Origin of the sequence: Streptococcus sp. 1453 (assembly GCF_013276955.1) — a bacterium.
GTDB lineage: Bacteria > Bacillota > Bacilli > Lactobacillales > Streptococcaceae > Streptococcus.
The window spans coordinates 1-56,263 of record NZ_VMLZ01000012.1 but is presented as its reverse complement, the minus strand read 5'-3'; the positions used below and the strand labels follow the sequence as shown (position 1 = coordinate 56,263).

General features: G+C 40.9%; 62 protein-coding genes, 3 pseudogenes and 1 other annotated feature (1 of these 66 cut by a window edge). Of the genes and pseudogenes, 56 read left to right on the top strand and 9 right to left on the bottom strand.

The genetic code is table 11. The annotated features are described in order from the left end of the window. From HW098_RS07940 to HW098_RS07930, 3 genes are all read right to left on the bottom strand, one after another. A protein-coding gene (locus HW098_RS07940; protein WP_176139763.1) for an ABC transporter permease crosses the window boundary here: on the bottom strand, window positions 1-126 show its 5' portion. The gene continues 627 nt to the left of window position 1, outside the view; the window shows 126 of its 753 coding nt (coding positions 1-126); the start codon lies at window positions 124-126; its stop codon lies beyond the left edge, outside the window. Window positions 127-136: 10 nt separating this feature from the next. Further along, on the bottom strand, window positions 137-1,045 hold the full coding sequence (locus HW098_RS07935; RefSeq protein ID WP_176139762.1) for an ATP-binding cassette domain-containing protein: 909 nt from the start codon (window positions 1,043-1,045) through the stop codon (window positions 137-139). Window positions 1,046-1,186: 141 nt separating this feature from the next. Beyond that, the gene (locus tag HW098_RS07930) at window positions 1,187-1,996 is read right to left on the bottom strand and encodes a Cof-type HAD-IIB family hydrolase (protein ID WP_176139761.1); all 810 of its coding nucleotides are present in this window, start codon (window positions 1,994-1,996) and stop codon (window positions 1,187-1,189) included. A 270-nt stretch (window positions 1,997-2,266) separates the two neighbouring features. On the opposite strand from HW098_RS07930, the gene HW098_RS07925 reads away from it, so the two are divergent. Beyond that, the gene (locus HW098_RS07925; protein ID WP_173218238.1) at window positions 2,267-2,488 is read left to right on the top strand and encodes an SP_0924 family bacteriocin-like peptide; all 222 of its coding nucleotides are present in this window, start codon (window positions 2,267-2,269) and stop codon (window positions 2,486-2,488) included. A gap of 41 nt (window positions 2,489-2,529) precedes the next feature. Further along, entirely contained in the window at window positions 2,530-3,201 is a 672-nt protein-coding gene (locus tag HW098_RS07920) for a CPBP family intramembrane glutamic endopeptidase (RefSeq protein ID WP_176139760.1), read from the top strand. A gap of 52 nt (window positions 3,202-3,253) precedes the next feature. On the opposite strand, the pseudogene HW098_RS10595 reads toward HW098_RS07920, so the two are convergent. After that, window positions 3,254-3,439, bottom strand: a pseudogene (locus tag HW098_RS10595) (AraC family transcriptional regulator). Between HW098_RS10595 and HW098_RS07910 the strand changes: the two are divergent. From HW098_RS07910 to HW098_RS07770, 30 genes and pseudogenes are all read left to right on the top strand, one after another. Continuing rightward, window positions 3,432-4,340: a LysR family transcriptional regulator gene (locus HW098_RS07910; RefSeq protein ID WP_049488647.1), complete on the top strand. Its 909-nt coding sequence runs from the start codon at window positions 3,432-3,434 to the stop codon at window positions 4,338-4,340. The pseudogene HW098_RS10595 and the gene HW098_RS07910 sit on opposite strands and share 8 nt — an antisense overlap. Beyond that, on the top strand, window positions 4,337-4,798 hold the full coding sequence (gene lspA / locus HW098_RS07905; RefSeq protein WP_057487381.1) for a signal peptidase II: 462 nt from the start codon (window positions 4,337-4,339) through the stop codon (window positions 4,796-4,798). Before HW098_RS07910 ends, lspA begins: the two co-directional genes overlap by 4 nt. Further along, on the top strand, window positions 4,788-5,675 hold the full coding sequence (locus HW098_RS07900; RefSeq protein ID WP_057487382.1) for an RluA family pseudouridine synthase: 888 nt from the start codon (window positions 4,788-4,790) through the stop codon (window positions 5,673-5,675). Before lspA ends, HW098_RS07900 begins: the two co-directional genes overlap by 11 nt. Before the next feature lie 2 nt (window positions 5,676-5,677). After that, window positions 5,678-7,564: a phosphorylcholine esterase CbpE gene (gene cbpE / locus HW098_RS07895; protein WP_176139759.1), complete on the top strand. Its 1,887-nt coding sequence runs from the start codon at window positions 5,678-5,680 to the stop codon at window positions 7,562-7,564. Between the two features lie 96 nt (window positions 7,565-7,660). Then, a complete protein-coding gene (proB, locus tag HW098_RS07890) occupies window positions 7,661-8,770 on the top strand; it encodes a glutamate 5-kinase (protein WP_240149474.1) in 1,110 nt (369 codons plus the stop codon). A gap of 9 nt (window positions 8,771-8,779) precedes the next feature. After that, window positions 8,780-10,042, top strand: coding sequence for a glutamate-5-semialdehyde dehydrogenase (locus HW098_RS07885; RefSeq protein ID WP_176139757.1), 1,263 nt, complete (start codon window positions 8,780-8,782; stop codon window positions 10,040-10,042). Between the two features lie 3 nt (window positions 10,043-10,045). After that, window positions 10,046-10,843 (top strand): pyrroline-5-carboxylate reductase, encoded by a 798-nt coding sequence (proC, locus tag HW098_RS07880; protein WP_176139756.1) that lies wholly within the window; start codon window positions 10,046-10,048, stop codon window positions 10,841-10,843. 228 nt (window positions 10,844-11,071) lie between these two features. Then, complete coding sequence (tmk, locus tag HW098_RS07875) at window positions 11,072-11,710, top strand: dTMP kinase (RefSeq protein WP_176139755.1); 639 nt, start codon at window positions 11,072-11,074, stop codon at window positions 11,708-11,710. Continuing rightward, a complete protein-coding gene (locus tag HW098_RS07870; protein ID WP_176139754.1) occupies window positions 11,707-12,597 on the top strand; it encodes a DNA polymerase III subunit delta' in 891 nt (296 codons plus the stop codon). Before tmk ends, HW098_RS07870 begins: the two co-directional genes overlap by 4 nt. Before the next feature lie 39 nt (window positions 12,598-12,636). Continuing rightward, window positions 12,637-12,954: a DNA replication initiation control protein YabA gene (gene yabA, locus HW098_RS07865; protein ID WP_000358227.1), complete on the top strand. Its 318-nt coding sequence runs from the start codon at window positions 12,637-12,639 to the stop codon at window positions 12,952-12,954. A gap of 2 nt (window positions 12,955-12,956) precedes the next feature. Further along, window positions 12,957-13,835 carry a 16S rRNA (cytidine(1402)-2'-O)-methyltransferase gene (gene rsmI / locus HW098_RS07860; protein WP_176139753.1) on the top strand — a complete coding sequence of 293 codons (879 nt, stop codon included), beginning with the start codon at window positions 12,957-12,959 and terminating at the stop codon, window positions 13,833-13,835. A 382-nt stretch (window positions 13,836-14,217) separates the two neighbouring features. Continuing rightward, window positions 14,218-15,552 carry a methylenetetrahydrofolate--tRNA-(uracil(54)-C(5))-methyltransferase (FADH(2)-oxidizing) TrmFO gene (gene trmFO, locus HW098_RS07855; RefSeq protein WP_176139752.1) on the top strand — a complete coding sequence of 445 codons (1,335 nt, stop codon included), beginning with the start codon at window positions 14,218-14,220 and terminating at the stop codon, window positions 15,550-15,552. An 83-nt stretch (window positions 15,553-15,635) separates the two neighbouring features. Beyond that, on the top strand, window positions 15,636-16,373 hold the full coding sequence (pyrH, locus tag HW098_RS07850) for a UMP kinase (RefSeq protein ID WP_000002996.1): 738 nt from the start codon (window positions 15,636-15,638) through the stop codon (window positions 16,371-16,373). Between the two features lie 8 nt (window positions 16,374-16,381). Beyond that, on the top strand, window positions 16,382-16,939 hold the full coding sequence (gene frr, locus HW098_RS07845) for a ribosome recycling factor (protein ID WP_001262225.1): 558 nt from the start codon (window positions 16,382-16,384) through the stop codon (window positions 16,937-16,939). A 59-nt stretch (window positions 16,940-16,998) separates the two neighbouring features. Further along, window positions 16,999-17,853 carry an RNA-binding virulence regulatory protein CvfB gene (gene cvfB, locus HW098_RS07840; RefSeq protein ID WP_176139751.1) on the top strand — a complete coding sequence of 285 codons (855 nt, stop codon included), beginning with the start codon at window positions 16,999-17,001 and terminating at the stop codon, window positions 17,851-17,853. Between the two features lie 8 nt (window positions 17,854-17,861). Beyond that, window positions 17,862-18,077, top strand: a complete 216-nt coding sequence (locus tag HW098_RS07835; protein WP_001232089.1) for a YozE family protein — start codon at window positions 17,862-17,864, stop codon at window positions 18,075-18,077. Between the two features lie 85 nt (window positions 18,078-18,162). Beyond that, window positions 18,163-19,167: a PhoH family protein gene (locus HW098_RS07830; RefSeq protein WP_176139750.1), complete on the top strand. Its 1,005-nt coding sequence runs from the start codon at window positions 18,163-18,165 to the stop codon at window positions 19,165-19,167. Between the two features lie 105 nt (window positions 19,168-19,272). Further along, window positions 19,273-19,842 carry a GNAT family N-acetyltransferase gene (locus HW098_RS07825; RefSeq protein ID WP_176139749.1) on the top strand — a complete coding sequence of 190 codons (570 nt, stop codon included), beginning with the start codon at window positions 19,273-19,275 and terminating at the stop codon, window positions 19,840-19,842. A gap of 66 nt (window positions 19,843-19,908) precedes the next feature. Beyond that, entirely contained in the window at window positions 19,909-20,538 is a 630-nt protein-coding gene (locus HW098_RS07820) for a helix-hairpin-helix domain-containing protein (protein ID WP_049511762.1), read from the top strand. Further along, window positions 20,522-22,762 carry a DNA internalization-related competence protein ComEC/Rec2 gene (locus tag HW098_RS07815; protein WP_176139748.1) on the top strand — a complete coding sequence of 747 codons (2,241 nt, stop codon included), beginning with the start codon at window positions 20,522-20,524 and terminating at the stop codon, window positions 22,760-22,762. The genes HW098_RS07820 and HW098_RS07815 overlap by 17 nt, the downstream gene beginning before the upstream one ends. A gap of 148 nt (window positions 22,763-22,910) precedes the next feature. Next, window positions 22,911-23,128, top strand: a pseudogene (locus tag HW098_RS10590) (hypothetical protein). A gap of 32 nt (window positions 23,129-23,160) precedes the next feature. Continuing rightward, window positions 23,161-23,748, top strand: a complete 588-nt coding sequence (locus tag HW098_RS07810; RefSeq protein ID WP_176139747.1) for an ABC transporter ATP-binding protein — start codon at window positions 23,161-23,163, stop codon at window positions 23,746-23,748. Window positions 23,749-23,751: 3 nt separating this feature from the next. Continuing rightward, entirely contained in the window at window positions 23,752-24,936 is a 1,185-nt protein-coding gene (locus HW098_RS07805) for a hypothetical protein (RefSeq protein WP_176139746.1), read from the top strand. A 173-nt stretch (window positions 24,937-25,109) separates the two neighbouring features. Beyond that, window positions 25,110-25,241 (top strand) — a sequence feature (ribosomal protein L20 leader region). 15 nt (window positions 25,242-25,256) lie between these two features. Next, entirely contained in the window at window positions 25,257-25,787 is a 531-nt protein-coding gene (gene infC, locus HW098_RS07800) for a translation initiation factor IF-3 (protein ID WP_000848180.1), read from the top strand. Window positions 25,788-25,819: 32 nt separating this feature from the next. Then, window positions 25,820-26,020, top strand: coding sequence for a 50S ribosomal protein L35 (rpmI, locus tag HW098_RS07795; protein ID WP_001125943.1), 201 nt, complete (start codon window positions 25,820-25,822; stop codon window positions 26,018-26,020). A 51-nt stretch (window positions 26,021-26,071) separates the two neighbouring features. Beyond that, entirely contained in the window at window positions 26,072-26,431 is a 360-nt protein-coding gene (gene rplT / locus HW098_RS07790) for a 50S ribosomal protein L20 (RefSeq protein WP_000124836.1), read from the top strand. Between the two features lie 58 nt (window positions 26,432-26,489). Next, window positions 26,490-26,870: a VOC family protein gene (locus HW098_RS07785; protein ID WP_000157153.1), complete on the top strand. Its 381-nt coding sequence runs from the start codon at window positions 26,490-26,492 to the stop codon at window positions 26,868-26,870. Window positions 26,871-27,118: 248 nt separating this feature from the next. Further along, entirely contained in the window at window positions 27,119-27,919 is an 801-nt protein-coding gene (locus tag HW098_RS07780; RefSeq protein ID WP_176139745.1) for a dihydroorotate dehydrogenase electron transfer subunit, read from the top strand. Further along, the gene (locus HW098_RS07775; RefSeq protein ID WP_176139744.1) at window positions 27,882-28,868 is read left to right on the top strand and encodes a dihydroorotate dehydrogenase; all 987 of its coding nucleotides are present in this window, start codon (window positions 27,882-27,884) and stop codon (window positions 28,866-28,868) included. The genes HW098_RS07780 and HW098_RS07775 overlap by 38 nt, the downstream gene beginning before the upstream one ends. A 41-nt stretch (window positions 28,869-28,909) precedes the next feature. Then, window positions 28,910-30,811, top strand: a complete 1,902-nt coding sequence (locus HW098_RS07770) for a glucosaminidase domain-containing protein (protein WP_176139743.1) — start codon at window positions 28,910-28,912, stop codon at window positions 30,809-30,811. Window positions 30,812-30,972: 161 nt separating this feature from the next. On the opposite strand, the gene pavA is transcribed toward HW098_RS07770, so the two are convergent. Next, window positions 30,973-32,628, bottom strand: coding sequence for an Rqc2 family fibronectin-binding protein PavA (gene pavA / locus HW098_RS07765; protein ID WP_176139742.1), 1,656 nt, complete (start codon window positions 32,626-32,628; stop codon window positions 30,973-30,975). 104 nt (window positions 32,629-32,732) lie between these two features. Here pavA and ybeY point away from each other — a divergent pair, with 104 nt between their 5' ends. From ybeY to HW098_RS07685, 16 genes and pseudogenes are all read left to right on the top strand, one after another. Then, window positions 32,733-33,230: an rRNA maturation RNase YbeY gene (gene ybeY / locus HW098_RS07760; protein ID WP_173253989.1), complete on the top strand. Its 498-nt coding sequence runs from the start codon at window positions 32,733-32,735 to the stop codon at window positions 33,228-33,230. Further along, window positions 33,211-33,606 (top strand): diacylglycerol kinase, encoded by a 396-nt coding sequence (locus HW098_RS07755; RefSeq protein WP_000378156.1) that lies wholly within the window; start codon window positions 33,211-33,213, stop codon window positions 33,604-33,606. Before ybeY ends, HW098_RS07755 begins: the two co-directional genes overlap by 20 nt. Before the next feature lie 16 nt (window positions 33,607-33,622). Beyond that, the gene (gene era / locus HW098_RS07750) at window positions 33,623-34,522 is read left to right on the top strand and encodes a GTPase Era (protein ID WP_084891461.1); all 900 of its coding nucleotides are present in this window, start codon (window positions 33,623-33,625) and stop codon (window positions 34,520-34,522) included. Between the two features lie 48 nt (window positions 34,523-34,570). Next, on the top strand, window positions 34,571-35,395 hold the full coding sequence (gene mutM, locus HW098_RS07745; RefSeq protein WP_176139741.1) for a DNA-formamidopyrimidine glycosylase: 825 nt from the start codon (window positions 34,571-34,573) through the stop codon (window positions 35,393-35,395). After that, window positions 35,395-36,000, top strand: a complete 606-nt coding sequence (gene coaE, locus HW098_RS07740) for a dephospho-CoA kinase (protein WP_173253991.1) — start codon at window positions 35,395-35,397, stop codon at window positions 35,998-36,000. The genes mutM and coaE overlap by 1 nt, the downstream gene beginning before the upstream one ends. After that, window positions 35,987-37,186: a multidrug efflux MFS transporter gene (locus HW098_RS07735; RefSeq protein ID WP_176139740.1), complete on the top strand. Its 1,200-nt coding sequence runs from the start codon at window positions 35,987-35,989 to the stop codon at window positions 37,184-37,186. Before coaE ends, HW098_RS07735 begins: the two co-directional genes overlap by 14 nt. Continuing rightward, entirely contained in the window at window positions 37,186-37,335 is a 150-nt protein-coding gene (gene rpmG / locus HW098_RS07730; protein WP_001809104.1) for a 50S ribosomal protein L33, read from the top strand. The genes HW098_RS07735 and rpmG overlap by 1 nt, the downstream gene beginning before the upstream one ends. 39 nt (window positions 37,336-37,374) lie before the next feature. Further along, window positions 37,375-37,608 (top strand): preprotein translocase subunit SecG, encoded by a 234-nt coding sequence (gene secG, locus HW098_RS07725; RefSeq protein WP_000282517.1) that lies wholly within the window; start codon window positions 37,375-37,377, stop codon window positions 37,606-37,608. Between the two features lie 100 nt (window positions 37,609-37,708). Continuing rightward, on the top strand, window positions 37,709-40,063 hold the full coding sequence (rnr, locus tag HW098_RS07720; protein ID WP_176139739.1) for a ribonuclease R: 2,355 nt from the start codon (window positions 37,709-37,711) through the stop codon (window positions 40,061-40,063). After that, window positions 40,026-40,493 (top strand): SsrA-binding protein SmpB, encoded by a 468-nt coding sequence (gene smpB / locus HW098_RS07715; RefSeq protein WP_001051750.1) that lies wholly within the window; start codon window positions 40,026-40,028, stop codon window positions 40,491-40,493. The genes rnr and smpB overlap by 38 nt, the downstream gene beginning before the upstream one ends. Before the next feature lie 14 nt (window positions 40,494-40,507). Then, window positions 40,508-41,368: an SAM-dependent methyltransferase TehB gene (tehB, locus tag HW098_RS07710; RefSeq protein ID WP_176139738.1), complete on the top strand. Its 861-nt coding sequence runs from the start codon at window positions 40,508-40,510 to the stop codon at window positions 41,366-41,368. 72 nt (window positions 41,369-41,440) lie between these two features. Next, window positions 41,441-42,394 carry a competence protein CoiA family protein gene (locus tag HW098_RS07705; protein ID WP_176139737.1) on the top strand — a complete coding sequence of 318 codons (954 nt, stop codon included), beginning with the start codon at window positions 41,441-41,443 and terminating at the stop codon, window positions 42,392-42,394. A gap of 18 nt (window positions 42,395-42,412) precedes the next feature. Next, window positions 42,413-44,215 (top strand): oligoendopeptidase F, encoded by a 1,803-nt coding sequence (pepF, locus tag HW098_RS07700; protein WP_176139736.1) that lies wholly within the window; start codon window positions 42,413-42,415, stop codon window positions 44,213-44,215. A 1-nt stretch (window position 44,216) separates the two neighbouring features. After that, window positions 44,217-44,930 carry an O-methyltransferase gene (locus tag HW098_RS07695; protein ID WP_175879992.1) on the top strand — a complete coding sequence of 238 codons (714 nt, stop codon included), beginning with the start codon at window positions 44,217-44,219 and terminating at the stop codon, window positions 44,928-44,930. Between the two features lie 66 nt (window positions 44,931-44,996). Further along, on the top strand, window positions 44,997-45,935 hold the full coding sequence (gene prsA, locus HW098_RS07690; protein WP_175879991.1) for a peptidylprolyl isomerase PrsA: 939 nt from the start codon (window positions 44,997-44,999) through the stop codon (window positions 45,933-45,935). A 307-nt stretch (window positions 45,936-46,242) separates the two neighbouring features. Further along, window positions 46,243-46,338, top strand: a pseudogene (locus HW098_RS07685) (IS630 family transposase); the annotation flags it as partial. A 357-nt stretch (window positions 46,339-46,695) separates the two neighbouring features. On the opposite strand, the gene HW098_RS07680 reads toward HW098_RS07685, so the two are convergent. The 4 genes from HW098_RS07680 to HW098_RS07665 all read right to left on the bottom strand — a co-directional run bounded on the left by HW098_RS07680 (window position 46,696) and on the right by HW098_RS07665 (window position 49,535). Further along, window positions 46,696-47,316, bottom strand: a complete 621-nt coding sequence (locus HW098_RS07680; RefSeq protein WP_175879990.1) for a histidine phosphatase family protein — start codon at window positions 47,314-47,316, stop codon at window positions 46,696-46,698. Next, window positions 47,316-47,798 carry an aminoacyl-tRNA deacylase gene (locus HW098_RS07675; protein WP_175879989.1) on the bottom strand — a complete coding sequence of 161 codons (483 nt, stop codon included), beginning with the start codon at window positions 47,796-47,798 and terminating at the stop codon, window positions 47,316-47,318. The genes HW098_RS07680 and HW098_RS07675 overlap by 1 nt, the downstream gene beginning before the upstream one ends. Then, window positions 47,798-48,640, bottom strand: coding sequence for a DUF368 domain-containing protein (locus tag HW098_RS07670; RefSeq protein ID WP_176139735.1), 843 nt, complete (start codon window positions 48,638-48,640; stop codon window positions 47,798-47,800). The genes HW098_RS07675 and HW098_RS07670 overlap by 1 nt, the downstream gene beginning before the upstream one ends. A gap of 94 nt (window positions 48,641-48,734) precedes the next feature. Beyond that, window positions 48,735-49,535 (bottom strand): glycoside hydrolase family 25 protein, encoded by an 801-nt coding sequence (locus HW098_RS07665; protein ID WP_119919552.1) that lies wholly within the window; start codon window positions 49,533-49,535, stop codon window positions 48,735-48,737. A gap of 143 nt (window positions 49,536-49,678) precedes the next feature. On the opposite strand from HW098_RS07665, the gene glmU reads away from it, so the two are divergent. The 8 genes from glmU to HW098_RS07625 all read left to right on the top strand — a co-directional run bounded on the left by glmU (window position 49,679) and on the right by HW098_RS07625 (window position 55,860). Beyond that, a complete protein-coding gene (glmU, locus tag HW098_RS07660) occupies window positions 49,679-51,058 on the top strand; it encodes a bifunctional UDP-N-acetylglucosamine diphosphorylase/glucosamine-1-phosphate N-acetyltransferase GlmU (protein ID WP_175879987.1) in 1,380 nt (459 codons plus the stop codon). 9 nt (window positions 51,059-51,067) lie between these two features. Continuing rightward, complete coding sequence (locus HW098_RS07655; RefSeq protein ID WP_023942735.1) at window positions 51,068-51,613, top strand: NUDIX hydrolase; 546 nt, start codon at window positions 51,068-51,070, stop codon at window positions 51,611-51,613. A gap of 11 nt (window positions 51,614-51,624) precedes the next feature. Continuing rightward, window positions 51,625-51,936 (top strand): cell wall synthase accessory phosphoprotein MacP, encoded by a 312-nt coding sequence (gene macP, locus HW098_RS07650; RefSeq protein ID WP_176139734.1) that lies wholly within the window; start codon window positions 51,625-51,627, stop codon window positions 51,934-51,936. Between the two features lie 16 nt (window positions 51,937-51,952). After that, window positions 51,953-52,645, top strand: coding sequence for a 5'-methylthioadenosine/adenosylhomocysteine nucleosidase (locus HW098_RS07645; protein ID WP_176139733.1), 693 nt, complete (start codon window positions 51,953-51,955; stop codon window positions 52,643-52,645). A 76-nt stretch (window positions 52,646-52,721) separates the two neighbouring features. Beyond that, window positions 52,722-53,213: a chromosome segregation protein RocS gene (gene rocS, locus HW098_RS07640; protein WP_000021242.1), complete on the top strand. Its 492-nt coding sequence runs from the start codon at window positions 52,722-52,724 to the stop codon at window positions 53,211-53,213. 79 nt (window positions 53,214-53,292) lie between these two features. Beyond that, window positions 53,293-53,472, top strand: a complete 180-nt coding sequence (locus HW098_RS10585) for a hypothetical protein (protein ID WP_240149473.1) — start codon at window positions 53,293-53,295, stop codon at window positions 53,470-53,472. Window positions 53,473-53,497: 25 nt separating this feature from the next. Further along, the gene (locus HW098_RS07630; RefSeq protein ID WP_176139732.1) at window positions 53,498-54,088 is read left to right on the top strand and encodes a 3'-5' exonuclease; all 591 of its coding nucleotides are present in this window, start codon (window positions 53,498-53,500) and stop codon (window positions 54,086-54,088) included. An 8-nt stretch (window positions 54,089-54,096) separates the two neighbouring features. Beyond that, window positions 54,097-55,860 (top strand): glycerophosphodiester phosphodiesterase, encoded by a 1,764-nt coding sequence (locus HW098_RS07625; RefSeq protein ID WP_176139731.1) that lies wholly within the window; start codon window positions 54,097-54,099, stop codon window positions 55,858-55,860. Window positions 55,861-56,263: the final 403 nt, after the last annotated feature.

The following is a 56,263-nucleotide window of genomic DNA, read 5'->3' as shown; positions in this document are numbered from 1 at the left end:
CATTAGTTGACCCGTAGCCCCAAAAATAGCCCCCATTAACATGAGTAAAAAGAGAATGAACTCTGTAATCCAGAATCCTTTGGAACGGAAAAGACGGTAAAAGTCTGCTTGAATGGTATGTATCATGATTTTCCTCCTATTGAACCAATTGAGTGAAGTATTCTTCTAGGTTTTGACGGGCATAGTAAATCTCGTCAATGGCAACATCTGCCAAGGTTAATTCTTTGAGAATCTGTTTGACATCTTGTTCCTGACCAAAGATATGGATTTCATTTTCTGGATTAACAACCTTGAACTGGAGCTGGATTTGTTCTTTCAATACTTGACAAGCTTCCTCTTGATCAGCTGTCTTAAGGACAATATAATCCTCACTTAGTGTTTCAAATTCAGCTTTACTGATTTCACGGATAACCTTGCCTTGATCTAAAATACCAAAACGATTGGCTAGGAGATAGAGTTCTGACAAGATATGGCTAGAGATGAGAATGGTGATCCCTTTCTCTTGATTGAGCCGTTGAATCATGAGTCGAAATTCTTTGATACCGATTGGGTCGAGACCGTTTATAGGTTCATCTAATATCAGGAAGTCAGGTTTGGATAGAAGGGCAATGGCGATCCCAAGTCTTTGCTTCATTCCAAGAGAGAAATCTCGAAAGACTTTTTTACCTGTATCTGCCAAACCTACATAGTCCAGGGTTTCACGAATGACTTGATCAGCATTTGGAATATGACGAATCATACAGTAATATTTCAGATTTTGATAGGCTGTTAAGTGATTATGAGCTACAGGTGATTCGATTACTGAACCTACTCGAGATAGAGCCTTGGTCCACTCATTTTCCGATTGACTAGAAAAGAGGGAAACAGTTCCTTTATCCGCAAACAGTAGTTGCGTAATGATTTTGATTAAGGTGGTTTTCCCAGCTCCGTTCTTCCCAATAAGTCCATAAATATCTCCCTCTCTTATCGTTAGATGAAGATCCTGAAGGATAGCTTGTTTGTCAAAGTTTTTGGACAATCCATGAATGTCAAGTACTGTTTTCATGATTCTCTCCTTTTGATTTATTTTGATAACTCTAGTATAAAGCATAGAAATCAAAGAAAGCTCAAGGATTTCTAAAGAGTTTCTAAAGTTTTAGGAATTCTTAAATATCAAAACCCAGTTGATATGAACTGGGCTTCTTAATTATAAAATATATTTCTCAATGGCACGCGCAACACCGTCTTCTTCGTTGCTGTCTGTAACATCATCAGCAAGGGATTTGACATAATCGCTGGCATTTCCCATTGCAATCCCAAGCCCTGCAAACTGGAGCATTTCAATGTCGTTATTAGCATCGCCCATGGCCATAATTTCTGAGGAATCAATCTTCAAAATCTCTGCTAGTCGAGAAAGAGCAGTAGCCTTTGTCGTACCAAGTGGCATGGCTTCATAAATGACAGGCTGCGAACGAACTCCACTAAAACGTTGACAGAGTTCCTCAGCAAAACGCTGCTCAAAATCATCTGTTTGCTCCTTTGTCCCCAAAAACATCCCTTGGAACATACGGTACTTGCCACTAGTCGCTTCCTCAAGAGAAATTTCTGTCAGGTCTGAGAAGACTAGGTCGGCATCATTTTGGATGACTTGATTGGGCTTGCCACCGAGGACAAAATAATGTTCCTCATCAAAAAGGGTCAACTGGACGTCGCTTTTTTCTGCTAGGTCATAGAGGTATTCGATATCAGCTGGACTGAGTTCTTGCCAGTCAACTAGTCCCCAGTCACTAGTCTGGTGAGTTGAACAACCGTTGTTAACAATGACATACTCATTTTGGAGATCAAGCCCCAGTTTTTGATAGTAGGGGAGGACACCGAAAAGCGGGCGCCCCGTACAGAGAACCAGTTTGACACCTTTTTCAATAGCTTGATGAATAGCAGTAATGTGAGCTTGTGGGATTTCCTTGGCTTCATTGAGGAGGGTTCCGTCCATATCCAAGGCTAGTAGTTTAATCATAAGACTTCCTTCTTTATCTTTTGGTATTATTATAGCATATTTTGGAGAAGATAATGGTAAAAGGAACGAGACTAATTGATTTTACAGTTTAGGATGTTTTGATGACAATTCATGATTTGAAGAGGATATTTCGCCAATATATGCTATACTAAAATTGTCAATGTTGCAACTAGACAAGCATAAAAAAACTAGCTTAAAATAGTTTTTTTGTAAGTAGGTATGAGTATCAGATTACTCAACTAATCTAAACAATAACGGAGGAAATATATCATGATTTTAATGACAAAAAATATAAATCTAACAAATGAAGAATTAGAGCTGATACAAGGTGGAGCAGATCCCTATGGAAAAGAACCTAATGGTTATTTTCCTTGGCAAATAGAGCCGGTATTAACTATGCCGGTTCATGGATTTTGTCCCAGAGGAACCTATGATTTAGGATATATTGGAGGAGGCAATCATCTTTGCAAAGGAAGTCCTGTGAGATTTTAAGTAAAATTTATTAGGAATATGGAGAAAACAGAGGATTTAATATGAAAAAACGGATTATTCAGATTTTACTAGCATTATCCTTAATTTTTTACAAATCAACTTGGTTTTGGGGAATTTTCAATCACCTCGCAAAGCCCTATCTACCAGCAAGTCGTGAATTTTTTCAGATTCTGCTTTGGATGGAGAGTGGAGGTCTTTTATTAGCGGTCATCTATCTACTAGTTTTTGCAGGAAAGAAGACTTTTCATTTCAAGTGGCAGTTGAGGTATTTTATCTACCTTTTACTGGGTTACATCACTTTGTATATGTCTGACTTCCTCTTGTCTTATTTCATACCCTCGTCTTCAAATCAAATCTCTTTGAATGAAACGATAGAAATGATGGGGAGACAGGAATTACCCTATTTCTTGCTCATGGCTTGCTTCATCGGCCCTATTGCTGAGGAATTGATTTATCGCGGTGTGCTTATGACAACCTTTTTCAAAAACTCGCCTTGGTACGGAGATGTCTTGCTTTCTGCTATTATTTTCGGTTATATTCATATCAATTTTGCTTTAACTCCTCTTGCTTTTTTCATTTATGCTAGTGGAGGTCTCATTTTAGCTCTACTGTATCGCATGACAAAAAATCTCTACTATCCAATACTAGTTCATATTCTCATCAATATCACTGCTTTCTGGAATGTGTGGTTACTCCTATTTTCAGGAAGTTAGCTTACTAAAAAAATGTCGGAACTTTCCGGCATTTTCTTTTTTTCACAAATAGTCATCGTTTTTCTTTTCGATATTGGAGTAGTGTGTATCCAGTTATTTTTTGAATTGATTTTGAAAATAAGATTAGCTTGAGAAAGGCAGATAGTGAAGAAGAATAGGATGTTTTTTTCCTTTTTGGAAAACTTCTAAAATATGGTATAATGAAAAGATAAAGAAGTTGGGGGTAGAAGATGAACATTCAACAATTACGCTATGTTGTGGCTATTGCAAATAGCGGTACTTTCCGTGAAGCTGCTGAAAAGATGTATGTTAGTCAGCCGAGTCTGTCTATTTCTGTTCGGGATTTGGAAAAAGAATTGGGCTTTAAGATTTTCCGTCGGACCAGCTCAGGGACTTTTTTGACCCGTCGTGGTATGGAATTTTACGAAAAAGCGCAAGAATTGGTCAAAGGATTTGATATTTTTCAAAATCAGTATGCCAATCCTGAAGAAGAAAAAGATGAATTTTCCATTGCTAGTCAGCACTATGACTTCTTGCCACCGACGATTACGGCTTTTTCAGAGCGCTATCCTGACTATAAGAACTTCCGTATTTTTGAATCAACTACTGTTCAAATCTTAGACGAAGTAGCGCAAGGGCACAGTGAGATTGGGATTATCTACCTCAACAATCAAAATAAAAAGGGTATCATGCAGAGGATTGAAAAGCTAGGTCTGGAGGTCATTGAATTGATTCCCTTCCATACTCACATTTATCTTCGTGAAGGGCATCCTTTAGCCCAGAAAGAGGAATTGGTCATGGAGGATTTAGCGGATCTACCAACGGTTCGTTTCACTCAAGAAAAAGACGAGTACCTTTATTATTCAGAGAACTTTGTTGATACCAGCGCTAGCTCACAGATGTTTAATGTGACAGACCGAGCCACCTTGAATGGTATTTTGGAGCGGACGGACGCTTATGCAACAGGTTCTGGATTTTTAGATAGTGACAGTGTCAATGGCATTACAGTTATTCGTCTCAAGGATAACCTAGATAACCGCATGGTCTATGTTAAACGTGAAGAAGTGGAACTCAGTCAAGCTGGGACCCTCTTCGTAGAAGTCATGCAAGAATATTTTAATCAGAAGAGGAAATCATGAAAAAAAGAACAATAGTGGCAGTCATTGTACTGCTTTTGATTGCGCTGGATCAGTTAGTTAAATCCTATATCGTCCAACAGATTCCACTGGGTGAAGTGCGCTCCTGGATTCCCAATTTCGTTAGCTTGACCTACCTGCAAAATCGAGGTGCAGCCTTTTCGATCTTACAAGATCAGCAGTTGTTATTCGCTGTCATTACTCTGGTTGTCGTGGTAGGTGCCATTTGGTATCTACATAAACACATGGCGGATTCACTCTGGATGGTCTTGGGTTTGACTTTGATTATTGCTGGTGGACTTGGAAATTTTATTGACAGGATCAGTCAGGGCTTTGTTGTGGATATGTTTCACCTTGACTTTATCAATTTTGCAATTTTCAATGTGGCAGATAGCTATCTGACGGTTGGAGTGATTATTTTATTGATTGCAATGCTAAAAGAGGAAATAAATGGAAATTAAAATTGAAACTGGTGGCCTGCGTTTGGATAAGGCTTTGTCAGATTTGACAGAATTATCACGCAGTCTCGCGAATGAACAAATCAAATCAGGACAGGTCTTGGTTAATGGCCAAGTCAAGAAAGCTAAATACACTGTCCAAGAGGGCGATGTCGTCACTTACCATGTTCCAGAACCAGAAGTTTTAGAGTATGTGGCTGAGGATATTCCGCTAGAAATCATCTACCAAGATGAGGATGTGGCTGTCGTTAACAAACCTCAGGGAATGGTTGTGCATCCGAGTGCTGGTCATACTAGTGGAACCCTAGTAAATGCCCTTATGTACCATATTAAGGATTTGTCGGGTATCAATGGGGTTCTGCGTCCAGGAATTGTTCATCGTATTGATAAGGATACGTCTGGCCTTCTCATGATTGCTAAAAATGATGAGGCGCATTTAGCACTTGCTCAAGAACTTAAGGATAAAAAGTCTCTTCGCAAATATTGGGCGATTGTTCATGGAAATCTGCCTAATGATCGTGGTGTGATTGAAGCACCGATTGGTCGAAGTGAAAAAGATCGTAAGAAACAGGCTGTGACTGCTAAAGGGAAGCCTGCAGTGACTCGTTTCCACGTCTTGGAACGCTTTGGAGATTATAGCTTAGTGGAGTTACAACTGGAGACAGGTCGCACTCATCAAATCCGTGTTCACATGGCTTATATTGGTCATCCAGTCGCTGGTGATGAAGTCTATGGTCCTCGCAAGACTTTGAAAGGACATGGACAATTTCTTCATGCCAAGACTCTAGGATTTACTCATCCGAGAACAGGTGAGACCTTAGAATTTACAGCAGATATCCCAGAGATTTTTAAGGAAACCTTGGAGAAATTAAGGAAGTAAGAATGAAAAAGAAATTGATTAGTTTAGCACTTGCAGGCGCTTTTTTAGGTTTGTCATTGCATGGAAATGTTCAAGCTCAAGAAAGTTCAGGAAATAAAATCCACTTTATAAATGTTCAAGAAGGTGGCAGTGATGCGATTATTCTTGAAAGCAATGGACATTTTGCCATGGTGGATACAGGAGAAGATTATGATTTCCCAGATGGAAGTGATTCTCGCTATCCATGGAGAGAAGGAATTGAAACGTCTTATAAGCATGTTCTGACAGACCGTGTCTTTCGTCGTTTGAAGGAATTGGGTGTCCAAAAACTTGATTTTATTTTGGTGACCCATACCCACAGTGATCATATTGGAAATGTTGATGAATTACTGTCTACCTATCCAGTTGACCGAGTTTATCTTAAAAAATATAGTGATAATCGTATTACTAATTCTGAACGTTTATGGGATAATCTGTACGGTTATGATAAGGTTTTACAGACTGCTGCAGAAAAAGGTGTTTCAGTTATTCAAAATATCACACAAGGGGATGCTCATTTTCAGTTTGGGGACATGGATATTCAACTCTATAACTATGAAAATGAAACTGATTCATCAGGTGAATTAAAGAAAATTTGGGATGACAATTCCAATTCCTTGATTAGCGTGGTGAAAGTCAATGGCAAGAAAATTTACCTTGGGGGCGATTTAGATAATGTGCATGGAGCGGAAGACAAGTATGGACCTCTTATTGGAAAAGTTGATTTGATGAAGTTTAATCATCACCATGATACCAACAAATCAAATACCAAGGATTTCATTAAAAATTTGAGTCCGAGTTTGATTGTCCAAACTTCGGATAGTCTACCTTGGAAAAATGGTGTTGATAGTGAGTATGTTAATTGGCTCAAAGAACGAGGAATTGAGAGAATCAACGCAGCCAGCAAAGACTATGATGCAACAGTTTTTGATATTCGACAAGACGGTTTTGTCAATATTTCAACTTCCTACAAGCCGATTCCAAGTTTTCAAGCTGGTTGGCATAAGAGTGCATATGGGAACTGGTGGTATCAAGCGCCTGATTCTACAGGAGAGTATACTGTCGGTTGGAATGAAATCGAAGGTGAATGGTATTACTTCAACCAAACGGGTATCTTGTTACAGAATCAATGGAAAAAATGGAACAATCATTGGTTCTATTTGACAGACTCTGGTGCTTCTGCTAAAAATTGGAAGAAAATTGATGGAATCTGGTATTATTTCAACAAAGAAAATCAGATGGAAATTGGTTGGGTAAATACTGGAGGTCAATCCTATTATTTATCAAAGGATGGCTCTATGAAGACAGGCTGGCTTCAATATAAGGGGCAATGGTATTACTTTGCTCAATCAGGAGAAATGAAAACGGGCTGGGTAAAAGATAAAGAAACCTGGTACTATATGGATTCTACTGGTATCATGAAGACAGGCGAGATAGAAGTTGCTGGTCAACATTATTATCTGGAAGATTCAGGAGCTATGAAGCAAGGTTGGTTTAAAAAGGCAAACGATTGGTACTTCTACAAGGAAGACGGTTCACGAGCTGTGGGTTGGATCAAGGACAAGGATAAATGGTACTTCTTGAAAGAAAATGGTCAATTACTTGTGAACGGTAAGACACCAGAAGGTTATACTGTTGATTCAAGTGGTGTCTGGTTAGTGGATGTTCCAGTCGAAAAATCTGCTACAATTAAAACTACAAGTCATTCAGAAATAAAAAAATCCAATGAAGTAGTGACAAAAGATCTTGAAAATAAAGAAACGAGTCAACATGAAAGTGTTACAAGTTCTTCAACTAGTCAAGATTTGACTTCATCAACTTCACAAAGCTCTGAAACGACTGCAAACAAATCGGAATCAGAACAGAAGTAAAAAGAAGGTTTTAGGGCCTTCTTTTTCCTATCAACTCTTTTCTATTTCCTGTTATTCATGTTATAATGGATAAATATGAATAATCGGAGTGAGACTATGAAATATAAACGGATTGTCTTTAAGGTGGGGACTTCTTCTCTGACGAATGAGGATGGAAGTTTATCACGTAGTAAGGTAAAGGCTATTACCCAGCAGTTAGCTATGTTGCACGAGGCTGGTCATGAATTGATTTTGGTGTCGTCAGGTGCCATTGCGGCTGGTTTTGGAGCCTTAGGATTTAAAAAGCGTCCGACTAAGATTGCTGATAAACAGGCTTCAGCAGCGGTAGGGCAGGGGCTTTTGTTGGAAGAATACACGACCAATCTTCTCTTGCGTCAAATCGTTTCTGCCCAAATCTTGCTGACCCAGGATGACTTTGTGGATAAGCGTCGTTATAAAAATGCCCATCAGGCCTTGTCAGTTCTACTTAGCCGTGGGGCGATTCCTATCATCAATGAGAATGACAGTGTCGTTATTGATGAGCTCAAGGTTGGGGACAATGATACTCTGAGTGCACAGGTTGCAGCCATGGTCCAAGCAGACCTTTTGGTTCTCTTGACAGACGTCGACGGTCTTTATACTGGAAACCCTCATTCAGATCCAAGAGCCAAACGCTTGGAGAAAATCGAGACCATCAATCGTGAGATTATTGATATGGCTGGTGGAGCAGGTTCGTCTAATGGTACAGGTGGTATGTTAACCAAAATCAAGGCTGCAACTATTGCGACAGAATCAGGAGTTCCTGTTTATATCTGCTCATCCTTGAAGGCAGATGCCATGATGGAGGCGGCTGAGGATACCAAGGATGGTTCTTACTTTGTTGCGCAAGAGAAGGGACTTCGTACCCAGAAACAATGGCTGGCTTTCTATGCTCAGAGTCAAGGTTCTATTTGGGTTGATAAAGGGGCCGCAGAAGCTCTCTCTCAACATGGAAAGAGTCTTCTCTTATCTGGTATCGTTGAAGCAGAAGGAGCCTTTTCTTACGGTGATATCGTGACAGTATTTGACAAGGAAAGTGGAAAATCACTTGGAAAAGGACGTGTGCAATTTGGGGCATCTGCTTTGGAGGATATGTTGCGTTCTCAAAAAGCCAAGGGGGTCTTGATTCACCGCGATGACTGGATTTCCATTACGCCTGAAATCCAACTACTCTTTACAGAATTTTAGAGGTAAACTATGGTAAGTACACAAGAACAATTTGAACAGGTACAGGCTGTTAAGAAGTCTATCAACACAGCTAGTGAAGACGTAAAAAACCAAGCCTTGCTAGCCATGGCTGATCACTTACTAGCAGCTACTGAGGAGATTTTAGCGGCTAATGCCCTTGATATGGAAGCGGCTAAAGGTAAAATTTCAGATGTGATGCTGGATCGTCTTTATTTGGATGCAGGTCGTATAGAAGCAATGGCAAGAGGAATTCGTGAAGTGGTTGCCTTACCAGATCCAGTCGGTGAAGTTTTAGAAACCAATCAGCTTGAAAACGGTTTGGTTATCACAAAGAAACGTGTAGCTATGGGAGTTATTGGTATTATCTATGAAAGCCGTCCAAATGTGACGTCTGACGCGGCTGCTCTGGCTCTCAAGAGTGGGAATGCAGTTGTTCTTCGTAGTGGGAAGGATGCCTATCAAACAGCTCATGCTATTGTCACAGCCTTGAAAAAGGGCTTGGAGACGACTACCATTCATCCAGATGTGATTCAACTGGTGGAAGATACCAGCCGTGAAAGTAGCTATGCCATGATGAAGGCCAAGGGCTATTTAGATCTTCTCATTCCTCGTGGAGGGGCTGGTTTGATCAATGCAGTTGTTGAAAATGCGATCGTACCTGTTATTGAGACAGGGACTGGGATTGTCCATGTCTATGTAGATAAGGATGCTGATGAAGACAAGGCTCTGTCTATTATCAACAATGCTAAAACTAGTCGTCCTTCTGTCTGCAATGCCATGGAGGTTCTACTTGTTCATGAAGACAAGGCAGCAAGCTTCCTTCCTCGCTTGGAGAAGGTGCTGGTTGCAGATCGAAAAGAAGCTGGGTTGGAACCAATTCAATTCCGCTTGGATGAAAAAGCAAGTCAGTTTCTTTCAGGTCAAGCGGCTGAGGCCAAAGACTTTGACACCGAGTTTTTAGACTATGTCCTAGCTGTTAAAGTTGTGAGCAGTTTAGAAGAAGCGGTTGCCCATATTGAGGCTCACAGTACCCATCATTCGGATGCGATTGTGACGGAAAATGCTGAAGTTGCAGCTTACTTTACAGATCAAGTGGACTCTGCAGCGGTTTATGTTAATGCATCAACTCGTTTCACCGATGGTGGCCAATTTGGTCTGGGTTGTGAAATGGGAATTTCTACTCAGAAACTGCATGCGCGTGGTCCAATGGGCTTAAAAGAATTGACTAGCTACAAGTATGTGGTTACTGGTGACGGGCAGATAAGGGAGTAAGAGATGAAGATTGGATTTATCGGTTTGGGGAATATGGGAGCTAGTTTGGCCAAGGCTGTCTTGCAGACTAGACTGGCAGATGAGATTCTCCTTGCCAATCGTAGCCAAGCCAAGGTGGATGCTTTCGTTGCCGACTTTGGTGGTCAGGCTTCAAGCAACGAAGAAATATTCGCAGAAGCAGATGTGATTTTTCTAGGAGTAAAGCCTGCACAGTTCTCAGACTTGCTTTCTCAATACCAGACCATCCTTGAAAAACGCGAAAGTCTTCTTTTGATTTCCATGGCAGCTGGATTGACTTTAGAAAAACTAGCAAGTCTTATCCCAAGTCAACACCGAATTATTCGTATGATGCCAAATACCCCTGCTTCTATCGGACAAGGAGTGATTAGTTATGCCTTGTCTCCTAATTGCAGGGCTGAGGACGGTGCTCTCTTTTGTCAGCTTTTAACCAAGGCTGGCCTCTTGGTTGAACTAGGAGAAGGCTTAATTGACGCGGCGACAGGTCTTGCAGGTTGTGGACCAGCCTTTGTCTATCTCTTTATTGAGGCCTTGGCAGATGCAGGTGTTCAGACGGGATTGCCACGAGAGACAGCATTGAAAATGGCGGCTCAAACTGTGGTAGGAGCGGGGCAATTGGTCCTTGAAAGTCAGCAACATCCTGGAGTTTTGAAAGACCAAGTTTGCAGCCCAGGCGGTTCGACTATCGCTGGTGTAGCGAGCCTAGAAGCGCATGCTTTTCGAGGAACGGTCATGGATGCAGTTGGTCAAGCCTACAAACGAACACAAGAACTAGGTAAATAAGAGGTGGATGTGTCTGCCTCTTTTATGGTGGTTGATACTCTTCGAAAATCTCTTCAAACCACGTCAGCTTCCATCTGCAACCTCAAAACAGTGTTTTGAGCAACCTGCGGTTAGCTTCCTAGTTTGCTCTTTGATTTTCATTGAGTATGAAATGAGAAGACAAAAAGATTGTCACAAACCCCTATTTTTTTGATAGAATAGAAGTAGTAAAAAAGAAATGAGTTAGACATGTCAAAAGGATTTTTAGTCTCTCTTGAGGGACCGGAGGGAGCAGGAAAGACCAGTGTTTTAGAGGCTCTGCTACCAATTTTAGAGGAAAAAGGAGTAGAGGTGCTGACGACCCGTGAACCTGGCGGAGTCTTGATTGGGGAGAAGATTCGGGAAGTGATTTTGGACCCAAGTCATACTCAGATGGATTCGAAGACAGAACTCCTTCTCTATATCGCCAGTCGCAGGCAGCACTTGGTGGAAAAAGTTCTTCCAGCCCTTGAAGCTGGTAAGTTGGTCATTATGGACCGCTTCATCGATAGTTCTCTTGCCTATCAGGGGTTTGGTCGTGGCTTGGATATTGACGCCATTGATTGGCTCAATCAGTTTGCGACAGATGGCCTTAAACCTGATTTGACACTCTATTTTGACATCGAGGTAGAAGAAGGACTGGCTCGCATTGCTGCTAATAGCAATCGCGAGGTCAATCGTTTGGACTTGGAAGGCTTGGACTTGCATAAAAAAGTTCGACAAGGCTATCTTTCTCTTCTGGATAAAGAAGGAAATCGCATTGTCAAGATCGATGCTAGTCTCCCTTTGGAGCAGGTTGTGGAAACTACCAAGGCTGTCTTGTTTGACAGAATGGGCTTGGCCAAATGAAACAAGATCAACTAAAGGCTTGCCAACCAGCCCAGTTTGACCGCTTTGTCCGTATCCTAGAACAAGACCAGCTCAATCATGCCTACCTCTTTTCAGGTTTCTTTGGAAGCTTGGAAATGGCGCAATTTTTAGCTAAAAGTCTCTTTTGCACGGATAAAGTAGGTATTTTACCATGTGAGAAATGCCGAAATTGTAAGCTGATTGAACAGGGAGAATTTCCCGATGTCACCTTGATTAAGCCAGTCAATCAGGTTATTAAGACAGAACGCATTCGGGAATTGGTGGGACAGTTTTCTCAAGCAGGGATTGAAAGCCAGCAGCAGGTTTTTATTATCGAGCAAGCTGAGAAGATGCACCCCAACGCAGCCAATTCTCTGCTCAAGGTCATCGAAGAACCCCAGAGTGAGGTTTATATTTTCTTCTTGACCAGCGATGAAGAAAAGATTTTACCGACAATCCGAAGTCGGACGCAGATTTTCCACTTTAAAAAGCAAGAAGAAAAGCTCATCCATCAATTAGAACAAGCAGGTCTGGTCAAGAAAAAAGCAACTCTTTTAGCCCAGTTTAGTCAATCGCGAGCTGAAGCAGAAAAGTTAGCCAATCAGGCAAGTTTTTGGATCTTAGTCGATGAAAGTGAACGCCTGCTGACTTGGTTAGTGGCTAAGAAAAAAGAAAGTTATTTGCAGGTTGCTAAATTAGCGAACTTGGCTGATGACAAGGAAAAACAAGATCAGGTTTTACGGATTCTTGAAGTCCTCTGTGGGCAGGACCTCCTGCAAGCAAGAGTAAGAGTGATTCTACAAGATTTGCTAGAAGCTAGAAAAATGTGGCAAGCTAATGTCAGCTTTCAAAATGCCATGGAATATCTGGTCTTGAAAGAAATATAAACTAAAAAATGAATGATAAAGAAAGGAAAGGGCTGGTTTATGGACAAAAAAGAATTATTTGACGCGCTGGATGATTTTTCCCAACAGTTATTGGTAACCTTGGCCGATGTGGAAGCCATCAAGAAAAATCTCAAGAGCCTGGTAGAGGAAAATACAGCTCTTCGTTTGGAAAATAGTAAGTTGCGAGAACGCTTGGGTGAGGTGGAAGCAGATGCTCCTGTCAAGGCCAAGCATGTTCGTGAAAGTGTCCGTCGGATTTATAAAGATGGTTTTCACGTGTGTAATGATTTTTATGGACAACGTCGAGAGCAGGACGAAGAATGTATGTTCTGTGATGAGTTGTTATACAGGGAGTAAGCATGCAGATTCAAAAAAGTTTTAAGGGGCAGTCTCCCTATGGCAAGCTGTACCTAGTAGCAACGCCGATTGGCAATCTAGATGATATGACATTTCGAGCTATTCAGACCTTGAAAGAAGTGGACTGGATTGCAGCTGAGGATACGCGCAATACAGGTCTTTTGCTCAAGCATTTCGACATTCAGACAAAGCAGATCAGTTTTCATGAGCATAATGCTAAGGAAAAAATTCCTGATTTGATTGGTTTCCTGAAAGCAGGGCAAAGTATTGCTCAGGTTTCTGATGCGGGTCTGCCTAGCATCTCAGACCCTGGTCATGATTTAGTTAAGGCAGCCATTGAGGAAGAAATTGCGGTTGTGACTGTTCCAGGTGCCTCTGCAGGAATTTCTGCCTTGATTGCCAGTGGTCTAGCGCCGCAGCCCCATATCTTTTACGGCTTTTTACCGAGAAAATCAGGCCAGCAAAAACAATTTTTCGACTCAAAAAAAGACTATCCTGAAACACAAATTTTCTATGAATCGCCCCATCGTGTGGCAGATACATTGGAAAATATGCTAGAAGTCTACGGTGATCGTTCGGTCGTCTTGGTCAGAGAATTGACCAAAATCTATGAAGAATACCAACGAGGAAAGATCTCTGAATTGTTGGAAAACATAGCTGAAACACCACTCAAGGGCGAATGCCTTCTCATTGTTGAGGGTGCCAGCCAAGATGTGGAGGAGAAGGACGAGGAGGACTTGTTTTCAGAAATCCAATCTCGCATCCAGCAAGGCATGAAGAAAAACCAAGCTATTAAGGAAGTTGCTAAGATTTACCAGTGGAATAAAAGCCAGCTCTACGCTGCCTACCACGACTGGGAAGAAAATCAAGAAAATGACTAAACAGGGAAGTTTGCCTTCTTCCCTTTTTTTGTTATACTAGTAGAAGAAAAAAATAGAAAGATTTGTGGGAGTGAAAAAGTCCGGGGGACTTTTTCAGCCTGAGCCAAGAAACTCGAAAGCGAAGTAAGTCCTGTGGACTTTTTCAGCCTGAGCCAAGAAACTCGAAAGCGAGGAAAGTCCAGTGGACTTTTTCAGCCTGAGCCAAGAAACTCGAGAGCGAAGTAAGTCCGGGGGACTTTTTCAGCCTGAGCCAGGAAATTTGAAAGCGAAGTAAGTTCTGTGGACTTTTTCATCCTGAGCCAAGAAATTCGAAAGCTCTTAAGTCCGATTGGCTTTTTCAATGTGAACCTTGTCTTCACACTCCCAAAGAGGTATTAGTGTCGTGTCTCAATCTTATATCAATGTTATCGGTGCTGGTTTGGCAGGTTCTGAAGCAGCCTACCAAATTGCAGAACGTGGTATTCCAGTTAAACTTTATGAAATGCGTGGTATCAAGTCAACACCCCAGCACAAAACAGACAATTTTGCAGAGTTAGTTTGTTCTAATTCTCTTCGTGGGGATGCTTTGACAAATGCAGTGGGTCTCCTCAAGGAAGAAATGCGTTGCTTGGGTTCTGTTATTTTGGAATCTGCTGAGGCTACACGTGTTCCCGCTGGAGGAGCCCTTGCGGTGGACCGTTATGGTTTCTCCCAAATGGTGACCGAAACAGTGGCTAATCATCCCTTGATTGAAGTGGTGCGTGATGAAATTACAGAATTGCCAACGGATGTTATCACAGTTGTGGCGACTGGTCCCTTGACTAGTGATGCCCTAGCTGAGAAAATTCATGCCCTTAATGACGGTGATGGTTTCTATTTCTACGATGCGGCAGCGCCTATTATCGACGTCAACACCATCGATATGAGCAAGGTTTATCTCAAGTCTCGTTATGATAAGGGAGAAGCTGCCTACCTCAATGCTCCAATGACCAAGCAAGAGTTCATGGATTTCCATGAAGCCTTGGTCAATGCGGAAGAAGCTCCGCTTAATTCTTTCGAAAAAGAAAAGTATTTTGAAGGTTGTATGCCTATCGAAGTCATGGCCAAGCGTGGCATTAAAACTATGCTTTATGGACCTATGAAACCAGTGGGTCTTGAGTATCCGGACGACTACACAGGACCTCGTGATGGCGAATTTAAAACACCTTATGCGGTTGTGCAACTTCGTCAGGATAATGCAGCTGGTAGCCTATACAATATTGTTGGTTTCCAGACCCACCTTAAATGGGGAGAACAAAAGAGAGTCTTTCAAATGATTCCAGGTCTTGAAAATGCTGAGTTTGTTCGTTATGGTGTCATGCACCGCAATTCTTATATGGATTCACCAAATCTTCTTGAGCAGACTTACCGTTCTAAGAAACAACCAAATCTCTTCTTTGCTGGTCAGATGACGGGTGTAGAAGGCTATGTTGAGTCAGCAGCTTCAGGCTTAGTTGCGGGTATTAACGCTGCTCGTCTTTTCAAGGGAGAAAGTGAGGCTATTTTCCCAGAGACGACGGCTATCGGAAGCTTAGCTCATTACATAACCCATGCTGACAGCAAACATTTCCAACCGATGAATGTCAATTTTGGAATCATCAAGGAGTTGGAAGGCGAACGTATCCGTGATAAGAAGGCTCGTTATGAAAAAATTGCAGAGCGTGCCCTTGCCGACTTAGAGGAATTTTTGACTGTCTAATTTTTTTGAAAGAATTGCTCATGATACTATAAAAATCTTAGAAATTGTGATAAAATAGGTAGGATAAAAAAAGGAGAGTGAAAATGGCGAATCCCAAGTATAAACGTATTTTAATCAAGTTATCAGGTGAAGCCCTTGCCGGTGAACGTGGCGTAGGGATTGATATCCAAACAGTTCAAACAATCGCAAAAGAGATTCAAGAAGTTCATAGCTTAGGTATCGAAATTGCCCTTGTTATCGGTGGAGGAAATCTCTGGCGTGGTGAACCTGCTGCAGAAGCAGGAATGGACCGCGTTCAGGCAGATTACACAGGAATGCTTGGGACTGTTATGAATGCTCTTGTGATGGCAGATTCATTGCAACAAGTTGGGGTTGATACACGTGTGCAAACAGCTATTGCTATGCAACAAGTGGCAGAGCCTTATGTCCGTGGACGTGCCCTTCGTCACCTTGAAAAAGGCCGTATCGTTATCTTTGGTGCCGGAATTGGTTCACCTTACTTCTCAACCGATACAACAGCGGCCCTTCGTGCAGCGGAGATCGAAGCAGATGCCATCCTTATGGCTAAAAATGGGGTCGACGGTGTTTATAATGCTGATCCTAAGAAAGACAAGACAGCCGTTAAGTTTGAAGAATTGACTCACCGTGACGTTATCAATAAAGGTCTTCGTATCATGGACTCAACAGCTTCAACCCTCTCAATGGATAACGACATTGACTTGGTTGTCTTCAACATGAACCAACCAGGCAACATCAAACGTGTCGTATTTGGTGAAAATATCGGAACAACAGTTTCAAATAATATCGAAGAAAAGGAATAAGAAAGATTATGGCTAACGCAATTATTGAAAAAGCTAAAGAGAGAATGACCCAGTCTCACCAATCACTTGCTCGTGAATTTGGTGGTATCCGTGCCGGTCGTGCCAATGCAAGCTTGCTGGACCGTGTACATGTAGAATACTATGGAGTAGAAACTCCTCTTAACCAAATCGCTTCAATTACGATTCCAGAAGCGCGTGTTTTGTTAGTAACACCATTTGACAAGTCTTCATTGAAAGACATCGAACGTGCCTTGAATGCCTCTGATCTTGGTATCACACCAGCTAACGATGGTTCTGTAATCCGTTTGGTTATCCCTGCTCTTACAGAAGAAACTCGTCGTGACCTAGCTAAAGAAGTGAAGAAGGTCGGCGAAAATGCTAAAGTGGCTGTCCGCAATATCCGTCGCGATGCTATGGACGAAGCTAAGAAACAAGAAAAAGCAAAAGAAATCACTGAAGACGAATTGAAGACTCTTGAAAAAGATATTCAAAAAGTAACAGACGATGCTGTTAAACACATCGACGACATGACTGCCAACAAAGAAAAAGAACTTTTGGAAGTCTAAAAATAAACAGAAAAACTCAGTTGGCATTGCTGGCTGAGTTTTATTCGAAAGAAGGAAATATGAATACAAATCTTGCAAGTTTTATCGTTGGACTGATCATCGATGAAAATGACCGTTTTTACTTTGTGCAAAAGGATGGCCAAACCTATGCGCTTGCCAAGGAAGAAGGTCAGCATACAGTAGGTGATACGGTTAAAGGTTTTGCTTATACAGATATGAAGCAAAAGCTCCGCTTGACCACTTTAGAAGTAACTGCCACTCAGGATCAATTTGGTTGGGGCCGTGTCACAGAAGTTCGTAAAGACTTGGGTGTCTTTGTGGATACAGGCCTTCCTGAAAAGGAAATCGTAGTGTCACTTGATATTCTCCCTGAGCTCAAGGAACTCTGGCCTAAGAAGGGCGATCAACTCTACATCCGTCTTGAAGTAGACAAGAAAGACCGTATCTGGGGACTCTTAGCCTATCAAGAAGACTTCCAACGTTTGGCTCGTCCTGCCTACAACAACATGCAGAACCAAAACTGGCCAGCCATTGTATATCGCCTCAAGCTGTCAGGAACCTTTGTTTACCTACCAGAGAATAACATGCTTGGCTTTATCCATCCTAGCGAACGCTACGCAGAGCCACGATTGGGTCAAGTTCTAGATGCGCGTGTCATTGGTTTCCGTGAAGTGGACCGTACCTTGAACCTCTCCCTCAAACCACGTTCATTTGAAATGTTGGAAAATGATGCTCAGATGATTTTGACTTATTTGGAAAGCAATGGCGGTTTCATGACCTTAAATGATAAGTCATCTCCAGACGACATTAAAGCAACCTTTGGCATTTCTAAAGGTCAGTTCAAGAAAGCACTCGGCGGTTTGATGAAGGCTGGTAAAATCAAGCAAGACCAGTTTGGGACAGAGTTGATTTAGGGTGATTTATGAGAAAATCATTTTACACTTGGCTCATGACCGAGCGCAATCCTAAAAGTAACAGTCCCAAAGCTATCTTGGCAGACCTAGCTTTTGAAGAGTCATCTTTCCCAAAACACACCGATGATTTTGATGAGGTGAGTCGCTTTCTGGAAGAACATGCCAGTTTCTCTTTTAACCTAGGAGACTTTGACGCTATCTGGCAAGAATACTTAGAACACTAGACTTTATTCATTAGGTTTGGGCTAGTAATTTATCCATCCCTTTGCTATAATAAAAAGAAATAAAAGGATTAGAGAGGTTCTTTATTTGAAGGAACATTCAATAGACATTCAACTGAGTCATCCAGATGATCTGTTTCATCTTTTTGGTTCCAATGAACGCCATCTTCGTTTGATGGAAGAAGAGCTTGATGTGGTAATTCATGCCCGTACGGAGATTGTCCAGGTTTTGGGAGAGGAGACTGCCTGTGAGGAAGCTCGTCAGATTATTCAAGCTCTCATGGTCTTGGTTAATCGGGGAATGACGGTTGGCACACCAGATGTGGTAACTGCGATTAGCATGGTCAAAAACGATGAAATTGACAAGTTTGTCGCCCTTTACGAAGAAGAAATCATTAAAGACAATACAGGGAAGCCTATCCGTGTTAAAACCTTAGGTCAAAAGCTTTATGTGGATAGCGTTAAGCAACACGATGTGACCTTTGGAATCGGACCAGCAGGGACAGGGAAGACCTTTCTTGCAGTGACCTTGGCAGTGACTGCCCTTAAACGTGGTCAGGTCAAACGGATTATCCTGACTCGTCCAGCAGTGGAAGCAGGAGAAAGTCTAGGATTTCTTCCGGGTGACCTCAAGGAGAAGGTGGATCCTTACCTTCGACCTGTTTATGATGCCTTGTATCAGATTCTGGGGAAAGACCAAACGACTCGTCTCATGGAGCGTGAAATTATTGAAATTGCGCCCCTTGCCTACATGCGTGGACGAACCTTGGATGATGCCTTTGTCATTCTCGATGAGGCGCAAAATACGACCATCATGCAGATGAAGATGTTCTTGACTCGTCTAGGTTTTAATTCTAAGATGATTGTCAATGGAGATATCAGTCAGATTGACCTTCCACGTAATGTCAAGTCCGGTTTGATTGATGCCCAAGAAAAACTCAAGAACATTCATCAAATTGACTTTGTTCATTTTTCAGCCAAGGATGTGGTTCGCCATCCAGTTGTCGCTCAGATTATCCGAGCTTATGAACCAGCACCTGTCAAGAATGAAGAGAGTGAAGAATTAGAGTCTCAACCTCTGTCTGAAGGATAGCTCTTTTGTAATTAAAGTTATCTCAATACTAAGTATAATTTGCTTTTTAAATATTTCATTCAATATCCTTATATTAGTTAGAAACTTTTCAAGTGGTGGAAACCTATGGAATCAATTTTTGTAAAATTTGCCCAGTATCCGTATATAGAAACGGAGCATTTATTGCTTAGACCTGTAACCTTGGATGATGCGGAAGCTATGTTTGAGTATGCCTCAGACAGAGAAAATACGCGCTACACTTTTCAAACAAATCAAAGTTTGGAAGAAACCAAGAATAACATTGCTCAGTTCTACTTGGCTAATCCCTTGGGGCGTTGGGGGATCGAATTAAAAGATAATGGCAAGTTTATCGGAACTATTGACTTACACAAGATTGATCCTGTTCTTAAGAAGGCAGCTATTGGCTACATTATCAATAAAAAGTATTGGAATCAAGGATTGACGACAGAAGCCAATCGTGCCGTAATTGAACTTGCTTTTGAGAAGATAGGGATGAATAAGTTGACTGCCCTTTACGATAAGGACAATCCTGCATCTGGAAAGGTCATGGAGAAATCAGGCATGCGTTTTTCACATGCAGAACCATATGCTTGTATGGACCAGCATGAAAAAGGCCGAATCGTTACAAGAGTTCATTATGTCTTGACCAAGGAAGACTATTTTGCAAATAAATAAGCAGTTGAAAAGAAATTTTCGACTGTTTTTTCTTTCTCTTACGAATAATCTAAGAGAGGAGAAAATATGGAAGCAATTATCGAGAAAATCAAAGAGTATAAAATCATTGTCATCTGTACTGGTCTGGGCTTACTTGTAGGAGGATTTTTCCTGCTAAAACCAGCTCCACAAACACCTGTAAAAGAAACGAATTTGCAGGCAGAAGTTGCAGCTGTTTCCAAGGATTCGGTATTCGAAAAGGAAGAACCCCTTGAACAAGACCTAATCACAGTAGATGTGAAGGGGGCTGTTAAATCGCCAGGGATTTATGATTTGCCTGTAGGTAGTCGAGTCAATGACGCTGTTCAGAAGGCAGGTGGCTTGACAGAGCAAGCAGACAGCAAGTCGCTTAATCTAGCTCAGAAAGTTAGTGACGAGGCTCTGGTTTACGTTCCCACTAAGGGAGAAGAATCAGCTAGTCAGCAGGCAGGTTCTGGGACGGCTTCTTCAACAAGCAAGGAAAAGAAGGTCAATCTCAACAAGGCCAGTCTGGAAGAGCTTAAACAGGTCAAGGGACTGGGAGGAAAACGAGCTCAGGACATTATCGACCATCGTGAGTCAAATGGGAAATTCAAGTCAGTAGACGAGCTCAAAAAGGTCTCTGGCATTGGTGCCAAGACTATAGAAAAGTTAAAAGACTATGTTGCAGTGGATTAAAAATTTCCCCCTTCCCCTAATCTATCTGAGTTTTCTATTGCTCTGGCTTTACTACGCTATTTTCTCAGCATCCTATCTTGCTTTGTTGGGTTTCGTTTTTCTGCTAGTCTGTCTTTTTTTCCAATTTTCGTGGAAATCAGCTAGTAAAGTTCTACTGCTTTGCGGAATCTTTGGATTCTGGTTTCTGTTTCAAAATTGGCAACAGAGTCAAGCGAGTCAAAACTTAGCGGATTCTGTTGAGAGGGTGCGGATTTTGCCTGACACTATTAAGGTCAATGGTGACAGTCTATCCTTTCGTGGCAAGTCTGATGGACGCATTTTTCAAGTCTACCATAAACTCCAGTCTGAGGAAGAAAAAGAAGCCTTTCAAGCTTTAACCGACCTTCATGAGATAGGACTAGAAGGGAAGCTTTCGGAGCCAGAAGGGCAGAGAAATTTTGGTAGCTTTGACTACCAAGCTTATCTGAAGACTCAGGGAATTTACCAGATTCTCAATATCAAAAAAATCCAGTCACTTCAAAAGGTAAGCAGTTGGGATATAGGCGAAAACTTGTCCAGTTTACGCCGTAAGGCTGTAGTTTGGATTAAGACACATTTTCCAGACCCTATGCGCAATTACATGACAGGTCTCTTGCTAGGACATCTGGACACAGATTTTGAGGAGATGAATGAGCTTTATTCCAGTCTAGGAATTATCCACCTTTTTGCTTTGTCTGGTATGCAGGTAGGTTTTTTCATGGAAGGCTTTAAGAAACTTCTCTTACGATTGGGCTTGACCCAAGAAAAGTTGAAGTGGCTGACTTATCCCTTTTCCCTTATTTATGCAGGGCTAACAGGATTTTCAGCCTCGGTCATTCGCAGTCTCTTACAAAAGTTACTGGCTCAACATGGTGTTAAGGGCTTGGATAATTTTGCCTTGACTGTGCTTGTACTCTTTATTATCATGCCCAACTTTTTCCTGACTGCAGGAGGAGTTTTGTCATGTGCTTATGCTTTTATCTTGACCATGACCAGCAAAGAAGAGGAGGGGCTCAAGGCTGTTGCCAGAGAAAGTCTAGTCATTTCTTTGGGTATATTCCCCATTCTATCCTTCTATTTTGCGGAATTTCAGCCTTGGTCCATCCTTTTGACCTTTGTCTTTTCCTTTCTTTTTGACTTGGTCTTCTTACCGCTCTTGTCTATCTTATTTGCCCTTTCCTTTCTCTATCCAGTCATTCAGCTTAATTTTATTTTTGAATGGTTGGAGGGAATGATTCGCTTGGTATCACAGGTGGCAAGTAGACCTCTGGTCTTTGGACAACCCAATGCATGGCTTTTAATCTTATTGTTAATTTCCTTGGCTTTGGTCTATGATTTGAGGAAAAACATTAAAAGGCTAGCAGTATTGAGCTTGTTGATTACAGGACTCTTTTTCTTGACAAAGCATCCACTGGAAAATGAAATTACAATGCTGGATGTGGGGCAAGGTGAAAGTATTTTCCTAAGGGATCTAACTGGGAAGACCATTCTCATAGATGTAGGTGGCAAGGCAGAATCTGATAAGAAAATCGAAAAATGGCAAGAAAAGACGACGACCAGCAATGCCCAGCGAACCTTGATGCCCTATCTTAAAAGTCGAGGAGTAGCCAAGATTGACCAGCTAATTTTGACTAACACGGACAAGGAGCATATTGGAGATTTGTTGGAGGTGACCAAGGCATTCCATGTAGGCGAAATTTTAGTGTCCAAAGGCAGTTTGAAACAGAAGGAATTTGTTGCAGAACTACAAGCGACCCAAACAAAAGTTCGAAGTATAACAGCAGGAGAGAACTTGCCAATTTTTGGAAGTCAGATAGAAGTCCTATCTCCAAGGAAAATTGGAGATGGAGGTCATGAAGATTCCCTGGTTTTGTATGGAAAACTTTTGGATAAAAACTTTCTTTTCACAGGAAAATTGGATGAGAAGGGGGAGAAGGCCTTGATGAAGCATTATCCTGACCTAAAGGTGGATGTCTTGAAAGCTAGCCAACATGGCTCTAAAAAATCATCAAGTTTAGCCTTTTTAGAACAGCTCAAACCAGAGATGACTCTCATCTCAGTTGAAAAGAATAATCGAACGAAACTACCCCATCAGGAAACCTTGACACGACTGGAAACTATCAATAGCAAAGTATATCGAACTGACCAGCAAGGGGCTATACGCTTTAAAGGGTGGAAAAGTTGGAAAATAGAAAGCGTTCGATAGGAAAGATAGATACTATATATTAGTAAAATAAACTAAAAATCTGTTGCATAATAATGATAAAAACGATATAATGAAAACGTATTCAATGTTAATGATATAAAACTATTAAAAATTAGCAAAAATCGTTTAATTAGTTAGTTTATAATCCATTGGTCTTTTTCAGTCCAGTGTATCTGCTAAGAGTGTTCTTAAAAGTATCGGTATGATTGGAATATCTTCTATAGATCTAGTATGAATTTCCATGGATATAGACATACTAACGTTCCGTCATGGTCTCGTTATTACAGCTATTCTGAGTATCCAGTTGGTTCTGGCTGGAACTACGGTCGTTATGAGGTCATAAACTATTACAGCGGAGGCTATTAATTCTTAAAGAGTGAGAAAAAGGAGGGCTAGATATGTTGCAGCTTACTCATGTGACCTTAAAAACGCGACAAGTCATCTTACAAGATGTTGATTTTACATTTGAAAAGGGTAGGATTTATGGTATTCTTGCTATCAATGGTTCTGGAAAGACGACACTGTTCCGCGCCATTAGCAATTTAATTCCTATAAGTAGCGGAAATATTGTAGCCCATCCTTCTTTATTTTATTATGAGAGCGTTGAATGGCTGGATGGAAACTTAAGTGGGATGGACTATCTTCGCCTTATCAAAAACATCTGGAAGTCAGGGCTGAACTTGGGGGATGAAATTGATTACTGGGAAATGTCTGACTATATCAGCCTTCCCATTCGCAAGTATTCCTTAGGCATGAAGCAACGCTTGGTGATTGCCATGTATTTCCTGAGTCAGGCGAAATGCTGGCTCATGGATGAGATTACAAATGGCTTAGATGAGTATTATCGACAGAAGTTTTTTGATAGGCTGGCACAAATCGACAGACAAGAACAGCTGGTTCTTTTAAGTTCCCACTATAAGGAAGAGTTGCTTGATGTCTGCGATAGAGTAGTAACCATTCATCAGGGGCAGATAGAAGAGGTTTAGTTTATGAAAGATGTTAGTCTATTTTTATTAAAAAAAGTTTTCAAAAGTCGCTTAAACTGGATTATCTTAGCTTTATTTGTATCTGGACTCGGTGTTACCTTTTATTTTAATAGTCAGACTGCAAACTCCGTCAGCTTGGAGAGCGAGTTGGAAACCCGTCTTGTAAAAGATGAGAGAGTCATCAATGAATATGAAGAGGAACTCTCCCAAATTTCTGATACCAACTCGGAGGAATACCAGATTGCTAAAAGTAATTTAGAATCGCAAAAAAATCTTTTGACTCAAAAGAAAGAAATTCTGGATTTGTTAAAAGAAGGACGCTGGAAAGAAGCCTACTATTTGCAGTGGCAAGATGAAGAGAAGAATTATGAAGTTATGTCAAATCAACCGACTGCTAGCTCTGACTTTAAAATGGCGGTTGACCGCCAACGAAAGATTTACCAAGCCCTGTATCCCTTGAATATAAAAGCACATACTTTGGAGTTTCCGACCCACGGGATTGATCAGATTGTCTGGATTTTAGAGGCTATCATCCCAAGCTTGTTTGTGGTTGCTATTATTTTTATGCTAACGCAACTATTTGCAGAAAGATATCAAAATCATCTGGATACAGCTCAATTATATCCTTTTTCAAAAGTGGCATTTGCCATGTCCTCCCTTGGAGTTGGAGTGGGCTATGTAACTGTGCTGTTTATCGGAATCAGCGGATTTTCTTTTCTAGTGGGAAGTCTGATAAGTGGTTTTGGACAGTTAGATTATCCCTACCCGATTTATAGCTTAGTGAATCAAGAGGTAACTATTGGAAAGATACAAGATATGTTATTTCCTGGCTTGTTATTAGCTTTCTTAGCCTTTATCGTCATTGTGGAAGTCGTCTACTTGATTACTTACTTTTTCAATCAAAAAATGCCTGTCCTTTTTCTTTCACTCATTGGGATTGTTGGCTTATTGTTTGGCATCCAAACAATTCAGCCTCTTCAAAGGATTGCACATCTGATTCCCTTTACTTACTTGCGTTCAGTGGAGATTTTATCTGGAAGATTACCTAAGCAAATTGATAATGTCAATCTGAATTGGAGCATGGGAATGGTCTTACTTCCTTGCCTGATTATCCTTTTGTTAGTGGGGATTCTATTTATCGAAAGATGGGGCAGTTTACGTAAAAGGGAAGTTTTTAATAGATTCTAGCTTTCCTATAGGGAAGCTAAGGAAAAACTAACATAGAGAGGGAATCAACTTGATTCTCTCTTTTTGATTCGAAAGCCAAGCCAAAATACAAAGCCAAAATATAAACAGAAACTTTTCAAAAAAATAACTTTTTATCTTGACAAGAGCTAGAAAACTTGGTATCATATAAAAGTTGAGAAAAGCAGAAGTGAGAGCTTCTCGCCTTGTGACATTAAGTTGCCTGGCCCTACGGATGAAAAGTTTCTAAGAAACGCTATCATAACGTGCGGGCTTGTATATTTACGAGTCCGCTATTGTTTTTCTCTAATAAAACAAAAGAGGTGAAAACCATAGCAAAGCAAGACTTATTCATCAATGATGAGATTCGTGTACGTGAAGTTCGCTTGATTGGTCTTGAAGGAGAACAGCTAGGCATCAAACCACTCAGTGAAGCGCAAGCTTTGGCTGATAACGCTAATGTTGACCTAGTATTGATTCAACCCCAAGCCAAACCGCCTGTTGCAAAAATTATGGACTACGGTAAGTTCAAATTTGAGTACCAGAAGAAGCAAAAAGAACAACGTAAAAAACAAAGTGTTGTTACTGTGAAAGAAGTTCGTCTAAGTCCAACTATTGACAAGGGTGACTTTGATACAAAACTTCGCAATGCACGCAAATTCCTTGAAAAAGGAAATAAAGTTAAGGTATCTATTCGCTTTAAGGGTCGTATGATTACCCATAAAGAGATTGGTGCAAAAGTTTTAGCCGAGTTTGCTGAAGCAACTCAAGATATTGCCATCATCGAACAACGTGCTAAAATGGATGGACGTCAAATGTTCATGCAATTGGCGCCAGCGACTGACAAAAAATAATTGTCAGAAAGTTAAATAAAGGAGAAAAAATCATGCCAAAACAAAAAACACACCGCGCATCAGCTAAACGTTTCAAACGTACAGGTTCTGGTGGACTTAAACGTTTCCGTGCTTACACTTCTCACCGTTTCCACGGAAAAACTAAGAAACAACGTCGTCATCTTCGTAAAGCATCTATGGTGCATTCAGGAGATTACAAACGTATCAAAGCAATGCTTACTCGCTTGAAATAATAGCTTGACTGTAAGTAAACAATTCTAGGAAATATTTGGAGGAAATAAAACATGGCACGTGTTAAAGGTGGCGTTGTATCACGCAAACGTCGTAAACGTATTCTTAAATTAGCAAAAGGTTACTATGGAGCTAAACACATCTTGTTCCGTACTGCAAAAGAACAAGTAATGAACTCTTACTACTATGCATACCGTGACCGTCGTCAGAAAAAACGTGACTTCCGCAAATTGTGGATCACTCGTATCAACGCGGCAGCTCGTATGAACGGACTTTCATACTCACAATTGATGCATGGTTTGAAATTGGCTGAGATCGAAGTTAACCGTAAAATGCTTGCTGACTTGGCTGTTAACGATGCAGTAGCTTTCACAGCTCTTGCAGATGCAGCTAAAGCAAAACTTGGTAAATAATAACAGATAAGACTGGAACAGGATTGTCCCAGTCTTTTTAAAAATAAAGGAGAAAAATATGGCTTCAAAAATGCTACACACTTGCTTGCGAGTAGAAAATCTTGAAAAATCAATTGCATTTTATCAAGATGCTTTTGGTTTTAAAGAATTGCGTCGCAGAGATTTTCCAGACCATGCCTTTACAATTGTCTATCTAGGACTTGAAGGTGACGACTATGAGTTGGAGTTGACTTATAACTACGATCATGGTCCTTATGTGGTTGGAGATGGGTTTGCCCATATTGCTCTCAGTACACCTGATCTTGAGGCACTTCATCAAGAGCATAGTGCCAAAGGTTATGAAGTTACTGAGCCAAATGGTCTACCAGGAACTGCACCTAACTATTACTTTGTCAAAGACCCTGATGGCTACAAGGTCGAAGTCATTCGTGAAAAATAATCTCGTGAAGTCAAGTAGAATGTTCGTTTTCTACTTGACTTTTTTTAGCTGAAAGAGTATACTAGTGAAAATTTAACCTTTAAGGGGAGTCCAGAGAGACTCACAAGGTGTCAGATAAAAGAATAGTGCAATTTTCTATAGGAGACTTTTTGAGTGTGCTCTCTTCTGTTGTACGATTTTAACTGAGGCCTTGCACTAGCAAGGTCTTTTCTTTGTCTGGTCCCCTTAAAATTTAAGGAGGAAAAGTCATGAATCCCACATGTAAGAAACGGTTGGGTGCGATTCGATTGGAAACCATGAAGGTGGTTGCACAGGAGGAAATAGCGCCAGCAATCTTTGAATTAGTCCTAGAAGGAGAAATGGTTGAAGCCATGCGAGCAGGCCAATTTCTTCATCTGCGTGTGCCTGATGACGCCCATCTTTTGCGTCGTCCTATTTCAATTTCGTCTATTGATAACGTAAAGAAGCAGTGTCACCTCATTTATCGGATTGAAGGGGCTGGGACAGCTATTTTCTCAACCTTAAGTCAGGGAGACACTCTTGATGTGATGGGTCCTCAGGGAAATGGTTTTGACTTGTCTGACCTTGATGAGCAGAGCCAGGTTCTCCTTGTTGGTGGGGGGATTGGTGTTCCACCCTTGCTTGAGGTGGCTAAGGAATTGCACACGCGTGGTGTGAAAGTAGTGACAGTACTTGGTTTTGCTAATAAGGATGCTGTTATTTTAGAGACGGAATTGGCTCAATATGGTCAGGTTTTTGTAACGACAGATGATGGTTCTTATGGTATCAAGGGAAATGTTTCCGTTGTTATCAAGGATTTAGACAATCAATTTGATGCTGTTTACTCATGTGGGGCGCCTGGAATGATGAAGTATATCAATCAAACCTTTTATGACCACCCAAGAGCCTATCTATCTCTGGAATCTCGTATGGCTTGTGGGATGGGGGCTTGCTATGCCTGTGTCCTAAAAGTACCAGAAAGCGAGACGGTCAGCCAACGCGTCTGTGAAGATGGCCCTGTTTTCCGCACAGGAACAGTTATATTATAAGGAGAAAATCATGTCTACAAATCGTTTACAAGTTTCTCTACCTGGTTTGGATTTGAAAAATCCGATTATTCCAGCATCAGGCTGTTTTGGTTTTGGACAAGAGTATGCCAAGTACTATGATTTAGACCTTTTAGGTTCTATTATGATTAAGGCGACAACTCTTGAACCCCGTTTTGGCAATCCAACTCCAAGGGTGGCAGAAACACCTGCTGGCATGCTCAATGCAATCGGTTTGCAAAATCCTGGTTTGGAAGTTGTTTTGGCTGAAAAGTTACCTTGGCTAGAAAGAGAGTATCCAAACCTTCCCATTATCGCCAATGTAGCTGGTTTTTCAAAACAAGAGTATGCAGCTGTTTCTCATGGGATTTCCAAGGCAGCTAATGTAAAGGCTATCGAGCTCAATATTTCTTGCCCCAACGTAGATCACTGTAATCATGGACTTTTGATTGGTCAAGACCCAGATTTGGCTTATGATGTGGTGAAAGCAGCTGTGGAAGCCTCTGATGTGCCAGTTTATGTCAAACTAACCCCTAGTGTGACCGATATTGTCACTGTTGCAAAAGCTGCAGAAGATGCAGGGGCAAGTGGTTTAACCATGATCAATACTCTAGTTGGAATGCGCTTTGACCTCAAAACCAGAAAACCAATCTTGGCTAATGGAACAGGTGGAATGTCTGGTCCAGCAGTATTTCCAGTAGCCCTCAAACTCATCCGCCAAGTCGCCCAAACCACAGACCTGCCAATCATTGGAATGGGGGGAGTGGATTCGGCTGAAGCTGCCCTAGAAATGTATCTATCTGGAGCATCTGCCATTGGAGTTGGAACAGCCAACTTTACTAATCCATATGCCTGCCCTGATATCATCGAAAATTTACCAAAAGTTATGGACAAATACGGCATTAGCAGTCTGGAAGAACTCCGTCAGGAAGTAAAAGAGTCTCTGAGGTAAACTGCAATCAATCTGTTCTTGATTTTTTATTCGTTTGTAATATGAATTTCAGAGAATTTTGGTACAATAAAATAAATAAGAACAGAGGAAGAAGGTTAATGAAGAAAGTAAGATTTATTTTTTTAGCCCTGCTATTTTTCTTAGCTAGTCCAGAGGGTGTAATGGCCAGTGATGGTACTTGGCAAGGAAAACAATACCTGAAAGCAGACGGCAGTCAAGCAGCGAATGAATGGGTTTTTGATGCTCACTATCAATCTTGGTTCTATATAAAAGAAGATGCCAACTATGCTGAAAATGAATGGCTGAAACAAGGTGACGACTATTTTTACCTCAAATCTGGTGGCTATATGGCCAAGTCAGAATGGATAGAAGACAAGGGATCCTTCTATTATCTTGACCAAGATGGAAAGATGAAAAGAAATGCGTGGCTAGGAGCTTCCTATGTCGGTGCTACAGGTGCCAAGGTAATAGAAGACTGGGTCTATGATTCTCAATACGACGCTTGGTTTTATATAAAAGCAGATGGACAACACGCAGAGAAAGAATGGCTTCAAATTAAAGGTAAGGACTATTATTTTAAATCTGGCGGTTATTTGCTGACAAGTCAGTGGATTGATCAGGCTTATGTGAATGCTAGTGGTGCCAAAGTACAGCAAGGTTGGCTTTTTGACAAACAATACCAGTCTTGGTTTTATATCAAAGAAAATGGAAATCATGCTGATAAAGAATGGATTTTCGAAAATGGTCACTATTATTATCTAAAATCCGGTGGCTATATGGCAGCAAATGAATGGATTTGGGATAAGGAATCTTGGTTTTATCTCAAATCTGATGGTAAAATGGCTGAGAAAGAATGGCTATACGATGCTAAAAGTCAAGCCTGGTACTACTTCAAATCTGGTGGCTACATGGCAAAAGATGAATGGATTTGGGATAAAGAGTCATGGTTTTACCTCAAGTCTGATGGGAAAATGACTGAGAAAGAATGGGTCTACGATTCTAAAAGTCAAGCCTGGTACTACTTCAAATCTGGTGGCTACATGGCGAAAAATGAGACAGTAGATGGTTATCAGCTTGGAAGTGATGGTAAATGGCTTGGAGAAAAAGCTACAAACGAAAATGCTGCTTACTATCAAGTAGTTCCTGTCACAGCAAATGTCTATAATGCAGATGGTGAAAAGCTCTCCTATATATCACAAGGTAGTGTTGTCTGGCTAGATAAGGATAGAAAAAGTGATGACAAGCGCCTAGCTATTACTGTTTCTGGTTTGTCAGGATATATGAAAACAGAAGATTTACAAGCACTAGATTCTAGCAAAGACTTTATCCCTTATTATGAGAGTGATGGACATCGTTTTTATCACTATGTGGCTCAGAATGCTAGTATCCCAGTAGCTTCTCATCTTTCTGATATGGAAGTAGGCAAGAAATATTATTCGGCAGATGGGCTGCATTTTGATGGTTTTAACCTTGAAAATCCCTTCCTTTTCAAAGATTTGACAGAGACTACAAACTATAGTGCTGAAGACTTGGATAAGGTATTTAGTCTGTTAAATATTGACAATAGTCTCTTAGAAAATAAGGGAACTACCTTTAAGGAAGCCGAAGAACATTATCATATCAATGCCCTCTACCTCCTTGCTCATAGTGCCTTAGAAAGTGACTGGGGACGAAGTAAAATTGCCAAAGATAAGAATAATTTCTTTGGAATTACAGCCTATGATACGACTCCTTACCTTTCTGCCAAGACATTTGATGATGTTGATAAGGGAATTTTAGGTGCAACCAAATGGATTAAGGAAAATTATATCGATAGGGGCAGAACTTTCCTTGGAAACAAGGCGTCTGGTATGAATGTGGAATATGCCTCAGACCCTTATTGGGGCGAAAAAATTGCTAGTGTGATGATGAAAATCAATGAGAAACTAGGTGGTAAAGATTAGTCCTAATATTGGATATGATTTGAGTATAATACTCAATGAAAATTAAAGAGCAAACTAGGAAACTAGCCGCAGACTGTACTTGAGTACGGCAAGGCGACGTTGACACGGTTTGAATTTGATTTTCGAAGAGTATAAGCTAAAAATCCTGATTTCAAGTAAAATCAGGATTTTTTCATGGATGCGATTTTTTTGGGGTCTGGTGTGACACGGAGGGTCTTTTGCCCTGTGTAAGTGACAAAGCCGGGTTTTCCTCCAGTTGGTTTATTGAGTTTCTTGACTTCAATCATATCTACCTGCACCAGATTTGACAGGCGACCTTGCGAGAAGTAGGCTGCAAGGTCTGCTGCGTCTGTCTTGACTTCATCGGATGGGTCAAGATTGCCTGAGATGACAACGTGGCTTCCAGGAATATCCTTGGCATGGAACCAAAGTTCCTCCTTGCGGGCCATTTTAAAGGTTAGCTCTTCATTTTGCAGGTTATTACGTCCGACATAGATGATGGTTTTACCATCACTGGCCAGATATTGTTCTGGTTTTTTGCGTTTATGGATTTTCTCGCGTTGTCTTCTGCGGATAAAGCCTGTTTGAATCAATTCTTCACGGATTTCAGCGATTTCTTCCAGCCCAGCTTGGTTGAGGACGGTTTCTACACTTTCCAGATAGAGAATGGTTGCCTTGGTTTCCTCAATCAGATCAGTCAAGTATTTGACAGCTTCTTTTAATTTCTGATAACGTTTAAAATAGCGTTGGGCATTCTGGTTGGGAGTCAGAGCCTTATCAAGCGTAATCGTGATAGGTTGGTTGGTATAGTAGTTGTCTAGGATAACCTGGTCTTGGTCGTTAGGCACTTGATGGAGGAAGGTTGTTAGCAATTCCCCTTTTTGACGAAATTCCTCCGCATTGTCTGTCGCTAGTAACTCTTTTTCCTGTTTTTTCAGCTTATGTCGATTTTTTTGAAGTTCATTTTCAACACGACGAATGAGTTCACTGGCTTGCTGTTTGACGCGGTCGCGTTCAGCCTTATCCTTATAGTAGGTGTCCAACAAATCAGAAAGACTGGCAAAAGGCTCTCCCGCCTGATTTGCAAAAGGAACTGGACTGAAGGAAGTCTTAGTCAAGCATGGTTTGGTTTCTTGATTGAAAAAGTTACGGAAAGTAGATAGTTTATCACTAACCAGTATGCTTTCCAATTCATTTGCCGTATCACGTCCCAGACCTTGAAAGAGGTTTTGAAGATTTTTAGCTGTTGTTTCCTGTGTTTGCAGGATTTCAAAGAGTTTCTCGTCCTTGATCGTAAAAGGATTGAGAGATTCCGTACTTGGCGGAGCGATATAGGTCGACCCAGGAAGCAAGGTGCGGTAGCTATTTTGTGAAAAGCCGACGTGTTTAATGACTTCGAGGATTTTGTGGCTACTTTTATCAACCAGTAGAATATTACTGTGTTTCCCCATGATTTCGATAATCAAGGTAGCCTGAATATGGTCCCCAATCTCGTTTTTATTGGAAACTGTCATTTCCACAATACGGTCATTTTCCACTTGCTCAATCGACTCAATCAGGGCCCCCTGCAAATACTTTCTCAAAACCATGATAAAGGTAGAGGGTTGGGCTGGATTTTCAAAAGTCGTTTGGGTCAGCTGAATGCGTCCAAAAACAGGATGGGCAGAAAGGAGCAGGCGATGGCTTTGGCGATTGCTGCGGATTTGCAAGACTAATTCTTGTTCAAAAGGCTGATTGATTTTCTGGATGCGACCATTCACTAACTCTCTTCGCAATTCCTCAACCATGTGGTGTAAAAAAAATCCGTCAAATGACATCGTTCTCTCCTTGTGATTGTACTCCATAGTATTATATCAAAAAGGTAGAATAAAATCATGGAAATGTGGTATAATAAAGCCAAGTAAAGAGAAACGAGAAGCACATGTATATTGAAATGGTAGATGAAACTGGTCAAGTTTCAAAAGAAATCTTGCAACAAACCCAAGAAATTTTGGAATTTGCAGCCCAAAAATTAGGCAAAGAAGACAAGGAGATGGCGGTTACCTTTGTGACCAATGAACGTAGTCATGAACTAAATCTGGAGTACCGTGACACCGACCGTCCGACAGATGTCATCAGCCTTGAGTATAAGCCAGAGTTGGAAATTGCCTTTGACGAAGAGGATTTACTTGAAAATCCAGAATTGGCAGAGATGATGTCTGAGTTTGATGCCTATATTGGGGAGCTGTTCATCTCTATCGATAAGGCTCATGAGCAGGCCGAGGAATATGGCCACAGCTTTGAGCGTGAGATGGGCTTCTTGGCAGTACACGGCTTTTTGCATATCAATGGCTATGATCACTATACTCCGGAAGAAGAAGCGGAGATGTTCGGTTTACAAGAAGAAATTTTGACAGCCTATGGACTCACAAGACAATAAACGAAAATGGAAAAATCGTGACCTGATATCCAGTTTAGAATTTGCCATCACAGGGATTTTTACTGCTATCAAGGAAGAACGCAATATGCGAAAACATGCAGTGACGGCTCTTGTAGTCATTCTTGCAGGTTTTGTTTTTCAGGTGTCACGAATCGAATGGCTCTTTCTCCTATTGAGCATTTTCTTGGTAGTAGCTTTTGAAATTATCAATTCTGCTATTGAAAATGTGGTGGATTTGGCCAGTCACTATCACTTTTCCATGCTGGCTAAAAATGCCAAGGATATGGCGGCTGGCGCGGTATTAGTGGTCTCTCTTTTCGCAGCCTTAACAGGCGCATTGATTTTTCTCCCACGAATCTGGGATTTAATATTTTAAACAGTAAGAGGAAATTATGACTTTTAAATCAGGCTTTGTAGCCATTTTAGGACGTCCTAATGTTGGGAAGTCAACTTTTTTAAATCACGTTATGGGGCAAAAGATTGCCATCATGAGTGACAAGGCGCAGACAACGCGCAATAAAATCATGGGAATTTACACGACTGATAAGGAACAAATCGTCTTTATCGACACACCAGGGATTCACAAACCTAAAACAGCTCTCGGAGATTTCATGGTAGAGTCTGCCTATAGCACCCTTCGTGAAGTGGATACCGTTCTTTTTATGGTGCCTGCTGATGAAGCGCGTGGTAAGGGGGATGATATGATTATCGAGCGTCTCAAGGCTGCTAAGGTTCCTGTTATTCTGGTGGTTAACAAGATTGATAAGGTTCACCCAGACCAGCTTTTGTCTCAGATTGATGATTTTCGTAATCAAATGGACTTTAAGGAAATCGTTCCAATCTCAGCTCTTCAAGGGAATAACGTTTCTCGTCTAGTGGATATTTTGAGTGAAAATCTGGACGAAGGTTTCCAATATTTCCCGTCTGATCAAATCACAGACCATCCAGAGCGTTTCTTGGTTTCAGAAATGGTTCGCGAGAAAGTCTTGCACCTAACTCGTGAAGAGATTCCTCATTCTGTTGCAGTAGTTGTTGACTCTATGAAACGAGATGATGAGACAGACAAGGTTCATATCCGTGCAACCATCATGGTCGAGCGTGATAGCCAAAAAGGGATTATCATCGGTAAAGGTGGTGCTATGCTTAAGAAAATCGGTAGCATGGCTCGTCGTGATATTGAACTCATGCTAGGAGACAAGGTCTTCCTAGAAACATGGGTCAAGGTCAAGAAAAACTGGCGCGATAAAAAGCTAGATTTAGCTGACTTTGGCTATAATGAAAAAGAATACTAAGTAGAGGTGGGCTCATGCCTGCTTCTTGTTTTTACAGAAGGAGGACTTATGCCTGAATTACCTGAGGTTGAAACCGTTCGACGTGGCTTGGAAAAATTGATTTTGGGAAAGAAGATTTCGAGTATAGAAATTCGCTATCCCAAGATGATTAAGACGGATTTTGACGAATTTCAAAAGGAAGTGCCTGGTCAGATTATTGAGTCAATGGGACGTCGTGGTAAATATTTACTTTTCTACCTGACAGACAAGGTCTTGATTTCCCATCTGCGGATGGAGGGCAAGTATTTTTACTATCCGGACCAGGTTCCAGAACGCAAACATGCCCATGTTTTCTTCCAGTTTGAGGATGGTGGCACGCTTGTTTATGAGGATGTACGCAAGTTTGGTACTATGGAACTCTTGGCTCCTGACCTTTTAGACGCCTACTTTCTTTCTAAAAAATTAGGTCCTGAACCAAGCGAACAAGACTTTGATGTGCAGGTCTTTCAAGCTGCCCTATCCAAGTCTAAAAAGCCTATCAAATCCCATCTCCTAGACCAGACTTTGGTAGCTGGACTTGGCAATATCTATGTGGATGAGGTTCTCTGGCGAGCTCAGGTTCATCCAACTAGACCTTCCCAGACTTTGACAGCAGAAGAAGCGACTGCCATTCATGACCAGACCATTGCTGTTTTAGGACAAGCTGTTGAAAAAGGTGGTTCCACCATTCGGACCTATACCAATGCCTTTGGAGAAGATGGAACCATGCAGGATTTTCATCAAGTCTATGACAAGGTTGGTCAAGAATGTGTACGCTGTGGCACCATCATTGAGAAAATCCAACTAGGCGGACGAGGCACCCATTTTTGTTCTCAGTGCCAAAGGAGGAATTGATGGGAAAAATCATTGGAATCACTGGGGGAATTGCCTCTGGTAAGTCAACCGTGACAAATTTTCTAAGAAAGCAAGGCTTTCAAGTAGTGGATGCCGACGCAGTCGTCCACCAACTACAGAAACCTGGTGGTCGTCTGTTTCAGGCTCTAGTCCAGCATTTTGGGCAAGAAATTATCTTAGAAAATGGAGAACTCAATCGCCCTCTCCTAGCTAATCTTATCTTTTCAAGTCCTGAAGAACGAGAATGGTCTAAGGAAATCCAAGGAGAGATTATCCGTGAGGAACTAGCTACATTAAGAGACCAATTGGCTCAGACAGAAGAGATTTTCTTCGTGGATATTCCCCTACTTTTTGAGCAGGACTACAGTGCTTGGTTTGATGAGACGTGGCTGGTCTATGTGGATCGAGATGTCCAAGTAGAACGTCTAATGAAAAGAGACCACTTGTCCAAAGATGAAGCTGAGTCTCGTCTGGCAGCCCAGTGGCCTTTAGAGAAAAAGAAAGATTTGGCCAGCCAAATTCTTGATAATAATGGGAATCAGGACCTGCTTCTTACTCAGGTGGTCTCCCTGCTTGAGGGAGGTAAGCAAGATGACAGAGATTAACTGGAAGGATAATCTGCGCATTGCCTGGTTTGGTAATTTTCTGACTGGAGCCAGTATTTCCTTAGTTGTGCCTTTTATGCCCATCTTTGTGGAAAATCTAGGTGTAGGGAGTGATCAAGCTGCTTTTTATGCAGGCTTAGCTATTTCTGTCTCTGCTATTTCTGCGGCGCTCTTTTCTCCTATCTGGGGCATCCTTGCTGACAAATACGGACGAAAACCCATGATGATTCGGGCTGGTCTGGCCATGACTATCACTATGGGAGGCTTGGCCTTTGTCCCAAATATCTATTGGTTAATCTTTCTTCGTTTACTGAATGGTGTATTTGCGGGTTTTGTTCCTAATGCCACAGCTTTGATAGCCAGTCAAGTTCCCAAGGAGAAATCAGGCTCTGCCTTAGGTACTTTGTCTACAGGCGTAGTTGCAGGTACTCTAACTGGTCCCTTTATCGGGGGATTTATCGCAGAATTATTTGGCATCCGTACAGTTTTCTTACTGGTTGGTAGTTTTCTATTTTTAGCTGCTGTTTTGACTATTTGCTTTATTAAGGAAGATTTTCAACCAGTAGCCAAGGAAAAGGCCATCCCAACAAAGGAATTATTTACATCAGTTAAATACCCCTATCTTTTGCTCAATCTCTTTCTAACCAGTTTTGTCATCCAATTTTCAGCCCAATCAATCGGTCCTATCTTAGCTCTGTATGTGCGCGACTTAGGCCAGACAGAGAATCTTCTTTTTGTATCTGGTTTGATTGTATCCAGTATGGGCTTTTCCAGTATGATGAGTGCAGGAGTCATGGGAAAGCTAGGTGACAAGGTGGGCAACCATCGCCTCTTGGTTGTAGCCCAGTTTTATTCAGTTATCATCTATCTCCTCTGTGCCAATGCCTCTAGCCCCCTCCAACTAGGACTCTATCGTTTCCTCTTTGGCTTGGGAACTGGTGCGCTGATACCTGGGGTCAATGCCCTTCTCAGCAAGATGACGCCCAAAGCTGGTATTTCGAGGGTCTTTGCCTTCAATCAGGTATTCTTTTATCTGGGAGGTGTCGTTGGGCCCATGTCAGGTTCTGCAGTAGCAGGTCAATTTGGCTACCATGCAGTATTTTATGCGACAAGCCTTTGTGTTGCCTTTAGTTGTCTCTTTAACCTTCTTCAATTTCGAACATTATTAAAAGTAAAGGAAATCTAGTGCGAGTAAAAATTAATCTCAAATGCTCCTCTTGTGGCAGTATCAATTACCTAACCAGTAAAAATTCAAAAACCCATCCAGACAAGATTGAGGTTTTAAAGTATTGTCCCAAGGAAAGAAAAGTAACCCTACATCTTGAATCTAAGTAGATTTTATGGTAAAATAATAGGGATTTTAAGGAGTTTGATATGTATAACCTATTATTAACCATTTTATTAGTATTATCTGTTGTGATTGTGATTGCGATTTTCATGCAACCAACCAAAAACCAATCCAGCAATGTATTTGATGCCAGCTCAGGTGATTTGTTTGAACGCAGTAAAGCACGCGGTTTCGAGGCTGTAATGCAGCGTTTGACAGGGATTTTAGTCTTTTTCTGGCTAGCCATTGCCTTAGCATTGACGGTATTATCAAGTAGATAAGAAAATAATGGGCAGGACTAGGTCTTTGCCTCTTTTTATTTTTAAAAGATATTTGAGAAGGTTTTGCAGTAAAAGAAAATTAAAAATCTAGAAAGAAAATATGAAAGATAGAATAAAAGAATATTTACAAGACAAGGGAAAGGTAACTGTCAATGACTTGGCTCAGGCTTTGGGAAAAGATGGCTCCAAGGATTTTCGTGAGTTGATTAAAACCTTGTCCCTAATGGAAAGAAAGCACCAGATACGCTTTGAAGAAGATGGCAGTCTGACCTTGGAAGTCAAGAAAAAACATGAGATTACCCTCAAGGGGATTTTTCATGCCCATAAAAATGGCTTTGGCTTTGTCAGTCTGGAAGGCGAGGAGGACGACCTTTTTGTAGGGAAAAACGATGTCAACTATGCTATTGATGGTGATACCGTTGAGGTAGTGATTAAGAAAGTAGCTGACCGCAACAAGGGAACAGCTGCCGAAGCCAAAATTATTGATATCTTAGAACACAGTTTGACAACTGTTGTCGGGCAAATCGTTCTGGATCAGGAAAAACCCAAGTATGCAGGTTACATCCGTTCGAAAAATCAGAAAATCAGTCAACCAATTTATGTTAAGAAACCAGCTCTTAAACTAGAAGGAACAGAAGTTCTCAAGGTCTTTATCGACAAATACCCAAGCAAGAAACATGATTTCTTTGTCGCTAGCGTCCTCGATGTGGTGGGGCATTCAACGGATGTCGGAATTGATGTCCTTGAGGTTTTGGAGTCTATGGACATTGTATCCGAGTTTCCAGAAGCTGTTGTCAAGGAAGCAGAAAGTGTGCCTGATGCTCCATCTGAAAAAGATATGGAAGGTCGTCTGGATCTAAGAGATGAGATTACCTTTACCATTGACGGTGCAGATGCCAAGGACTTGGACGATGCGGTGCATATCAAGGCAGTGAAAAATGGCAATCTGGAACTCGGAGTTCACATTGCAGATGTTTCCTACTATGTGACCGAGGGTTCTGCCCTGAACAAGGAAGCCCTTAACCGCGCAACTTCTGTCTATGTGACAGACCGTGTGGTCCCAATGCTTCCAGAACGACTGTCTAATGGAATTTGCTCCCTCAATCCTCAAGTTGACCGCCTGACCCAGTCAGCCATTATGGAGATTGATAAACATGGTCATGTGGTCAACTACACCATCACACAAACAGTAATAAAGACAAGCTTCCGTATGACCTATAGTGATGTCAATGATATCCTAGCTGGCGACGAGGAAAAGCGACAAGAATATCAGAAAATTGTTCCTAGTATCGAACTTATGGCCAAGCTTCATGACACTTTAGAAAACATGCGTGTGAAACGTGGTGCCCTCAATTTTGATACCAATGAAGCTAAGATTTTAGTTGATAAACAAGGCAAGCCTGTTGATATCGTTCTTCGTCAGCGTGGTGTTGCCGAGCGCATGATTGAGTCCTTTATGCTGATGGCCAATGAAACAGTTGCTGAGCATTTTAGCAAGCTGGATTTGCCTTTTATTTATCGTATCCATGAGGAGCCAAAGGCTGAAAAGGTTCAGAAGTTTATTGATTATGCTTCAAGTTTTGGCTTGCGAATTTACGGGACTGCCAGTGAGATTAGCCAGGAGGCCCTTCAAGACATCATGCGTGCTGTTGAGGGAGAACCTTATGCGGATGTCTTGTCTATGATGCTTCTTCGCTCCATGCAGCAGGCTCGCTATTCGGAGCACAATCACGGCCACTATGGACTAGCGGCTGACTATTACACTCACTTTACTAGTCCGATTCGTCGTTATCCGGACCTCCTTGTTCACCGTATGATTCGGGACTACGGCCGTTCTAAGGAAATAGCCGAGCATTTTGAGCAAGTGATCCCAGAGATTGCGACCCAGTCTTCCAACCGTGAGCGTCGTGCTATTGAGGCTGAGCGTGAAGTCGAAGCCATGAAAAAGGCTGAGTACATGGAAGAATACGTGGGTGAAGAGTATGATGCAGTTGTATCAAGTATTGTCAAATTCGGTCTCTTTGTCGAATTGCCAAATACAGTTGAAGGCTTGATTCACATCACAAATTTACCTGAATTCTATCATTTCAATGAGCGGGATTTGACTCTTCGTGGGGAGAAATCAGGAACAACCTTCCGTGTAGGTCAGCAAATCCGTATCCGAGTTGAAAGAGCGGATAAGATGACTGGTGAAATCGACTTCTCTTATATTCCAAGTGAGTTTGATGTGATTGAAAAAGGCTTGAAACAGTCTAGTCGTAGTGACAGAGGGCGTGGTTCAAGTCGTCGTTCAGATAAGAAGGAAGACAAGAGAAAATCAGGACGCTCAAATGATAAGCGCAAGCATTCACAAAAAGACAAGAAGAAAAAAGGAAAGAAACCTTTTTATAAGGAAGTAGCTAAGAAAGGAGCCAAGCATGGCAAAGGGCGAGGGAAAGGTCGTCGCACAAAATAAAAAGGCGCGTCACGACTATACAATCGTAGATACGCTAGAGGCAGGGATGGTCCTGACTGGAACTGAAATCAAGAGTGTACGAGCTGCTCGAATTAATCTCAAGGATGGCTTTGCCCAAGTAAAAAATGGGGAGGTATGGCTGAGCAATGTTCATATCGCGCCTTACGAAGAGGGCAATATCTGGAACCAAGAACCAGAACGCCGTCGTAAACTCCTGCTCCATAAAAAGCAAATCCAAAAATTGGAACAAGAGACTAAAGGGACAGGAATGACGCTGGTTCCTCTTAAAGTCTATATCAAAGATGGTTATGCCAAGCTCCTTTTAGGACTTGCTAAAGGGAAGCATGACTATGACAAACGGGAGTCTATCAAACGACGTGAGCAAAACCGCGACATTGCGCGCGTGATGAAAGCAGTTAATCAGCGATAAAAAGAGGAATGAAGATGGAAAAACTAGTTGCCTATAAACGCATGCCTTTGTGGAATAAACAAACTATGCCTGAAGCTGTTCAGCAAAAGCACAATACCAAGCTTGGGACTTGGGGGAAAATTACTGTCTTGAAGGGTGCTCTAAAGTTTATTGAGTTAACAGAAGATGGTGAGGTTCTAGCTGAGCACCTCTTTGAAGCAGGGGCTGACAATCCCATGGCTCAACCACAAGCCTGGCACCGAGTGGAGGCTGTAACAGACGATGTAGAATGGTATTTAGAATTTTATTGTAAACCTGAGGATTATTTCCCTAAGAAATACAATACCAATCCTGTTCATTCAGAGGTCTTAGAGGCTATGCAGACAGTAAAACCAGGGAAAGCCTTGGATTTGGGCTGTGGTCAGGGCCGTAATTCCCTCTTTCTTGCACAAAATGGTTTTGATGTGACAGCTGTAGATCAAAATGAATTGGCTCTTGAAATCTTGCAAAGCATTGTGGAACAGGAAGACCTGGATATGTCTGTTGGTCTTTACGATATCAATTCAGCTAGCATTGGACAAGAATATGATTTTATCGTATCAACTGTTGTTTTGATGTTTTTGCAAGCAGACCGTATTCCTGAAATTATCAAAAATATGCAGGAAAAAACCACTGTTGGTGGCTATAATCTTATCGTTTGTGCTATGGATACGGAAGATTACCCTTGCTCTGTGAACTTCCCATTTACCTTTAAAGAAGGGGAACTGGTAGACTATTACAAGGACTGGGAATTGGTCAAGTACAATGAAAATCCAGGCCATTTGCACCGTCGCGATGAGAATGGCAATCGTATTCAACTACGCTTTGCGACCATGCTAGCCAAGAAAATCAAGTAAATATGTATGAAGATTAGGAATTTTCCTGATCTTTTTTCTTTTTTACGAATAATATAGAAAAGGAGGGAAATCATGTTTGTTGCGAGAGATGCTAGGGGAGAATTGGTAAATGTGTTAGAGGATAAGCTTGAGAAGCAAGCATACACCTGCCCAGCTTGTGGAGGTCAGCTCCGTTTGCGGCAAGGACCAAGTGTCCGGACCCATTTTGCCCATAAATCCCTAAAAGACTGTGATTTTTCCTCTGAAAATGAAAGTCCAGAACACCTGGCAAATAAAGAATCCCTTTATCACTGGTTGAAAACAGAGGCTGAGGTGCAATTAGAATACCCTCTTCCAGAGCTTAAACAGATTGCGGATGTGTTTGTAAATGGCAATCTAGCTCTAGAAGTTCAGTGTAGTCCTTTGCCACAAAAAGTTCTTAAAGAGCGCAGTGAGGGCTATCGTAGTCATGGTTACCAAGTATTGTGGTTGCTGGGAGAAAAACTGTGGCTCAAGGAGCGTTTGACTCGTCTGCAACAAGGTTTTCTATATTTCAGTCAAAACATGGGCTTTTATGTTTGGGAAATAGACAAGGAAAAACAGCTTTTAAGACTCAAATACCTGATTCACCAAGACCTCCGCGGTAAACTCCATTATCAAATCAAGGAATTTCCCTATGGTCACGGTAGTCTACTGGAGATATTACGTCTTCCCTATAAGAAACAAAAAATATCTCATTTTACAGTTTCTCAGGATAAGGACATCTGTCGCTATATCCGGCAACAACTCTATTATCAAAATCCTATTTGGATGAAAGAACAAGCAGAAGCCTATCAAAAGGGGGAAAATCTCCTGACTTATGGGCTAAAAGAATGGTATCCACAAATTCGACTATTAGTAGGTGAGTTTTGCCAAATTGAACAAGATTTGACCAGCTATTATCAGTATTTTCAAACCTATTATCAAGAAAATCCTCAAAATGATTGGCAAAAGCTCTATCCACCAGCCTTTTATCAGCAATATTTCTTGAAAAATATGGTAAAATAGAAAGGATGGAGGAATCTAATGGTATTACAAAGACATGAAATAAATGAAAAAGATACATGGGATCTATCAACGATCTACCTAACTGACCAGGCTTGGGAAGAAGCCTTAAAAAATTTAACAGAACAATTGGAGACAGTAGCCCAGTATGAAGGCCATCTCCTGGATAGTGCGGATAGCCTACTGGAAATTACTGAATTTTCTCTTGAAATGGAACGCCAAATGGAGAAACTTTACGTTTATGCTCATATGAAAAATGACCAGGACACACGTGAAGCCAAGTACCAAGAGTACTATGCCAAAGCAATGACTCTCTACAGCCAGATAGACCAAGCCTTTTCATTCTATGAGCCTGAATTTATGGAAATTAGTGAAAAGCAGTATGCTGACTTTTTAGAGGCTCAGCCAAAATTGCAGGTTTATCAACACTATTTTGACAAGCTTTTGCAAGGCAAGGATCACGTTCTTTCACAACGCGAAGAAGAATTATTGGCTGGCGCTGGAGAAATCTTTGGTTCGGCAAGTGAAACCTTCGCTATCTTGGACAATGCGGATATTGTGTTTCCTTATGTTCTTGACGATGATGGTAAGGAAGTGCAGCTCTCTCATGGGACTTACACACGTTTGATGGAGTCTAAAAACCGTGAGGTTCGCCGTGGGGCCTACCAAGCTCTTTATGCGACTTATCAACAATTCCAACATACTTATGCCAAAACCTTGCAAACCAATGTTAAGGTGCAAAACTACCGTGCAAAGGTTCGCAACTACAAGAGTGCTCGTCATGCAGCCCTAGCGGCGAATTTTGTTCCAGAAAGTGTTTATGACAATTTGGTAGCAGCAGTTCGCAAGCATTTGCCACTCTTGCATCGATACCTTGAACTTCGTTCAAAAATCTTGGGAATTTCAGATCTCAAGATGTACGATGTCTACACACCACTTTCATCTGTTGAATATAGTTTTACCTACCAAGAAGCCTTGAAAAAGGCAGAAGATGCCTTGGCAGTCTTGGGTGAGGATTACTTGAGCCGTGTTAAACGTGCCTTCAGTGAGCGTTGGATTGATGTTTATGAAAATCAAGGCAAGCGTTCAGGGGCTTACTCTGGTGGTTCTTACGATACAAATGCCTTTATGCTTCTTAACTGGCAGGACAATCTGGACAATCTCTTTACTCTTGTTCATGAAACAGGTCACAGTATGCATTCTAGCTATACTCGCGAGACTCAGCCTTATGTTTACGGAGATTATTCGATCTTCTTGGCTGAGATTGCCTCAACGACCAATGAAAATATTTTGACGGAGAAATTATTGGAAGAAGTGGAAGACGACGCAACGCGCTTTGCTATTCTCAATAACTTCTTAGACGGTTTCCGTGGAACAGTTTTCCGCCAAACTCAATTTGCTGAGTTTGAACACGCTATTCACCAAGCAGACCAAAATGGTGAAGTTTTGACAAGCGATTTCCTAAATAAACTCTACGCAGACTTGAACCAAGAGTATTATGGTTTGAGTAAGGAAGACAATCCTGAAATCCAATACGAGTGGGCTCGCATTCCACACTTCTACTATAACTACTATGTATATCAATATTCAACTGGCTTTGCGGCCGCCTCAGCCTTGGCTGAAAAAATTGTCCATGGTAGTCAAGAAGACCGTGACCGCTATATCGACTACCTCAAGGCAGGTAAGTCTGACTATCCACTTAATGTCATGAGAAAAGCTGGTGTTGATATGGAGAAGGAAGACTATCTAAACGACGCCTTTGCAGTCTTTGAACGTCGTTTGAATGAGTTTGAAGCCCTTGTTGAAAAATTGGGATTGGCATAAGATGGTTGAATCATATAGTAAAAATGCCAACCATAACATGCGTCGCCCTGTCGTCAAGGAAGAAATTGTAGACTTGATGCGTCAGCGCCAAAAGCAAGTCACAGGTTCCTTGAAAGAATTGGAAGACTTTGCCCGCAAGGAAAATATTCCTATTATTCCCCATGAAACGGTAGCTTATTTCCGTTTTCTCATGGAAACCATGCAACCTAAAAACATTCTGGAAATTGGGACGGCTATCGGTTTTTCTGCCCTCTTGATGGCAGAACATGCGCCAAATGCCAAGATTACAACTATTGATCGCAATCCAGAAATGATTGGTTTTGCCAAGGAAAATTTTGCCCAGTTTGACATTCGCAAGCAAATCACACTCCTAGAAGGAGATGCGGTAGATGTCTTATCTACCTTGACAGAGTCTTATGATTTCGTCTTTATGGACTCTGCCAAGTCTAAATACATCGTTTTTCTGCCAGAAATCCTCAAACATTTGGAAGTTGGAGGTGTGGTTGTCTTGGATGATATTTTTCAAGGTGGTGATGTTGCCAAGGACATTATGGAAGTTCGGCGTGGTCAGCGAACTATTTACAGAGGACTTCAAAGACTATTTGATGCAACCTTAGACAATCCAGGCCTCACCGCAACATTAGTACCTCTGGGTGACGGCATTCTCATGCTTCGTAAAAATGTAGCAGATGTTCAATTGCCTGACAGCGAATGATTTTCAGAAAAATTTAAGAAAATATAGTAAAATAGATAGAGTAACACTTATCTCAAAGGAGTAGACATGAAGAAAAAACTATTGGCAGGTGCCATTACACTATTATCAGTAGCAACTTTAGTAGCTTGTTCGAAAGGTTCAGAAGGGGCAGACCTTATCAGCATGAAAGGGGATGTCATCACAGAACATCAATTTTATGAGCAAGTGAAAAGCAACCCTTCAGCCCAACAAGTCTTGTTAAATATGACCATCCAAAAAGTTTTTGAAAAACAATATGGCTCAGAGCTTGATGATAAAGAGGTTGATGATACTATTGCCGAAGAAGAAAAACAATATGGCGAAAACTACCAACGTGTCTTGTCACAAGCAGGTATGACTCTTGAAACACGTAAAGCTCAAATTCGTACAAGTAAATTAGTTGAGTTGGCAGTTAAGAAGGCAGCAGAAGCTGAATTGACAGATGATGCTTATAAGAAGGCCTTTGACGAATACACTCCAGATGTAACGGTTCAAATCATCCGTCTTGATAATGAAGATAAGGCTAAAGAAGTTCTCGAAAAAGCCAAGGCAGAAGGTGCTGATTTTGCTCAATTAGCCAAAGATAACTCAACTGATGAGAAAACTAAAGCAAATGGTGGAGAAATCACCTTTGATTCTGCTTCAACGGAAGTACCTGAGCAAGTCAAGAAAGCCGCTTTCGCTTTAGATGTAAATGGCATTTCTGATGTGATTACAGCAACTGGAACACAAGCTTACAGTAGCCAATATTACATTGTAAAACTCATTAAGAAAACAGAAAAATCATCTAATATTGATGACTACAAAGAAAAATTAAAAACTGTTATCTTGACTCAAAAACAAAATGATTCAACATTTGTTCAAAGCATTATCGGAAAAGAATTGCAAGCAGCCAATATCAAGGTTAAAGACCAAGCCTTCCAAAATATCTTTACACAATATATCGGTGGCGGAGATTCAAGCTCAAGCAGTTCATCAAAAGAATAGTCCAAATCAATAAGTCAGGGAAAAAACTCGACTTCAGGAAAAAATGAAGTAAATCTTCCCACAATAAAACGCATAGTACAAGGTTTTCAATACCTGATATTATGCGTTTTTTGATTTTAAAGACTTTTTGACTAGCCCCATTTTTTAACTTAATACTCAGTGAAAAGCAAAGATTAAACTAGGAAGCTAGCTGTAGGCTGCTCAAAGAACAGCTTTGAGGTTGCAGATAAGACTTATGAGGTCACCAACATATATAATGTGAAGCTGACGTGGTTTGAATAGATTTTAGAAGAGTATGAGTCTGGAAGTTTTAATGGATAATGCAAGATTCCATAGAATGGGTAAGCTAGAGTTCTTATGTGAAGAGTTTGGGCATAAACTTTTACCTCTTCCTCCCTACTCATCTTATACTCAATGAAAATCAAAGAGCAAACTAGGAAACTAGCCGCAGGCTGTACTTGAGTACAGCAAGGCGACGTTGACGCGGTTTGAAGAGATTTTCGAAGAGTATTAGTATAGAAAAGTGAATCTGAACTAGTACATCACTGCTTCTAAAACATTCTTATAAATTGATTTAAATTCTCAAATCACATTATTCAGTTCTTATTTCATTTTGCTCTACAATCCTGTTGAGAAGACACGTTTTCATAGTAAAAAGGTATTGGCAAGTTGCAATACCTTTTTACGAGGCTCTTTTGTCTTATTTTTGTTTCAACTGACTATATCTCCTATTGTTCTAGTTCAGAAGGCTAGGCTATAATTATGATTGATAGGAAGTATCATTCCAAGTATCGAGAGTAAATGTTTCAAAATCATGGGTTTCTATAATGGTTAGGCTGGCATTTGCTAGACCGCCATCTTTACGAAGAAGTGGTTCTTTATAACCTAGAAGAGTACGAAGACTGGCAGTAAGATTGGCGCCGTGTCCGACAATTAGAATACGCTCAGCTGGACTATCTTTTAATGATTTGATAAATTGGATAGTTCGTTGTGTTGTGCTATAGAGGGATTCGGCTCCAAACATTTGAGTGTCAAATTGAGCAAGATTTGAACGAAAAGCCTGGATTTGTTGTGGATAAATAGCTTCCAAGGTTGCAATTTTCAAACCTTCTAATTTACCCAGCTGCCATTCACGGAGATTCGGAACACTTTCTAAAGGACAGGGGGTCCTGAGTTGACTTTGGATAATCTCAGCAGATTTGACCGCTCGAGGTAAATCACTTGAATAAATCTGATTAAAAGGAACATCCTTGAGATACTGGCCAAGTTGTTTTAGGGTTTCAATGGATTCAGGAAGAAGGGGAGAATCTCCACTAGCACCTTGAAAACGCCCTTCTTGGTTCCAGACGGTACGACCGTGGCGGACAAAGTAGAGTTTCATTACTTGCTGTCCTCCAAAATATCGGCAAAGTCTGCCTTTACAAAGCTAGCCAAGTCTTGTGGCGCGACGATAATGCTGTGACCAACTTCCCCAGCAGAGACAATCATTTGATCCAAGTCTAGGGCAATTTTATCGATAAAAATGGGATAATTGTGTTTCTGACGAATGCCGACAGGATTATTGGCTCCATGAATGTAGCCAGTTGTTTTTTCCAAGTCCTTTTGCGGAATCATGCTCACTTTTTTATTGCCAGAAATTTTAGCTAGTTTCTTTTCAGACAAGTGCTGAGTGATAGGTACAATTCCGATAATCGGTCCTGTCTTGTCTCCCAAAAGAGCCAAGGTTTTGAAAATCTGGTCTCGCTCATAACCTTGAGGAAGCTCTCCTTCCAGAGCATTGATTTGAATCCCTTGATGTGGGATACCTGCTTTAGACAGGATTTGTTCTACTAATGTTTTTTTGACTTTTACTTTTTTTGCCATTATTTATACTTATCCTCCAATTGACTCATCCAAATACCAAGCCAGATTCCCAAGGCAAAGAAGAAGGCGATGATGACATAGCCAACAAGTGAAAGGCCTGTGTATTGGATGCTTTCAGAGTTTCCTGCATTTGGAATCAAGATCAAAAGAGTACTTGATAGGACGATACCGATGATGAAATGATAGACGCGTGAGTGGTAGTTATTTAAGGCATAATCCATCATTTTTGAAAAAACGATGAGAGTGGCACCTGCCCCGATTCCAATCGGGAAGAAGGTTCCCAAAAGGTCAAAGGTTTTGAAACCAGTCAACATAGGAGCATAGAGGCCCAAAATCAAAAGTAGATTTGATGGACTGAGGCCAGGCACCAATACGCCAAGAGCCAGCAGTGCACCTGCTAGGACCAAATTAAGAAAGCTAGCACTTAAGGTTCCAACGACAAAATTTAAGGCATAGAGTCCTAATCCAGAAATGATAAAGGTTATCCAGAACCAAGCTAAATCAATCTTGTCTCGGTCAGATTCTCGAGTTGATTCCTTGAGGAGGCTAGGAACCGTACCAATGATGGCACCCGCAAAGCTCCATAAGACAAAGACCTGATAATTTTCAAGCAGGTATTCAATCGGGTAAGAAAATAAGCCGATTCCCAGAAGCATACCAATCGCAACTGGAATAAAGTACAAAACATTTTCTTTAAAGTCTTTAAAGGGATGGGCCAGAAAGCCAATCATCCGTTCGTAAATTCCTAAGATTGCTGCTAGAACCCCTCCGGAAATTCCCGGTAAGATAAATCCAAGAGCAATCACAATCCCTTTAATAAGGCGTGCTAACCATGAGAGCATATAGTTCCTCCAACTATTTCTATTTCAAAAAATCCTTACTATATTGTATCACAATCAAACACAAAAAGAAAAAGCAAATGCTAAACAAATGCTTTTAAGGTTTTAAAAAGAGTTTTCTAAAGGTTTCTTCTTTGTTTTTTAAGGGAGAGATGACGTTGATATCCAAATTGTGGTCAAAGCCGGCAATTTTCCCTTTAGATGTGTATTGGTGGATGTCATAATCTAAATCAGTTTTAGGACTGCTCTCCAAAAATCCTGAGTTTGAGCCGTAGGACGGAATCCAAACAGAGGTAAACTTGCCTGTATCAATACTGTGTTCTTCCATGAAGTAGACCCCAACGTAGATTCCGATGTTTTTAGCACCTAGTGATGCTAGTTTTGCTCGAAAGGCTTCAACACCCTCGTTCATATTGGACATGGTTTTGTCTTCTACGTCTAGCCAATAGTAACTAGGGCTGTAAGGAGAGGCAGCATTGTAGAAAACTTCAGCGGCTTTTTCCATTTCTTGGACACTTTTTCCAGCTACATAAGCGTAGACCCCAACGGGGACATTCCGCTTTTGAAGTTCAGTGATATGACTCTTATAGGCCTTGTCTATTCCATTGATAAAGGAAGCATCATTTTCTTTTGTCGTTTGAGCACCGCTGTGAACACGAACAATAGCGCCTGAAATATTTTGTGAGAGGGCGTCATAGTTGATTTCCTCAGGACGCTGCCAGCCAGAGAGGTCAATAATCGGTTTGTCTAAGTGTTTCAAAGCCTGTGCTTCAATCTGCGCTATGTTGGATTTTGTTTTAAACGATTGGTTGTCATTAAGTGGGCGATTGATGATTAAAATGAAAATTATGATCCCAAAAAAACCAAATAAAATAAGTGGATGAATTTGTTTTCTCATATCTTATAATTCTACCCTAAAAATCAAAAAAAATCAAAAAAATGGGTTAAGGAAAGGACTTTGGAGCATTTTTTCATTCAAGGGCGCGGAATGATTTGAAATATGGTATAATAAAAGGGAATTTCTACAGAAAAGAGAAGATTATGTCAAATTTTGCCATTATTTTAGCAGCGGGTAAAGGGACTCGCATGAAATCTGATTTGCCAAAAGTGTTGCACAAGGTTGCGGGTATTTCTATGTTGGAACATGTTTTCCGTAGTGTGGGAGCTATCCAACCTGAAAAGACAGTAACAGTTGTGGGACACAAGGCAGAATTGGTTGAACAGGTCTTGGCTGGACAGACAGAATTTGTGACTCAATCTGAACAATTGGGTACAGGTCATGCGGTTATGATGACAGAGCCTATCTTAGAAGGTTTGTCAGGGCACACCTTGGTCATCGCAGGAGATACTCCTTTAATCACTGGTGAAAGCTTGAAAAACTTGATTGATTTCCACATCAATCATAAAAATGTGGCCACTATCTTGACTGCTGAAACGGATAATCCTTTTGGCTATGGACGAATTGTTCGTAATGACAATGCTGAGGTTCTTCGCATTGTGGAGCAGAAAGATGCCACAGATTTTGAAAAGCAAATCAAGGAAATCAACACTGGAACTTACGTTTTTGACAACGAGCGTTTATTTGAGGCTTTGAAAAATATCAATACCAATAATGCTCAAGGCGAATACTATATTACAGATGTCATTGGCATTTTCCGTGAAGCTGGTGAAAAAGTTGGCGCTTATACTTTGAAAGATTTTGATGAAAGTCTTGGTGTAAATGACCGTGTGGCTCTTGCGACAGCTGAGTCAGTTATGCGTCGCCGCATCAATCACCAACACATGGTCAATGGGGTTAGCTTTGTCAACCCAGAAGCAACTTATATCGATATTGATGTTGAGATTGCTCCTGAAGTTCAAATCGAAGCCAATGTTACCTTGAAGGGGCAAACGAAAATTGGTGCTGAGACTGTTTTGACAAACGGTACTTATGTAGTGGACAGCACTGTCGGAGCAGGAGCGATCATTACCAATTCTATGATTGAGGAAAGTAGTGTTGCGGACGGTGTAACAGTCGGTCCTTACGCCCACATTCGTCCAGGTTCAAGTCTGGGTGCCCAAGTTCATATTGGAAACTTTGTTGAGGTGAAAGGTTCTTCAATTGGCGAGAATACCAAGGCTGGTCATTTGACTTATATCGGAAACTGTGAAGTGGGTAGCAAGGTTAATTTTGGTGCAGGAACCATTACAGTCAACTATGACGGTAAAAACAAATACAAGACAGTCATCGGTAACAATGTCTTCGTTGGTTCAAATTCAACCATTATTGCGCCAGTTGAGTTAGGTGACAATTCCCTCGTTGGAGCTGGTTCAACTATTACTAAAGACGTGCCAGCAGATGCGATTGCGATTGGTCGCGGTCGTCAGGTCAATAAAGACGAATATGCAACACGCCTTCCTCATCATCCTAAGAATCAGTAGGAGCCTATCATGGAATTTGAAGAAAAAACGCTTAGCCGAAAAGAAATCTATCAAGGACCAATATTTAAACTGGTTCAAGATCAGGTTGAATTACCAGAAGGTAAAGGAACTGCTCAACGGGATTTGATTTTCCACAATGGAGCTGTCTGTGTTTTAGCTGTAACCGATGAGCAAAAACTCATCTTGGTCAAGCAGTACCGTAAGGCTATCGAGGCTGTCTCTTACGAAATTCCAGCTGGAAAATTGGAAGTAGGAGAAAATACAGACCCTGTAGCAGCAGCTCTTCGTGAATTAGAGGAAGAAACAGCCTATACAGGGAAATTAGAACTCTTGTACGATTTTTATTCAGCTATTGGCTTTTGTAATGAGAAGTTAAAACTATACCTAGCTAGCGATTTGAAAAAGGTGGAAAATCCACGTCCGCAGGATGAAGATGAGACCTTGGAAGTCCTTGAAGTGAGCTTAGAAGAAGCCAAGGAATTGATCCAATCAGGTCATATTTGTGATGCCAAGACAATTATGGCTGTTCAGTATTGGGAATTGCACAAAAAATAGAGGAGGTCAGTATGGGTAAACCTTTATTAACGGATGAAATGATTGAAAGAGCTAATAGAGGCGAAAAAATTTCAGGTTCCCCTTTGCTAGATGATGAGGAGACTAAGATTTTACCAACCTCTTCTTCCCGTTTTGGTTATGCCAATCCTAAGAATCATGGTTTTAGCCAGGAAACCTTGAAGATTCAGGTCGAACCGTCTATTCATAAAAGCCGTCGCATTGAAAATACCAAGAGAAATGTCTTCAATTCTAAGTTAAATAAGATTTTATTTGCAGTCATCTTTCTCTTGATTTTGCTTGTCTTAGCAATGAAACTTTTGTAATAGAAAAGGAATTGAAATGAAAATAGGAATTATTGCGGCTATGCCAGAAGAACTGGCGTATCTGGTCCAGCATTTAGACAATGCCCAGGAGCAAGTTGTTTTAGGGAATACCTATCATACAGGCACCATTGCATCTCATGAAGTCGTTCTTGTAGAAAGTGGAATTGGTAAGGTAATGTCTGCTATGAGTGTGGCGATTTTGGCTGATCATTTTCAAGTGGATGCTTTGATTAACACGGGATCAGCTGGGGCAGTAGCAGAAGGTATCGCTGTTGGGGATGTCGTGATTGCTGACAAATTAGCCTATCATGACGTGGATGTCACAGCTTTTGGCTATGCTTATGGACAAATGGCGCAACAACCGCTTTATTTCGAATCAGATAAAACCTTTGTTGCTAAAATACAAGAGAGTTTATCTCAATTGGACCAGAACTGGCATCTTGGTTTGATTGCTACAGGAGATAGTTTTGTTGCAGGAAATGATAAGATAGAAGCGATTAAGTCCCATTTCCCAGATGTTTTGGCTGTTGAGATGGAGGGGGCAGCTATTGCTCAGGCAGCGCATGCCCTTAATCTTCCATTCTTAGTCATCCGAGCTATGAGTGATAATGCCAACCATGAAGCAAACATCTCTTTTGATGAGTTTATTATCGAAGCTGGACGTCGCTCTGCTCAAGTCTTATTAGCCTTTTTGAAGGCCTTAGATTAAGCGGAAATTTGACAGTTTTTCTAGCTTATGATAAGATTTAAGTAAAGAAAAGCTAGAAAACGTTTCAGAGGATATTATGAGTATTGAAATGACCGTCAGTGAGATTGCAGAGGTCTTAGGATTATCTCGCCAAGCAATCAATAACCGTGTCAAAGAATTACCAGAAGAAGACACAGATAAAAATGACAAAGGGGTAACAGTCGTTACCAGAAGTGGCTTGATTAAGCTGGAAGAAATCTATAAGAAAACGATTTTTGAAGATGAGCCTGTCAGTGAAGATGTCAAGCAACGTGAACTGATGGAGATTCTAGTTGATGAGAAGAATGCAGAAATTCTTCGTCTCTATGAACAATTAAAAGCCAAGGATCGTCAGTTATCAGAAAAAGACGAGCAGATGCGTATCAAAGACCGTCAGATTGCTGAGAAAGACAAACAACTCGATCAGCAGCAACAATTGACCCTTCAAGCTATGAAGGATCAAGAAAATCTTAAGCTAGAACTGGACCAAGCAAAAGAAGAAGTCCAATCCACTAAGAAAGGCTTTTTTGCTCGTTTATTTGGAGGATAATCAAGGAGCTGTTTAGGTTAAATGCTAACCTGATGGCTTCTTTTATTTCTAAATAGTATAGTTGCTCAAGTAATACTCAATGAAAATCAAAGAGCAAACTAGGAAGCGAGCCGCAGGCTGCTCAAAGCACTGCTTTGAGGTTGTAGATAAGACTGACGAAGTCAGCTCAAAACATGTTTTTGAGGTTGCGGATAAAACTGACGAAGTCAGTAACTATATCTACGGTAAGGCGAAGCTGACGCGGTTTGAATTAGTATAAAATAACAGTATAGGAGAGGTAGAAAATGGAACGATTAGAAGATTACATTGCTTTTGACTTAGAATTTAATCAGCACGAAGGACAAACACACTTGATTCAAGTATCGGCAGTGCGTTTTAGAGATAGTCAGGAAATCGATGCCTATGATTCCTATGTCAATACCAGTGTTCCCTTAAAAAGTTTTATCAATGGTTTGACTGGGATTACAGCCGAGACTCTAAAAGATGCTCCCCCAGTGGAGGAAGTCATAAAAGAATTCCAAGAGTTTGTGGGTTCTTTGCCGATGATAGGCTACAATGCTGTTAAAAGTGATTTGCCTATTCTAGCAGAGCATGGTTTAGACTACAGCCAGCAGTACAAGGTGGATTTGTATGATGAAGCTTTTGAACGTCGTAGTTCAGATTTACATGGTATTGCCAATCTCAAGTTGCAAACTGTTGCCTCATTTCTTGGATTTCAAGGACAGTCCCATAATAGTTTAGAGGATGCTCGGATGACGGCGCGTGTTTACGAGTCCTTCTTAGAGTCAGATCAAGCTAGAGAATTGTTAGAGACAGAAAGTAGCTTATCAAACAATCCTTTTGGAGGCTTGGACTTATCTCAATTATTTGACTAGGAGTGCCTATGAAACCTGAAAAACCTAAAAAATTGGGTTTTAAACAGATTTACCTCAATCTTGATAAAATCCTCTTTCTCTTTTTCTTAATTTTTATGATAGTGGAGTATTTGTGGGTCCCATTCAATTCATGGTTGGCTAGCTTCTTATTAGATCAGACAGGTTATCTTTTTATTTCCTATAACAATGTCTTAGCCATCCTCACTCATTCTCCATTGATTAGTCTAGCTTTTTTGGCCTTGATCATCATTAACCTGCTGGTCGCTTATTTTCAAATAGGACTCCTCTTTATTGGTGCTCGTCATCTCCTCTATCATGAAAAGCGAAGGCTAATTGAGTATATCCGCAAGGTTTTCCATGAAAGTTTTGGATTTATGAAAAAGCTAACTTGCGCCAAAGCCTTGTTTATCTTTTTCTATATAGCTATGCTTTTTCCTTTTATACGGAAAATGCTGAAGATTTATTATCTCAATAAAATCGTCATTCCAGAGTTTATCCAAGATTATTTAGAAGATAAATATTGGATGTGGTGGCTGAGCATCCTACTTCTATCTCTTATCTTTCTCTATGTCTCTGTCAGATTGATGTTTGCCCTTCCGAAGATTGTATATGATCAGCTGACTGTTCGAGAAGCAGTGATGTTTAGTTTGGAGAAAACCAAGAAGAGAGTTGCTTTTTATGCTTGGAATTTATTTTATATCTTGCTCAAGGCAAATTTATTATTTTATCTTCCTTTGATTCCTTTGTTATTGGCTCAAACTTTGGTAGATGACATCACTCAGAGAGAGTCTCTGATTCTTGGTATTTTGAATTTTGTTGTGATTAAAAATCTTTATTATATGGCTCTGACTTACTTTTTGGTTAAATTTGTTTCATTTTTGACAGGAAAGGAGCTGGATATGCTTCCTAGGAGAGAAAAAGATCACATCATGCGATGGGGAGTCATGATTTGTGCCAGTCTTTTCTTTGCCTTAGAAGGTTATATTTATCTGGAGACTCCCATGGTTCATTTACCTCAGCTTATTTCTCACCGAGGGGTTTCCAATGCAAATGGGATTCAAAATACAGTAGAGTCCTTGGAAACTACAGCACAACTCAAACCAGACTTGGTAGAGACGGACGTGCAGGAGACAAAAGATGGGCAGTTTGTCATGATGCATGATGCTAACTTGAAAAATCTAGCAGGTATCAATAAAAGTCCTCAAGACTTAAACTTGGAGGAGCTTAAAGGGATTGATATTTTTGAAAATGGCTACCAGACTAAAATTTCAAGCTTTGAAGATTATCTCAGTCGAGCCAACGAACTTGGTCAAAAATTACTAATTGAAATCAAAACCAGTAAAAAAGATAGTCCAGACATGATGGACCGCTTTTTAGCCCGTTATGCTGCAAAGCTCAAGATTTATGGACATCAAATCCAATCTTTAGACTACCATGTTGTCGAAAAAGTAAGACAGTATGATGCCGAACTGCCAGTTTATTTCATCATGCCCTACAATTCTGTCTTTCCTAAAACAAAGGCGACAGGATATACTATGGAGTACTCGACCTTGGATGAATATTTTGTAAGCAAACTATGGACAACGGACCAGAAACTTTATGTCTGGACTGTCAATGATTCAGAAGCTATCAGCAAATCTCTTCACTTAGGAGTAGATGGAGTGATTACAGATGATTTGGAAAAGGTTCAGTGGGAAATAGAAGTAGCCCAAGAAGATCCAGAATATACGGATTTGCTCTTGAAAAAAGCTTTGGAATTCTTTGAATTTTAGTAATAAAAAAGAGGAACAACTATTCCTCCCATGATAGGTAAGTATTCTTGTGAATGCTTGCTTTTTTGTGGTTGCAATTCGTTTATGAGAATTGTTTGTCTTGTTCTTGTTTCAATTGATTTTATGGTGCTTTGAAGTTGGAATGCTACACTATAATTTCTAAAATAGTACTAGAAATTGGGAATCTTCCTTTATTCTCTATATCCATTAGAAAGAATTGATTAAAAATTAGGAGACTTTTAATTTCTTTTCCGAATAAATAGATAGAAGCATCAAATCTAGTAAATTAGATTTAAAAATGTGCTATAATGAAAGGAGAGGAAATATGATTCTCAGACATCCGGGCATCAGCCCAACCAATGACTTGGTTGCTAAGAAGATTTTTAGCAATCCAGAGATCACT

Bases quoted from the DNA above. Each gene is read 5' to 3' on its own strand.
- rplT (WP_000124836.1), top strand. From the start codon at position 26,072: ATGGCACGTGTTAAAGGTGGCGTTGTATCACGCAAACGTCGTAAACGT.
- HW098_RS07775 (WP_176139744.1), top strand. From the start codon at position 27,882: ATGGCCCTGTTTTCCGCACAGGAACAGTTATATTATAAGGAGAAAATC.
- coaE (WP_173253991.1), top strand. From the start codon at position 35,395: ATGGGAAAAATCATTGGAATCACTGGGGGAATTGCCTCTGGTAAGTCA.
- era (WP_084891461.1), top strand. From the start codon at position 33,623: ATGACTTTTAAATCAGGCTTTGTAGCCATTTTAGGACGTCCTAATGTT.
- HW098_RS07735 (WP_176139740.1), top strand. From the start codon at position 35,987: ATGACAGAGATTAACTGGAAGGATAATCTGCGCATTGCCTGGTTTGGT.
- tmk (WP_176139755.1), top strand. From the start codon at position 11,072: ATGTCAAAAGGATTTTTAGTCTCTCTTGAGGGACCGGAGGGAGCAGGA.
- proC (WP_176139756.1), top strand. From the start codon at position 10,046: ATGAAGATTGGATTTATCGGTTTGGGGAATATGGGAGCTAGTTTGGCC.
- HW098_RS07910 (WP_049488647.1), top strand. From the start codon at position 3,432: ATGAACATTCAACAATTACGCTATGTTGTGGCTATTGCAAATAGCGGT.
- rnr (WP_176139739.1), top strand. From the start codon at position 37,709: ATGAAAGATAGAATAAAAGAATATTTACAAGACAAGGGAAAGGTAACT.
- rocS (WP_000021242.1), top strand. From the start codon at position 52,722: ATGAGTATTGAAATGACCGTCAGTGAGATTGCAGAGGTCTTAGGATTA.
- HW098_RS07815 (WP_176139748.1), top strand. From the start codon at position 20,522: ATGTTGCAGTGGATTAAAAATTTCCCCCTTCCCCTAATCTATCTGAGT.
- HW098_RS07755 (WP_000378156.1), top strand. From the start codon at position 33,211: ATGGACTCACAAGACAATAAACGAAAATGGAAAAATCGTGACCTGATA.
- HW098_RS07630 (WP_176139732.1), top strand. From the start codon at position 53,498: ATGGAACGATTAGAAGATTACATTGCTTTTGACTTAGAATTTAATCAG.
- tehB (WP_176139738.1), top strand. From the start codon at position 40,508: ATGGAAAAACTAGTTGCCTATAAACGCATGCCTTTGTGGAATAAACAA.
- HW098_RS07925 (WP_173218238.1), top strand. From the start codon at position 2,267: ATGATTTTAATGACAAAAAATATAAATCTAACAAATGAAGAATTAGAG.
- secG (WP_000282517.1), top strand. From the start codon at position 37,375: ATGTATAACCTATTATTAACCATTTTATTAGTATTATCTGTTGTGATT.
- smpB (WP_001051750.1), top strand. From the start codon at position 40,026: ATGGCAAAGGGCGAGGGAAAGGTCGTCGCACAAAATAAAAAGGCGCGT.
- HW098_RS07810 (WP_176139747.1), top strand. From the start codon at position 23,161: ATGTTGCAGCTTACTCATGTGACCTTAAAAACGCGACAAGTCATCTTA.
- HW098_RS07805 (WP_176139746.1), top strand. From the start codon at position 23,752: ATGAAAGATGTTAGTCTATTTTTATTAAAAAAAGTTTTCAAAAGTCGC.
- cbpE (WP_176139759.1), top strand. From the start codon at position 5,678: ATGAAAAAGAAATTGATTAGTTTAGCACTTGCAGGCGCTTTTTTAGGT.
- ybeY (WP_173253989.1), top strand. From the start codon at position 32,733: ATGTATATTGAAATGGTAGATGAAACTGGTCAAGTTTCAAAAGAAATC.
- proB (WP_240149474.1), top strand. From the start codon at position 7,661: ATGAAATATAAACGGATTGTCTTTAAGGTGGGGACTTCTTCTCTGACG.
- HW098_RS07920 (WP_176139760.1), top strand. From the start codon at position 2,530: ATGAAAAAACGGATTATTCAGATTTTACTAGCATTATCCTTAATTTTT.
- pyrH (WP_000002996.1), top strand. From the start codon at position 15,636: ATGGCGAATCCCAAGTATAAACGTATTTTAATCAAGTTATCAGGTGAA.
- HW098_RS07675 (WP_175879989.1), bottom strand. From the start codon at position 47,798: ATGGCAAAAAAAGTAAAAGTCAAAAAAACATTAGTAGAACAAATCCTG.
- yabA (WP_000358227.1), top strand. From the start codon at position 12,637: ATGGACAAAAAAGAATTATTTGACGCGCTGGATGATTTTTCCCAACAG.
- HW098_RS07645 (WP_176139733.1), top strand. From the start codon at position 51,953: ATGAAAATAGGAATTATTGCGGCTATGCCAGAAGAACTGGCGTATCTG.
- HW098_RS07705 (WP_176139737.1), top strand. From the start codon at position 41,441: ATGTTTGTTGCGAGAGATGCTAGGGGAGAATTGGTAAATGTGTTAGAG.
- rpmI (WP_001125943.1), top strand. From the start codon at position 25,820: ATGCCAAAACAAAAAACACACCGCGCATCAGCTAAACGTTTCAAACGT.
- HW098_RS07935 (WP_176139762.1), bottom strand. From the start codon at position 1,045: ATGAAAACAGTACTTGACATTCATGGATTGTCCAAAAACTTTGACAAA.
- HW098_RS10585 (WP_240149473.1), top strand. From the start codon at position 53,293: ATGAAAATCAAAGAGCAAACTAGGAAGCGAGCCGCAGGCTGCTCAAAG.
- macP (WP_176139734.1), top strand. From the start codon at position 51,625: ATGGGTAAACCTTTATTAACGGATGAAATGATTGAAAGAGCTAATAGA.
- HW098_RS07785 (WP_000157153.1), top strand. From the start codon at position 26,490: ATGGCTTCAAAAATGCTACACACTTGCTTGCGAGTAGAAAATCTTGAA.
- prsA (WP_175879991.1), top strand. From the start codon at position 44,997: ATGAAGAAAAAACTATTGGCAGGTGCCATTACACTATTATCAGTAGCA.
- HW098_RS07870 (WP_176139754.1), top strand. From the start codon at position 11,707: ATGAAACAAGATCAACTAAAGGCTTGCCAACCAGCCCAGTTTGACCGC.
- HW098_RS07670 (WP_176139735.1), bottom strand. From the start codon at position 48,640: ATGCTCTCATGGTTAGCACGCCTTATTAAAGGGATTGTGATTGCTCTT.
- frr (WP_001262225.1), top strand. From the start codon at position 16,382: ATGGCTAACGCAATTATTGAAAAAGCTAAAGAGAGAATGACCCAGTCT.
- cvfB (WP_176139751.1), top strand. From the start codon at position 16,999: ATGAATACAAATCTTGCAAGTTTTATCGTTGGACTGATCATCGATGAA.
- HW098_RS07820 (WP_049511762.1), top strand. From the start codon at position 19,909: ATGGAAGCAATTATCGAGAAAATCAAAGAGTATAAAATCATTGTCATC.
- HW098_RS07900 (WP_057487382.1), top strand. From the start codon at position 4,788: ATGGAAATTAAAATTGAAACTGGTGGCCTGCGTTTGGATAAGGCTTTG.
- HW098_RS07655 (WP_023942735.1), top strand. From the start codon at position 51,068: ATGGAATTTGAAGAAAAAACGCTTAGCCGAAAAGAAATCTATCAAGGA.
- HW098_RS07770 (WP_176139743.1), top strand. From the start codon at position 28,910: ATGAATTTCAGAGAATTTTGGTACAATAAAATAAATAAGAACAGAGGA.
- pavA (WP_176139742.1), bottom strand. From the start codon at position 32,628: ATGTCATTTGACGGATTTTTTTTACACCACATGGTTGAGGAATTGCGA.
- HW098_RS07625 (WP_176139731.1), top strand. From the start codon at position 54,097: ATGAAACCTGAAAAACCTAAAAAATTGGGTTTTAAACAGATTTACCTC.
- glmU (WP_175879987.1), top strand. From the start codon at position 49,679: ATGTCAAATTTTGCCATTATTTTAGCAGCGGGTAAAGGGACTCGCATG.
- HW098_RS07885 (WP_176139757.1), top strand. From the start codon at position 8,780: ATGGTAAGTACACAAGAACAATTTGAACAGGTACAGGCTGTTAAGAAG.
- HW098_RS07930 (WP_176139761.1), bottom strand. From the start codon at position 1,996: ATGATTAAACTACTAGCCTTGGATATGGACGGAACCCTCCTCAATGAA.
- HW098_RS07780 (WP_176139745.1), top strand. From the start codon at position 27,119: ATGAATCCCACATGTAAGAAACGGTTGGGTGCGATTCGATTGGAAACC.
- HW098_RS07680 (WP_175879990.1), bottom strand. From the start codon at position 47,316: ATGAAACTCTACTTTGTCCGCCACGGTCGTACCGTCTGGAACCAAGAA.
- pepF (WP_176139736.1), top strand. From the start codon at position 42,413: ATGGTATTACAAAGACATGAAATAAATGAAAAAGATACATGGGATCTA.
- mutM (WP_176139741.1), top strand. From the start codon at position 34,571: ATGCCTGAATTACCTGAGGTTGAAACCGTTCGACGTGGCTTGGAAAAA.
- lspA (WP_057487381.1), top strand. From the start codon at position 4,337: ATGAAAAAAAGAACAATAGTGGCAGTCATTGTACTGCTTTTGATTGCG.
- HW098_RS07825 (WP_176139749.1), top strand. From the start codon at position 19,273: ATGGAATCAATTTTTGTAAAATTTGCCCAGTATCCGTATATAGAAACG.
- HW098_RS07695 (WP_175879992.1), top strand. From the start codon at position 44,217: ATGGTTGAATCATATAGTAAAAATGCCAACCATAACATGCGTCGCCCT.
- rsmI (WP_176139753.1), top strand. From the start codon at position 12,957: ATGCAGATTCAAAAAAGTTTTAAGGGGCAGTCTCCCTATGGCAAGCTG.
- HW098_RS07835 (WP_001232089.1), top strand. From the start codon at position 17,862: ATGAGAAAATCATTTTACACTTGGCTCATGACCGAGCGCAATCCTAAA.
- HW098_RS07665 (WP_119919552.1), bottom strand. From the start codon at position 49,535: ATGAGAAAACAAATTCATCCACTTATTTTATTTGGTTTTTTTGGGATC.